General features: G+C 58.8%; 54 protein-coding genes and 1 tRNA gene (1 of these 55 cut by a window edge). 27 read left to right on the top strand and 28 right to left on the bottom strand.

Going from position 1 to position 56,458, the window contains the following annotated elements; genetic code table 11:
* Together rhaI and AGR2A_RS21710 are read right to left on the bottom strand one after the other, a co-directional pair.
* Positions 1-633, bottom strand: the 5' end (the start) of a protein-coding gene (gene rhaI, locus AGR2A_RS21715) for an L-rhamnose catabolism isomerase (protein ID WP_072493163.1). It extends 660 nt beyond the left edge of the window; the window shows 633 of its 1,293 coding nt (coding positions 1-633); it begins with the start codon at positions 631-633; the stop codon falls past the left edge of the window.
* Between the two features lie 102 nt (positions 634-735).
* Complete coding sequence (locus AGR2A_RS21710) at positions 736-2,832, bottom strand: bifunctional rhamnulose-1-phosphate aldolase/short-chain dehydrogenase (RefSeq protein WP_072493432.1); 2,097 nt, start codon at positions 2,830-2,832, stop codon at positions 736-738.
* Positions 2,833-3,029: 197 nt separating this feature from the next.
* On the opposite strand from AGR2A_RS21710, the gene AGR2A_RS21705 reads away from it, so the two are divergent.
* The 7 genes from AGR2A_RS21705 (at position 3,030) to AGR2A_RS21675 (ending at position 10,257) form a co-directional block, all read left to right on the top strand.
* Positions 3,030-3,860, top strand: coding sequence for a DeoR/GlpR family DNA-binding transcription regulator (locus AGR2A_RS21705; RefSeq protein WP_004445548.1), 831 nt, complete (start codon positions 3,030-3,032; stop codon positions 3,858-3,860).
* 50 nt (positions 3,861-3,910) lie between these two features.
* On the top strand, positions 3,911-4,921 hold the full coding sequence (gene rhaS, locus AGR2A_RS21700) for a rhamnose ABC transporter substrate-binding protein (protein ID WP_006698473.1): 1,011 nt from the start codon (positions 3,911-3,913) through the stop codon (positions 4,919-4,921).
* Positions 4,922-4,998: 77 nt separating this feature from the next.
* A complete protein-coding gene (locus tag AGR2A_RS21695) occupies positions 4,999-6,531 on the top strand; it encodes a sugar ABC transporter ATP-binding protein (protein WP_080823336.1) in 1,533 nt (510 codons plus the stop codon).
* An 11-nt stretch (positions 6,532-6,542) separates the two neighbouring features.
* The gene (locus tag AGR2A_RS21690) at positions 6,543-7,544 is read left to right on the top strand and encodes an ABC transporter permease (RefSeq protein WP_072493166.1); all 1,002 of its coding nucleotides are present in this window, start codon (positions 6,543-6,545) and stop codon (positions 7,542-7,544) included.
* A complete protein-coding gene (locus tag AGR2A_RS21685) occupies positions 7,541-8,551 on the top strand; it encodes an ABC transporter permease (protein ID WP_072493167.1) in 1,011 nt (336 codons plus the stop codon). Before AGR2A_RS21690 ends, AGR2A_RS21685 begins: the two co-directional genes overlap by 4 nt.
* A gap of 3 nt (positions 8,552-8,554) precedes the next feature.
* Positions 8,555-8,878: an L-rhamnose mutarotase gene (gene rhaM, locus AGR2A_RS21680; RefSeq protein ID WP_004445557.1), complete on the top strand. Its 324-nt coding sequence runs from the start codon at positions 8,555-8,557 to the stop codon at positions 8,876-8,878.
* Positions 8,875-10,257, top strand: a complete 1,383-nt coding sequence (locus AGR2A_RS21675) for an FGGY-family carbohydrate kinase (protein WP_072493168.1) — start codon at positions 8,875-8,877, stop codon at positions 10,255-10,257. Before rhaM ends, AGR2A_RS21675 begins: the two co-directional genes overlap by 4 nt.
* 55 nt (positions 10,258-10,312) lie before the next feature.
* On the opposite strand, the gene AGR2A_RS21670 is transcribed toward AGR2A_RS21675, so the two are convergent.
* From AGR2A_RS21670 to AGR2A_RS21655, 4 genes are all read right to left on the bottom strand, one after another.
* Entirely contained in the window at positions 10,313-11,149 is an 837-nt protein-coding gene (locus AGR2A_RS21670) for an alpha/beta fold hydrolase (protein WP_080823335.1), read from the bottom strand.
* A 312-nt stretch (positions 11,150-11,461) separates the two neighbouring features.
* On the bottom strand, positions 11,462-12,157 hold the full coding sequence (locus AGR2A_RS21665) for an FkbM family methyltransferase (protein WP_006698480.1): 696 nt from the start codon (positions 12,155-12,157) through the stop codon (positions 11,462-11,464).
* Positions 12,158-12,310: 153 nt separating this feature from the next.
* Positions 12,311-14,233, bottom strand: a complete 1,923-nt coding sequence (locus AGR2A_RS21660; RefSeq protein ID WP_286079591.1) for a putative bifunctional diguanylate cyclase/phosphodiesterase — start codon at positions 14,231-14,233, stop codon at positions 12,311-12,313.
* 21 nt (positions 14,234-14,254) lie between these two features.
* Complete coding sequence (locus tag AGR2A_RS21655; RefSeq protein WP_022562939.1) at positions 14,255-14,761, bottom strand: conserved exported protein of unknown function; 507 nt, start codon at positions 14,759-14,761, stop codon at positions 14,255-14,257.
* 614 nt (positions 14,762-15,375) lie between these two features.
* Between AGR2A_RS21655 and AGR2A_RS21650 the strand changes: the two genes are divergently transcribed.
* Both AGR2A_RS21650 and AGR2A_RS21645 read left to right on the top strand, forming a co-directional pair.
* The gene (locus AGR2A_RS21650) at positions 15,376-16,812 is read left to right on the top strand and encodes an NAD-dependent succinate-semialdehyde dehydrogenase (protein ID WP_006698483.1); all 1,437 of its coding nucleotides are present in this window, start codon (positions 15,376-15,378) and stop codon (positions 16,810-16,812) included.
* Between the two features lie 245 nt (positions 16,813-17,057).
* The gene (locus AGR2A_RS21645; protein WP_072493169.1) at positions 17,058-18,155 is read left to right on the top strand and encodes a DNA alkylation repair protein; all 1,098 of its coding nucleotides are present in this window, start codon (positions 17,058-17,060) and stop codon (positions 18,153-18,155) included.
* A gap of 22 nt (positions 18,156-18,177) precedes the next feature.
* On the opposite strand, the gene AGR2A_RS21640 is transcribed toward AGR2A_RS21645, so the two are convergent.
* From AGR2A_RS21640 to AGR2A_RS21620, 5 genes are all read right to left on the bottom strand, one after another.
* Positions 18,178-19,203, bottom strand: coding sequence for a sulfate/molybdate ABC transporter ATP-binding protein (locus AGR2A_RS21640; RefSeq protein WP_006698485.1), 1,026 nt, complete (start codon positions 19,201-19,203; stop codon positions 18,178-18,180).
* A gap of 5 nt (positions 19,204-19,208) precedes the next feature.
* On the bottom strand, positions 19,209-20,096 hold the full coding sequence (gene cysW / locus AGR2A_RS21635) for a sulfate ABC transporter permease subunit CysW (RefSeq protein WP_072493170.1): 888 nt from the start codon (positions 20,094-20,096) through the stop codon (positions 19,209-19,211).
* 4 nt (positions 20,097-20,100) lie between these two features.
* A complete protein-coding gene (gene cysT, locus AGR2A_RS21630; protein ID WP_072493171.1) occupies positions 20,101-20,922 on the bottom strand; it encodes a sulfate ABC transporter permease subunit CysT in 822 nt (273 codons plus the stop codon).
* A 73-nt stretch (positions 20,923-20,995) separates the two neighbouring features.
* A complete protein-coding gene (cysP, locus tag AGR2A_RS21625; RefSeq protein ID WP_072493172.1) occupies positions 20,996-21,982 on the bottom strand; it encodes a thiosulfate ABC transporter substrate-binding protein CysP in 987 nt (328 codons plus the stop codon).
* A gap of 169 nt (positions 21,983-22,151) precedes the next feature.
* Positions 22,152-23,210, bottom strand: coding sequence for an enoyl-CoA hydratase/isomerase family protein (locus tag AGR2A_RS21620; RefSeq protein ID WP_080823333.1), 1,059 nt, complete (start codon positions 23,208-23,210; stop codon positions 22,152-22,154).
* Between the two features lie 296 nt (positions 23,211-23,506).
* Between AGR2A_RS21620 and AGR2A_RS21615 the strand changes: the two genes are divergently transcribed.
* Complete coding sequence (locus tag AGR2A_RS21615; protein WP_022562948.1) at positions 23,507-23,764, top strand: DUF2934 domain-containing protein; 258 nt, start codon at positions 23,507-23,509, stop codon at positions 23,762-23,764.
* Positions 23,765-23,833: 69 nt separating this feature from the next.
* Here the strand turns inward: AGR2A_RS21615 and AGR2A_RS21610 are convergent, their stop codons facing one another.
* Positions 23,834-24,661, bottom strand: a complete 828-nt coding sequence (locus tag AGR2A_RS21610; protein ID WP_022562949.1) for an SH3 domain-containing protein — start codon at positions 24,659-24,661, stop codon at positions 23,834-23,836.
* A 256-nt stretch (positions 24,662-24,917) separates the two neighbouring features.
* Here AGR2A_RS21610 and ubiG point away from each other — a divergent pair, with 256 nt between their 5' ends.
* Entirely contained in the window at positions 24,918-25,670 is a 753-nt protein-coding gene (gene ubiG, locus AGR2A_RS21605) for a bifunctional 2-polyprenyl-6-hydroxyphenol methylase/3-demethylubiquinol 3-O-methyltransferase UbiG (protein ID WP_003585646.1), read from the top strand.
* Between the two features lie 33 nt (positions 25,671-25,703).
* On the opposite strand, the gene AGR2A_RS21600 is transcribed toward ubiG, so the two are convergent.
* Genes AGR2A_RS21600 through AGR2A_RS21585 form a run of 4 tightly spaced genes read right to left on the bottom strand, consistent with a single transcriptional unit; the run spans position 25,704 to position 28,119 of the window.
* A complete protein-coding gene (locus tag AGR2A_RS21600; RefSeq protein ID WP_072493174.1) occupies positions 25,704-26,132 on the bottom strand; it encodes a DUF1178 family protein in 429 nt (142 codons plus the stop codon).
* Positions 26,129-26,989, bottom strand: a complete 861-nt coding sequence (locus AGR2A_RS21595) for a carbon-nitrogen hydrolase family protein (protein ID WP_034497116.1) — start codon at positions 26,987-26,989, stop codon at positions 26,129-26,131. The genes AGR2A_RS21600 and AGR2A_RS21595 overlap by 4 nt, the downstream gene beginning before the upstream one ends.
* 24 nt (positions 26,990-27,013) lie before the next feature.
* Entirely contained in the window at positions 27,014-27,268 is a 255-nt protein-coding gene (gene grxC, locus AGR2A_RS21590) for a glutaredoxin 3 (protein ID WP_072493175.1), read from the bottom strand.
* Positions 27,269-27,327: 59 nt separating this feature from the next.
* Positions 27,328-28,119: a ComF family protein gene (locus AGR2A_RS21585; RefSeq protein ID WP_072493176.1), complete on the bottom strand. Its 792-nt coding sequence runs from the start codon at positions 28,117-28,119 to the stop codon at positions 27,328-27,330.
* A gap of 140 nt (positions 28,120-28,259) precedes the next feature.
* Here AGR2A_RS21585 and AGR2A_RS21580 point away from each other — a divergent pair, with 140 nt between their 5' ends.
* Positions 28,260-29,141 carry a methyltransferase domain-containing protein gene (locus tag AGR2A_RS21580; protein WP_072493434.1) on the top strand — a complete coding sequence of 294 codons (882 nt, stop codon included), beginning with the start codon at positions 28,260-28,262 and terminating at the stop codon, positions 29,139-29,141.
* Between the two features lie 17 nt (positions 29,142-29,158).
* On the opposite strand, the gene AGR2A_RS30460 is transcribed toward AGR2A_RS21580, so the two are convergent.
* From AGR2A_RS30460 to AGR2A_RS21550, 6 genes are all read right to left on the bottom strand, one after another.
* A complete protein-coding gene (locus AGR2A_RS30460) occupies positions 29,159-29,329 on the bottom strand; it encodes a Flp family type IVb pilin (RefSeq protein ID WP_006698497.1) in 171 nt (56 codons plus the stop codon).
* 98 nt (positions 29,330-29,427) lie between these two features.
* Positions 29,428-29,742 carry a hypothetical protein gene (locus tag AGR2A_RS21570; RefSeq protein ID WP_072493177.1) on the bottom strand — a complete coding sequence of 105 codons (315 nt, stop codon included), beginning with the start codon at positions 29,740-29,742 and terminating at the stop codon, positions 29,428-29,430.
* Positions 29,743-29,913: 171 nt separating this feature from the next.
* Entirely contained in the window at positions 29,914-30,327 is a 414-nt protein-coding gene (gene mutT, locus AGR2A_RS21565; protein ID WP_003585633.1) for an 8-oxo-dGTP diphosphatase MutT, read from the bottom strand.
* A complete protein-coding gene (locus tag AGR2A_RS21560; protein ID WP_072493178.1) occupies positions 30,324-31,100 on the bottom strand; it encodes a GNAT family N-acetyltransferase in 777 nt (258 codons plus the stop codon). The genes mutT and AGR2A_RS21560 overlap by 4 nt, the downstream gene beginning before the upstream one ends.
* 18 nt (positions 31,101-31,118) lie before the next feature.
* The gene (gene argJ / locus AGR2A_RS21555) at positions 31,119-32,360 is read right to left on the bottom strand and encodes a bifunctional glutamate N-acetyltransferase/amino-acid acetyltransferase ArgJ (RefSeq protein ID WP_035211664.1); all 1,242 of its coding nucleotides are present in this window, start codon (positions 32,358-32,360) and stop codon (positions 31,119-31,121) included.
* An 88-nt stretch (positions 32,361-32,448) separates the two neighbouring features.
* Entirely contained in the window at positions 32,449-33,312 is an 864-nt protein-coding gene (locus AGR2A_RS21550; protein ID WP_035211677.1) for a peptidylprolyl isomerase, read from the bottom strand.
* Positions 33,313-33,554: 242 nt separating this feature from the next.
* On the opposite strand from AGR2A_RS21550, the gene secA reads away from it, so the two are divergent.
* The 5 genes from secA (at position 33,555) to AGR2A_RS21525 (ending at position 41,338) form a co-directional block, all read left to right on the top strand.
* Positions 33,555-36,272: a preprotein translocase subunit SecA gene (secA, locus tag AGR2A_RS21545; RefSeq protein ID WP_003585625.1), complete on the top strand. Its 2,718-nt coding sequence runs from the start codon at positions 33,555-33,557 to the stop codon at positions 36,270-36,272.
* 135 nt (positions 36,273-36,407) lie between these two features.
* A complete protein-coding gene (locus tag AGR2A_RS21540) occupies positions 36,408-37,301 on the top strand; it encodes a DMT family transporter (protein WP_003585624.1) in 894 nt (297 codons plus the stop codon).
* A gap of 81 nt (positions 37,302-37,382) precedes the next feature.
* Complete coding sequence (locus AGR2A_RS21535; protein WP_072493179.1) at positions 37,383-38,585, top strand: acyltransferase family protein; 1,203 nt, start codon at positions 37,383-37,385, stop codon at positions 38,583-38,585.
* A 57-nt stretch (positions 38,586-38,642) separates the two neighbouring features.
* The gene (gene uppV, locus AGR2A_RS21530) at positions 38,643-40,058 is read left to right on the top strand and encodes a Wzx-type polysaccharide biosynthesis protein UppV (protein WP_072493180.1); all 1,416 of its coding nucleotides are present in this window, start codon (positions 38,643-38,645) and stop codon (positions 40,056-40,058) included.
* Between the two features lie 8 nt (positions 40,059-40,066).
* Entirely contained in the window at positions 40,067-41,338 is a 1,272-nt protein-coding gene (locus AGR2A_RS21525) for a GNAT family N-acetyltransferase (protein ID WP_003585618.1), read from the top strand.
* A 46-nt stretch (positions 41,339-41,384) separates the two neighbouring features.
* Here the strand turns inward: AGR2A_RS21525 and uppQ are convergent, their stop codons facing one another.
* Both uppQ and AGR2A_RS21515 read right to left on the bottom strand, forming a co-directional pair.
* Positions 41,385-42,044, bottom strand: coding sequence for a polysaccharide biosynthesis GNAT family N-acetyltransferase UppQ (gene uppQ / locus AGR2A_RS21520; protein WP_072493181.1), 660 nt, complete (start codon positions 42,042-42,044; stop codon positions 41,385-41,387).
* Positions 42,045-42,229: 185 nt separating this feature from the next.
* Positions 42,230-42,934, bottom strand: a complete 705-nt coding sequence (locus tag AGR2A_RS21515; protein WP_072493182.1) for a glutathione S-transferase family protein — start codon at positions 42,932-42,934, stop codon at positions 42,230-42,232.
* A 100-nt stretch (positions 42,935-43,034) separates the two neighbouring features.
* On the opposite strand from AGR2A_RS21515, the gene AGR2A_RS21510 reads away from it, so the two are divergent.
* The 3 genes from AGR2A_RS21510 (at position 43,035) to AGR2A_RS21500 (ending at position 44,406) form a co-directional block, all read left to right on the top strand.
* Positions 43,035-43,409 (top strand): winged helix-turn-helix transcriptional regulator, encoded by a 375-nt coding sequence (locus AGR2A_RS21510; protein ID WP_072493183.1) that lies wholly within the window; start codon positions 43,035-43,037, stop codon positions 43,407-43,409.
* 133 nt (positions 43,410-43,542) lie between these two features.
* Positions 43,543-43,627 (top strand) — tRNA-Leu (locus AGR2A_RS21505).
* 263 nt (positions 43,628-43,890) lie between these two features.
* Positions 43,891-44,406, top strand: coding sequence for a disulfide bond formation protein B (locus AGR2A_RS21500; protein WP_003585612.1), 516 nt, complete (start codon positions 43,891-43,893; stop codon positions 44,404-44,406).
* A 29-nt stretch (positions 44,407-44,435) separates the two neighbouring features.
* Here AGR2A_RS21500 and AGR2A_RS21495 read toward each other — a convergent pair whose 3' ends face one another.
* The gene (locus AGR2A_RS21495) at positions 44,436-44,993 is read right to left on the bottom strand and encodes an HNH endonuclease (RefSeq protein WP_003585610.1); all 558 of its coding nucleotides are present in this window, start codon (positions 44,991-44,993) and stop codon (positions 44,436-44,438) included.
* 313 nt (positions 44,994-45,306) lie between these two features.
* Between AGR2A_RS21495 and AGR2A_RS21490 the strand changes: the two genes are divergently transcribed.
* From AGR2A_RS21490 to AGR2A_RS21475, 4 genes are all read left to right on the top strand, one after another.
* Entirely contained in the window at positions 45,307-45,606 is a 300-nt protein-coding gene (locus AGR2A_RS21490) for a hypothetical protein (protein ID WP_072493185.1), read from the top strand.
* Positions 45,607-45,727: 121 nt separating this feature from the next.
* Positions 45,728-46,333, top strand: a complete 606-nt coding sequence (locus AGR2A_RS21485) for a transglutaminase-like cysteine peptidase (RefSeq protein WP_072493186.1) — start codon at positions 45,728-45,730, stop codon at positions 46,331-46,333.
* A gap of 209 nt (positions 46,334-46,542) precedes the next feature.
* Entirely contained in the window at positions 46,543-47,334 is a 792-nt protein-coding gene (locus AGR2A_RS21480) for a metallophosphoesterase family protein (protein ID WP_072493187.1), read from the top strand.
* A gap of 329 nt (positions 47,335-47,663) precedes the next feature.
* On the top strand, positions 47,664-48,626 hold the full coding sequence (locus tag AGR2A_RS21475) for a glycosyltransferase family 2 protein (protein WP_072493188.1): 963 nt from the start codon (positions 47,664-47,666) through the stop codon (positions 48,624-48,626).
* Positions 48,627-48,663: 37 nt separating this feature from the next.
* On the opposite strand, the gene AGR2A_RS21470 is transcribed toward AGR2A_RS21475, so the two are convergent.
* Together AGR2A_RS21470 and AGR2A_RS21465 are read right to left on the bottom strand one after the other, a co-directional pair.
* A complete protein-coding gene (locus tag AGR2A_RS21470; protein ID WP_072493189.1) occupies positions 48,664-50,136 on the bottom strand; it encodes a lipopolysaccharide biosynthesis protein in 1,473 nt (490 codons plus the stop codon).
* Positions 50,137-50,209: 73 nt separating this feature from the next.
* Positions 50,210-51,433: a glycosyltransferase family 4 protein gene (locus tag AGR2A_RS21465; RefSeq protein ID WP_003585598.1), complete on the bottom strand. Its 1,224-nt coding sequence runs from the start codon at positions 51,431-51,433 to the stop codon at positions 50,210-50,212.
* 316 nt (positions 51,434-51,749) lie between these two features.
* Between AGR2A_RS21465 and AGR2A_RS21460 the strand changes: the two genes are divergently transcribed.
* Both AGR2A_RS21460 and AGR2A_RS21455 read left to right on the top strand, forming a co-directional pair.
* Positions 51,750-52,871, top strand: a complete 1,122-nt coding sequence (locus AGR2A_RS21460) for an acyltransferase family protein (protein ID WP_072493190.1) — start codon at positions 51,750-51,752, stop codon at positions 52,869-52,871.
* Positions 52,872-52,917: 46 nt separating this feature from the next.
* A complete protein-coding gene (locus AGR2A_RS21455) occupies positions 52,918-54,246 on the top strand; it encodes a hypothetical protein (RefSeq protein WP_072493191.1) in 1,329 nt (442 codons plus the stop codon).
* 110 nt (positions 54,247-54,356) lie between these two features.
* On the opposite strand, the gene AGR2A_RS21450 is transcribed toward AGR2A_RS21455, so the two are convergent.
* Positions 54,357-55,409, bottom strand: a complete 1,053-nt coding sequence (locus AGR2A_RS21450) for an acyltransferase family protein (RefSeq protein ID WP_072493192.1) — start codon at positions 55,407-55,409, stop codon at positions 54,357-54,359.
* Positions 55,410-55,838: 429 nt separating this feature from the next.
* Between AGR2A_RS21450 and AGR2A_RS21445 the strand changes: the two genes are divergently transcribed.
* Positions 55,839-56,458, top strand: a 620-nt coding sequence (locus AGR2A_RS21445; protein ID WP_080823332.1) for a hypothetical protein, incomplete at its 3' end; no start/stop codon positions are given.

Below are 56,458 nucleotides of genomic sequence, written 5' to 3'. Positions count from 1 at the left end.
CGGCAGCGCCTTGTAGATGTCGGCCATTGCGGCGAGATAACGCTCGAAACTTCTGGTGAAATTGCTCTGTCCGGGGAAGTTGGAGCCATCACCCACCCAGACCGTCAGGGCCTTGGAGCCGATGGCCCTACCGATTTCGATACATTCGAGATTGTGTTCCACCGCCTGCCGGCGTGTGGCGGCTTCGGTGTGGCTGAGCGAGCCGTATTTGTAGGAATGGCTCTGGCCCGGAGCATCCGAAAACGTGTTGGAGTTCATGGCGTCGAAGCCGAGACCCAGCGCATCCGCATGGGCTTTCAGGCGTTTCGGGTCTTCCTTGTCCCACGGAATATGAAGTGAAACATTGGGCGTCGCCCGCGTCAGCTGGTTGATGACGGCGCAGTCATCGAGCTTGTCGAAAATGCCGCGCGGTTCGCCCGCGCCGGGAAAACGGGCAAAACGGGTTCCGCCGGTGCCGACGCCCCAGGAGGGCACGGCAACGAAAAATTCGGCGACCCTGGTTGTGACGGCCTCGATATCGATATTGCGGCGCGCGAGCTGGTTGCCAAGCGCCTGATAATCGTCCTTCAAAGCAGCAGCGCGCTTTTCGTTTTCAGCCGCGATCACATCGGCGGCGATTGTCGTCTCGGTCATCTCTTCCTCCCCGGAATCGGTCCAGTGCATGCTAGTTCATCGCCCCAGCTCCGTTATTCCGGCTCAAGGCCGGAGTGACGGAGGTAAGACGTGCAGAAATTTCTACCGGGTAAAACTTTGCGCATTACCCGCATCGACATTGATGATGTTGCCGGTGGACTTTGCGGAGGCGTCGGACGCCAGGAAGTAGATCGCCTCGGCGATATCTTCCGGAAAGACGTTGAGTTTTAGCATGGAGCGCTTGCGGTAATGTTCCTCCAGATCGGTCACTTCGATCTTGGAAGAGGCCGCGCGCTGCTCGCGCCATTCGCCGCTCCAGATCTTCGAACCGCGCAGCACGGCATCGGGATTGACGGTGTTGACGCGAATGCCGGCCTCCGCCCCCTCAAGCGCAAGGCAACGGGCGAGATGAATTTCTGCCGCCTTCGCGGTGCAATAGGCCGAGGCATTGGGCGAAGAGGCGAGGCCGTTCTTGGAAGCGACAAAAACGACGTTGCCGCCGAGATTCTGGCGCCGCAGCAGCCGGAATGCTTCTCGCGAAACGAGGAAATAGCCTGTCGCGAGAATGTCGATATTCTTGTTCCACATGGCAAGCGTCGTATCTTCCACGGGAGCGGAAGAAGCGATGCCGGCATTGGAAACGAGGATATCCACGCCTCCGAATTCCACACTCGCTTCCGCGAAGGCGGAAATCACTGCATTCTCCTGCGTCACGTCAAGCTTGACGGTACGCACCGCATCCGCGCTGTACCGCTTGACGAAATCGCCCTTCGCAGCCTCCAGTGCCGCTTCATCGATATCGGCCAGCACCACACAGGCACCCTCGCCCGCCAGCCGCTCCGCCGTCGCCCGGCCGATACCGCCGGCGCCGCCCGTAACGAAGGCCACGCGGCCCGCAAGGCTCTTCGGCTTCGGCATGCGCTGCAGCTTCGCTTCTTCCAGCAGCCAATATTCGATATCGAAGGCTTCCTGCTCGGGAAGACCCTGATATTCCGACACGGTGGACGCGCCACGCATGACATTAATAGCGTTGACATAAAATTCGCCGGCGATGCGGGCCGTGGCCTTGTCTTTAGCGAAAGACAGCATGCCGACGCCGGGGATGAGGAATATCACCGGGTTCGGATCACGCATTTTTGGCGAATTATCGTGGCGGCAAGCTTCATAATAGCGCGTGTAATCCGCGCGATAGTCCTCCAGCGCCTTGTCTAGGCTGGCCGTCAGCGCATCCACATCTGGATTTGCGGTATCGAGATCAAGGATCAGCGGACGAATTTTCGTGCGCAGGAAATGGTCCGGGCAGGATGTGCCCAGCGCACCGAGCGGTTTCAAATCCTTCGAATTGACGAATTCCAGAACGGCATCCTGATCGTCAAAATGGCCGAGCTTGCGTTCTTCACGGCCGATGCGGCCACGGATTTCCGGCATCAACCGGGCGGCGATGGCCCGACGTTCGGCAACCGGCAGGCTTTTGGCCACTGCCCCGCCGAAGATCACCTTGCCTTCGGTCTTTTCCGAAAACCATTCGATCGCCTTGTTGATGATGGCGAGCGTCAGTTCGTAACACGCCTTGGCGTCGTTATCCCAGGTGAAGAGGCCGTGGCTTTCCAGCACGACGCCCTTGGCTTTCGGATTGGCCTTGACGAAAGCTTCCAGATCGAGGCCCAGCTGGAAACCGGGGCGACGCCAGGGCAGCCAACCAATGTCGTCGCCGAAAATCTGCTGCGTCAATTCCTTCGAGTTTTTCGAGGCGGCGATAGCGATAATCGCATCGGGATGCATATGGTCGACATGATCATAAGGCACGAAACCGTGCAGCGGCGTATCTATGGAGGCCGCGCGCGGATTGAGGTTGAAGGTGCAATGCGGCAGGAAGCCGACCATGCGGTCCTCATCCTGAACACCCTTGTAAATGCCCTTCAGCGCTTCCAGCTTGTCGAGATAAAGCGTTGCAAAACCATCAAGCTTGATGGTGCCGACATCGCCGCCGGAGCCCTTCACCCACATGACGCGGACCTTCTCGCCCGTCAGGGGATCGGTTTCAAGCACCTTTGCTGATGTGTTCCCGCCTCCGTAATTGGTGATGCGCTTGTCGGCACCGAGCAGGTTGGAGCGGTAAAGAAGCTTTCCCGGCTCATCGAGCGTCCTGGCATAAGCGTCGTCCCAACGGCTTTCGAGAAGGCGGGATGTTCCCGTCATGTCTTCCTCCCACATGGTCTTCATTCGCGAACCGACACCGGTCCGCCTCCTTTAACGGCAGGTATCGCGCATCCAAAAGCCCAATGTCAATCAAAAACGATCATAAATTTTCATGTTGCAGCGCGATATTGATTAATTTGATCGTTGTTGATTGACAACGTAAAGAGATTGCGAATAATCACGATCAGGAGGACCAAATGCACGAACGCGAACGCCATCGCATCATCTTGAGCGCCATACAGGAAAAACCTGTGGTGACGGTGCAGGATATTGCGGAATTGACGGATGCGTCGGAAGCGACCATTCGGCGGGATATTGCGTCCCTGCACGTGCAGGGCAAGTTGCGGCGCGTGCGCGGCGGTGCGGAAGCGGTGCATCCGCCGCAGCTCGGCAATCTGGCCGCGCGGCCATTCCGCGTGTCCGAATCAGTCAACATCGACAAGAAACGCGCAATTGCGCGCAAGGCGGTCGATCTCTGCAATGATGGCGATGCGATCATCCTGAATGGCGGCACCACGACATTCCAGATGGTGCATTACATGGCGGCGCGCCGCCTGCAGGTGATGACCAATTCTTTCGCCATCGCCGAGCATCTGGTCAAGCATTCCAAATGCAATGTCAGCGTGCCGGGTGGCGCGATCTATCGTGACCAGAGCCTGATCCTGTCACCCTTCGAGAATGACGCAATCCGCAACTTCTATGCACGGCGGATTTTTCTCGGGGCGCAGGGCGTGGGTGCGCTCGGCATCATGGAATCCGACGCGCTGGTCATACAGAGCGAGCAGAAGCTGATGCGGCAGGCGGAAGAGCTGATCGTGATGGTCGATTCCTCGAAATTCAGGAAACGGTCCAGCCTCATTCTCTGCCCGCTCGAGAACGTGTCGACCATCATCACCGATGACGGGATTTCTGACGAGGCGGCAAGGATGGTGGAAGATGCCGGGGTAGAGCTGCTGATCGCCGGCGCCGTGGCGGACGCGAAAACGGCCGGTCCGCCGGATGAGGAGAATTCTTCGTCGGTCGCTTGAGGAGCGCCGGCAGGGAAGTTGCAAGGTTCAAAAACGGGAGGAAAAGGGACATGAAACTTACACGCAGAACATTAACGAGCGTACTCGCGCTCGGCGCGGCACTCTCCGTAGCCGGCCTCGGCGGCGTTGCACAGGCCGCCGACGTGAAGATCGCGCTGGTGGTGAAATCGCTTGGCAACGGCTTTTTCGAAGCCGCCAACAAGGGCGCACAGGAGGCCGCAAAGGACCTCGGCGGAGTCGAGATCATCTATACCGGCCCGACCAGCACAACGGCGGAAGGCCAGATCGAAGTCATCAATTCGCTGATCGCGCAGGGCGTCGATGCCATTGCCATTTCCGCCAACGATCCCGACGCCGTGGTTCCGGCGCTGAAGAAGGCGGCGCAGCGCGGCATCAAGGTGATTTCCTGGGATTCCGGCGTTGCGCCCGAAGGACGCATTCTTCAGCTCAACCCCTCGTCCAACGCGCTGATCGGCAAAATGTGCCTGCAGCTCGCAGCATCGCATCTGGAAGGCGGCAAGGGCGATTTCGCCATTCTTTCGGCCACCACCACGTCCACGAACCAGAACATCTGGATCGATGAGATGAAGAAGCAGCTGAAGGACTTCCCTGGCCTCAACCTCGTCACGACGGTCTATGGCGACGACCTCGCCGACAAGAGCTACCGCGAAGCTCAGGGCCTTCTCTCATCGCAGCCGAATGTGAAGGTCATCGTCGCGCCGACGACGGTCGGCGTTCTCGCCGCTTCGCAGGCCGTGAAGGATGCCGGCAAGATCGGTCAGGTCTATGTCACCGGTCTTGGCCTGCCTTCCGAAATGGCCGGCGCCATCAAGTCGGGCGCGACCAAGGAATTCGCCATCTGGAACCCCATCGACCTCGGCTATTCCGCCACCCAGATCGCCTATCGCCTCGTGAAGGGCGAAACCGACGGCAAGCCGGGCTCGGAAATTGAAGCCGGCCGCATGGGCAAGATCAAGGTTGGCGAAAACAGCGAAGCGGCCATGGCTGATCCGTTTATTTATGACGCGAAGAATATCGACCAGTTTTCGAAGATTTTTTGATCTGAGAAGCTGCTGACCGAGGGCAGAGGGGGGTGGCCCCAATCACTTCACTCAAAACCGACCGGTAAGACCTGACGATGCGCGCTGAAACCCAAATCCTAAACGCTGCAGAAGCCCCCAGCCCCACGCCCATTCTGGAAATGCGCGGCATCAGCCAGATATTCCCTGGCGTGAAAGCGCTTGATAGCGTCGATATCGCGCTATACCCCGGCAAGGTTACCGCGCTGATCGGCGAGAACGGCGCGGGCAAATCCACGCTCGTCAAGATCCTCACCGGCATCTATCGCCCGAACGAAGGCGAAATCCTGCTGGATGGCAAGACTGTCCACTTCCACAGCGCACAGGATGCCATCGATGCAGGCGTCACTGCCATTCATCAGGAAACCGTGCTGTTCGATGAGCTTTCGGTCGGCGAAAACATCTTCCTCGGCCATGCGCCAAAAGGCCGTTTTGGCCTGATCGACTGGAAGACCATCAATGCGCGTGCCAGAATTCTGCTGGAACAGCTGGAAAGCACCATCGATCCGACGATCCGGCTGAAAGACCTGTCGATCGCACAGCGCCACCTCGTCGCCATTGCCCGCGCCCTGTCGGTCGAGGCGCGCATCGTCATCATGGACGAACCGACCGCCGCCCTTTCGCGCAAGGAAATCGATGATCTCTTCCGCATCGTCGAAAACCTGAAGCGGCAGGGCAAGGCTATTCTCTTCATCAGCCACAAATTCGACGAGGTCTATGAGATTGCGGAAAACTATGCCGTCTTCCGGGACGGCAGGATGGTGGGCGCCGGCACGCTCACGACCACCCCGCAGGATGAAATCGTTCGGCTGATGGTTGGCCGTGATGTAACGAATGCCTTTCCAAAGCAGGCTGTTACGCTGGGTCCCACGGTTCTTTCAGTCCGCGATTACTCTCATCAGACCGAGTTTCGCGATATCTCTCTCGAGTTACGCAAGGGCGAAATTCTTGGCCTTTACGGGCTGATCGGCGCCGGGCGTTCGGAGCTTTGCCAGTCGCTGTTCGGCATCACCCGCCCGGCATCGGGTGAAGTGATGTTGAACGGCCAACCCATCACAATCCGCTCGCCGGAAGATGCCATCCGCGCCGGTATCGTCTACGTGCCGGAGGAACGCGGCCGCCACGGTCTGGCGCTCGACATGCCGATCTACCAGAACATGTCGCTGCCTTCACTCACACGCACCTCGCGCAAGGGCTTTCTGGCCGCCGCCAACGAATTCGCGCTTGCGCGCAAATATGCCTCGCGGCTCGATCTGCGCGCCGCCGCCCTTTCGGTGCCGGTCGGTACACTTTCAGGCGGCAACCAGCAGAAGGTGGTGATCGGCAAATGGCTCGCCACCCAGCCAAAGGTCATCATCCTCGATGAGCCGACAAAGGGCATCGATATCGGCTCCAAGGCAGCGGTGCACGGCTTCATCAGCGAGCTCGCGGCCGAAGGCCTGTCGATCATCATGATCTCGTCCGAACTTCCCGAAATCCTCGGCATGTCCGACCGCGCCATCGTCATGCGCGAAGGCCTGATGGCGGGCCAGTTCGAACGCGCCGATTTTTCCCCGGAAAAGCTGGTGCGCGCCGCCACCGGCAATGCCTGAGAGGGGCTAACATGCAACGTCTACTCAAAAACCGCGAATGGCTGCTGGCGGGTATCATCATCGTCATGATCGCCGGTTTTGCGATGCGCGCCCCCGGCTTCGGCCGGCCCGGCAATCTCGTCAACATCTTCAACGATACCTCCATTCTCATCATTCTGGCGCTGGGCCAGATGGCGGTCATCCTTACAAAATCCATCGACCTCTCGGTAGCAGCCAATCTTGCCTTTACCGGTATGGCGGTGGCGATGACCAACGCTGCCTTTCCGGGCATTCCGCTGCCGCTTCTTATCGTCATGGCTGTCGGCATCGGCGCGTTTCTCGGCTCGCTCAACGGCGTTCTGGTCTGGTGGCTCGGCATTCCGCCCATCGTCGTCACGCTTGGTACACTCACCATCTATCGCGGCATGGCCTTCGTGCTTTCGGGCGGCGGCTGGGTGAATGCGCACCAGCTATCCCCCACTTTCCTCAACGTGCCGCGCACCATGATTCTCGGCATGCCGGTCCTTTCCTGGGTGGCGATCCTCATCATCGCCGGCGCCTGGCTGGTGCTCGGCCGGACTTCCTTCGGCCGCTCCGCTTATGCCTCGGGCGGTAATCCGAGTGCAGCCGTTTATGCGGGCATCGATGTCGGCCGCACCCGCTTCTTCGCCTTCGTGCTCTCGGGCGCGCTCGCCGGTCTCGCCAGCTATCTCTGGGTGTCGCGTTACGCGGTTGCCTATGTCGACATCGCCGCCGGCTTCGAACTGGACAGCGTGGCGGCAAATGTGATCGGCGGCATTTCGATTGCGGGCGGCATCGGTTCGGTGGCGGGTGCCGTGCTTGGCGCGCTGTTCCTCGGCGTCATCAAGAACGCGCTTCCCGTCATTGGCATCTCGCCCTTCGCGCAGATGGCGATATCAGGCGTCGTCATCGTGCTCGCCGTCGTCTTCAACGCCCGCGCCGAAGCCAGGAAAGGCCGCATCATCCTGCGGGACCGCGCCGCAGGTGATCAGCCCACGGAGGCCGCAGCATGAGCACGCCATCCCATTCAACACAAAGCCCGCGCATCATTCCAGACAAGCTGGGAACACCTCTACGTCGCATCATGGGCAGCTGGGAAGTGCTGCTGCTCGGCGTCGCGATCCTGATCTTCATCGCAAATTCGCTGGCCTCGCCCTATTTCCTCAATGCCTGGAACCTGTCTGATGCGACCTTCAATTTCACGGAAAAGGCCATCATCGCATTTGCCATGGCGCTGCTGATCATCGCCGGTGAGATCGATCTCTCGGTCGCCGCCATCATCGCGCTCGCGTCCACCGCCATGGGCGCTGCGGCGCAGATGGGCGCCGGCACGCCGGGCCTTGTTGCGATCGGCATCGGCACCGGGCTTTTGTGCGGCGCCTTCAACGGTTTCCTGGTCGCTGGGCTGAAACTGCCGTCCATCGTCGTCACCATCGGTACCATGAGCCTGTTTCGCGGCATTTCCTACATGGTGCTGGGTGATCAGGCCTATGGCAAATACCCCGCCGATTTCGCCTATTTCGGCCAGGGTTACGTCTTCTGGGTGATTTCGTTCGAATTCGTCCTGTTTATCGCCATGGCCATTCTCTTCGCCGTTCTGCTGCATGCCACCAATTTTGGCCGGCAGGTCTATGTGATCGGCAACAACCCGTTCGCCGCCCGTTTCTCCGGCATCCCCGTCGAGCGGGTGAAGTTCATCCTCTTCCTGCTCACGGGCCTGATGAGCGGTATTGCCGCCGTCTGCCTTACCTCGCGGCTCGGTTCGACGCGGCCGTCGATTGCTCAGGGCTGGGAGCTGGAGGTCGTCACGATGGTTGTGCTGGGCGGCGTGTCGATCCTCGGTGGCTCCGGCACCATCGCAGGCGTCGTCATCGCAGCCTTCGTCATGGGCCTCGTCACCTTCGGGCTTGGTCTTTTAAATGTGCCCGGCATCGTCATGTCGATCTTCGTCGGCCTGCTGCTGATCATCACCATCGCCATCCCCATCGTTGTCCGCCGCCTTCGGTCCATGAGAAGCTGAGCCATGACGGAACTCGAAAAATACGCCTTCAAGATGAAACTCTTTCCGGGAAAAGAGGCCGAATATAAAAAGCGCCATGACGAGATATGGCCGGAACTGGTGACACTGCTGCACGAGGCAGGGGTGAGTGACTATTCCATTCATCTCGACCCGGAAACCAACATCCTTTTCGGCGTGCTGACGCGCCCGAAGACCCATCGCATGGCGGCTCTGCCAGAGCATCCCGTGATGAAAAAGTGGTGGGCCCACATGGCCGATATCATGGAGAGCAATCCCGATAATTCGCCGGTCGCAAAAGACCTGGTGACGGTGTTCCATCTGCCATGAGCAAGAGCACCAGACCGGACCGCGTCGCGGTCATCGATATCGGCAAGACCAACGCCAAGGTCGTCGTCATCGACACCGGCAGCGGCGAGGAGATTGCCAGCAAAAAACAGGCGAACCCTGTCCTCCGCGATGGAATTTATCCGCATTACGATGTGGAGATGCTCTGGCGCTTCATTCTCTCCACGCTTCAGCGTTTCGGCCAGAAGCCCGGCTTCGATGCGATTTCCATCACGACCCATGGCGCTTCGGCAGCACTTCTCGATGGGAACGGCGACCTCGCCATGCCTGTGCTCGATTATGAACACAGCTATCCCGCAGCCATTGAGGAAGCCTATCACAACATCCGGCCCGATTTTGCCGAGAGCGGTTCACCACAGCTTCCCGCCGGGCTGAACCTTGGCGCGCAAATCCATTTCCAGAAGACGGCCTTTCCGAACGATTTCGCCAGGGTGCGCAGCATTGTTACCTATCCACAATATTGGGCGGGACGCCTGACCGGCATTCGGGCCACGGAAACGACCTCGCTCGGCTGTCATACCGATCTCTGGAACCCGCGCCGGAAGAGCTTCTCCTCGCTCGTCGAGCGTCTCGGTATCGAGACGTTAATGGCGCCGGTCCGCTCCGCTTTCGATGTCCTGGGTACAATCCACCAATCACTGGCAATCGAAACCGGCCTTTCGCCGCATATGCCGGTTTATTGTGGAATCCACGATTCCAACGCCTCGCTCCTGCCGCATCTTCTGCGCCGCGACGGTGATTTTTCGGTCGTCTCCACCGGCACCTGGGTGGTGAATTTCGCCATTGGCGGCTCGGCGGGTGCGCTCGATCCCATCCGCGACACACTCCTGAATGTCGATGCTTTCGGCCGTCCCGTTCCCTCCTCCCGCTTCATGGGCGGCAGGGAATATGAAATGCTGGCACAGCAATTCGGAGAAGCAAAAGACGAAGCAATAGACGCAGCTCTCGGCGGCGTTGTGGCCAGGGGCATGATGCTGCTGCCGAGTGTTGTCAGCGGCTCCGGCCCGTTTCCGGACAAGACGACGCAGTGGCTCGGCGATAAAAACGCCACCGCTGCAGAGCGACACGCGGCGACATCGCTTTACCTGGCGTTGATGACGGAATTCAGCCTTTCGCTCATCGGGCGGAAAGGTCCCATCCTTGTCGAAGGCCCTTTCGCCAGCAACGCCCTTTATCTGAAGGCGCTGGCCGGCTTTGCAGAGACGGACGTAACGGCGGTCGAAGGATCAACCGGCACCAGCGCGGGCGCGGCCCTGCTTACCGGCATCAAACCGCTTGCCGGTCGAGAGCGCCATTTCACGCCGCACGACATTCCCGGTCTCACCTCTTACCGCAATGTCTGGCGAGGCCGCCTCGCCTGATGCGAAACGCAAAATGCGGCCGAATGATCGGCCGCATTGTGATGTCGCAAAAGTATCAGCCCTTGATGAAGGCCAGCAGATCGGCGTTCAGCACATCGGCATTGACGGTGAGCATGCCATGCGAGAAACCGGGATAGGTCTTCAGCGTGCCGTTTTTCAGCAGCTTCACCGACTTGTGAGCGGAGTCGGCGATCGGAACGATCTGGTCGTCTTCACCGTGCAGAACAAGCGTCGGAACGCTGATATTCTTCAGGTCATCGGTCTGGTCGGTTTCCGAGAAGGCCTTGATGCCGTCGTAATGGGCCTTTGCACCACCCATCATTCCCTGACGCCACCAGTTCTGGATCACGCCTTCATGCACGGTCGCGCCATCGCGGTTGAAGCCATAGAACGGGCCGGCCGGCACGTCGCGGAAGAACTGCGCACGGTTTGCGGCAAGCGCTGAGCGGAAGCCGTCAAAAACCTCCATCGGCAGGCCTTCCGGATTGGCTTCGGTCTTGACCATGATCGGCGGTACGGCGGAAACGAGAACCGCCTTGGCGACACGGCCGGCGGGTTCGCCATGCTTGGCGACATAACGCGCAACTTCGCCGCCACCGGTGGAATGGCCGATATGGACGGCATTCTTCAGATCCAGCGCTTCGACGACGGCGAAGGCGTCCGCGGCGTAGTGGTCCATGTCGTGACCATCGGCAACCTGGGCGGAACGGCCGTGACCACGGCGGTCATGGGCGACAACACGAAAACCCTTGGAGACGAAGAACAGCATCTGCGCATCCCAGTCATCGGACGAGAGCGGCCAGCCATGGTGGAAAACGATCGGCTGGGCATCCTTCGGGCCCCAGTCCTTGTAGAAGATTTCGGTTCCGTCTGTCGTCTTAACAAAGCCCATGATCGTTTCTCCTTCGGTTGCGTTGGAATCTCAGGTGCATCCTGTTGTGCGCCGGTTTGATGGAGGGATAATGACGCAGGAAAATGGCTTCAACAATTACAATAATAATTCGGAATGAATTGCATTTTTTGCAATAATAGAGCTGCCCGCTGCCAGATAAATTGCGGCACGGGCACCAAACGGCATGAAGCGCCAAAGGTTGCGCCAGATGGCTCAAGCGGTTGGTAAATGATTGCGCGCAGAACGCTTAGCGCCTGCCCGCAGCTTGAAACAAACTCTCCAACGTCGCCCTTGGCTTGAGATGCCCGGCTTTCAATCCACCTCGGGATCGTATTCCCTCGGGCTGTCATCCCGGGAAAACAGCACGCAAGGACCGCGAGAGCCGCGCGGATCATAGGCATAACCCTTGGCGGTGAGTGCCTGCATGATGTCGCGGACGCCGGCAAGACCGTAGAGGTGGTCGTGCAGCTCGACGAATATCCGCTCCACGCCGCTCAAGTCGGCCCTGCCAAGCAGATCGCGTTCCGCACCCTCGATATCCATGACGAGCGCTGTAATGCCGCGGCTCGCGATGAATTCATCGATGTTGGCGGAGGAGATTTCGATGCGTTTTTCATAGGGACCCTGATTTTCGTCCATGGACGACATCCAGAGATCCCTGCGAACGTAAAAAGAATAGGAGCTCGGCTCGTCGGCGGTAAGAAGCCCCTGCGAAAACACGACGTTGCCCCGGCAATTGGCCTTGATCACCCGCTCGGCCAGCGCCGCAGTCGCGGGGTTGGCCTCGAAAGCCCATACGGAAACATCCTTGATGCCTGCAATGATCGACGTAATGATCCCGATACCGGAACCCAGCTCCAGCACCCGATCACCTGGCTTGATGGCTTTCAGGACGCTGCGGGCCTCCTTCGCCTCGTAGCTGCCGTCGGTCAGCGCCTGCCAGATGACGGGCGACACCTCATCGGAAGAAAGAGGCAGGGCAACTCCATGCACGTCCAGTATTTCCATATCTCAAGCCTTTTCGCAAAATCCGGTCGTCTCGCCGCAACGGTCCCGTATCAACCGAAAATGCTCTACAGCATCGTTGCGGTAACCGGTATGGGTTTTCGCGAGCGACAGTATCATTTGGTAAAAATTCCAATGGCCGCCAGGACAGGCGTCTCAGGCAGAGCTCCAGGCGACGAGCTCCTTGGCCGGCAGCGGCCTGCTGATCAGATATCCCTGAACCTGGTCGCATCCCAGACGCCTGACGCATTCATATTGCTCTTCCGTCTCGATACCTTCCGCAATCGTCGTCATTCGCAAACTGCGGCCAACGCCGACCACGAATTCCACGATCGCCAGCGCATCCCGGTCGCTGGTGATATCGCGCAGAAAGGATCGGTCGATCTTGATCTTGTCGAAGGGGACGCCGCGCAGATTGGCGAGCGATGAATAGCCAGTGCCGAAATCATCCATGGCGATCTTGATGCCGACTGCCTTCAGCCGCGACAGCGTGTTGATCGTCTGGTCGCTCTTGTTGAGCAGGATCGATTGGTTGATCTCAAGTTCGAGCCGGCTTGGTTCCAGTCCGCTTTTCTCAAGCGCGCCCATGACGTTTTGAATAAGGTTGGTACTGTGGAACTGAACGGGCGACAGATTGACGGCCACCTTCATGTCCTCGTCCCAGCCCATCGCCTCGCGGCAGGCGGTTTCCATCACCCACTTTCCGAGCGAATGGATGAGACCGGTTCTTTCCGCGACGGGAATGAACACACTGGGGGGCACATCGCCGCGCACCGGATGTTTCCAGCGAAGCAACGCCTCGAAGCCGCAGAGCTTGCGTGTCTGCGTCGCCACCTGCGGCTGGTAATAAACTTCCATCTCGTCGTTCTGCAGTGCCGTCTGCAGATCGGCTTCGAAGGATTTCTTCTCGGTCAGCTGCTTCTGCATCCGAACCTTGAAAACGCTCGCACGGCCCGGACCGATGGCTTTCGCCTCGTAAAGCGCCAGATCCGCCCGCTTGAACAATTCATCCGCATCCACTGCACCGTGCGATATGGCGATGCCGATGCAGGTGCCGATTTTGACCTCCTGCTCACCCAGCTGATAGGTGCGGCTGATCTGATCGATGAGCTTGGTGGCAAGACGGCGCGCGGCGTCCTCATTCAGATCGTCGGAGACAACCGCGAACTCATCGCCTCCAAGGCGGCAAACCATGTCATAATCGCCGCCGATGGCCGAGAGGCGCTGCGCCACGGCCTGAAGCAGCGCATCGCCTGCATCGTGGCCGAGCGTGTCGTTGACATCCTTGAACCCGTCGAGATCGAGCAACAATATGGCTGTCGTACCGGTGCCACCGAAGGACCGGCGCAGCCGCTCGATCAGTTCCTGCCGGAACAGCGCCCGGTTCGGCAGGCCCGTCAGCGCATCGTGATAGGCATCATGCTCCAGACGGACATTTTTTGCCTGCAACTCCAGCGTCGCGGCGCGCAGATCGTCCGTCAGCCCGCGCATGCTTTTCTGCGCGCGGTTCAGGAGATCGTTCTGGCGAAGCAGCAATATGACAAGCGCGATGCCGCAGAGGATGAGACCGCCAGCCAGCGCCGTATAGACGATGTGGAGCTTGCGGACATCCTCATGGGCGGTATCGATCAGATTCACATCATACGCGACGGAAGACGAGGCGAGCGTCGTCATCGGCGCATCCAGCGCGCTCATCGCGGCAAGAAGATCCGGCACATCGCTCGAATTCAAGCTGTTTATCTGCTGTTCGAGACGCGCCAGAACGGCGTCAAGGCGGGTTACCAGATCCCGCCATTGCTGCTTTTCATTGATGAAAGCGCCGAGGTTGCCCTGCTTCAACAGCTCCAGGCGACTGAGCATGATATCCAGACGCAGCTGCAATTCATCCCGGTCAACCCTGCCGGGATTAAGCGCGAACACGGCGAGTTTATTCTGGAGGCGCAGATATTCGGCTACGGTCTGGCTGACGGCCCATGAGTCATTATAGCGGGCGAACTTCTGCAGAGCGGTCTGCCGCTCGGCAATGACGAAAGCGATATAGCCCGTTGCCAGGACGAAGCAACAGATGATCACCGCCACAAGTTTTCGCAAACGGCACCTTTATTCCACTATCAGTTTGGCAACTTGCCATGCGGACCGCGAATAATAAGTCTGCTTCTGCAGTTCCGGGTCGCTGTCATAGGGATAGATGACAAACAACGGGCCCTTTTCGCGTACTGTCATATAGTTGCCATCCAGTTTGATGGCGAGGATAACATTGAATTTCTTAAAGTCTTCAACCGGTATCGTGCTTACATAGTCGTTGAGAGCCACCGCCGTGACACTGGTGCCCTTTGCGCCGACGACATCCATCAGCTTGGCAAGCGACACACCGTCAAAGCGGACACGCCCGTCGTGCCACGGTGTCGTCGTCTCCACGGTGTCCATGCCGAGCGCTTCCAGCATGTCGCGGTCAAATTCCGCAGCTCCGTCGGTATTGGTGTTGGTGATGTTGCCGGATATGGTTAATATCGGCTTGCCCTGCGGCTTGGCTATGTTTCCCGCCTCGGCACAGGAAAGCCACACGAGCGACATGAACGCACTGAGAAGTACCCGGGCGAAATTCATAATGTTTCTCCATCGATAACGTTCAGGTCGAGGGTTTTCGCCAACCCTGGAAGGTCAAGGGAACCGCCAACAGCATATATATCAGGAACCGATGTTATATCCTCACTGAGATTTTATCCGTATTTTCTCTAGGTATTGAGTAAACCCTTTGGATAATTTTTCCGTCTTATTGTACTTTTTGACGTTGCGCGCCCTGTTATGACGCAACCGGCAACGCCGCGCACCGCCCGCCCCTGATCCGTCCAGCGTGACCACGGCCGAATTGTGGCCAAATTTCCACCGTTTCCTTGCGCAGCAACGTGATTCGCGCCCGCCGTTGCGGCCGGAAAACGGCATCGACTTCCATGACGGCACAAACGGCTAATGATGGTTCCGCGTCACATAAAAATCATGGCATTACCTCGGGCAAGCGGTTGAAACATACCGCCCGGAACTTAATATAAGCACTGTCGTTTCCGTTTCCGGCAGTCCACGACCTCCGCCGGAAAAGCCCAGACACCTGTTCCACGCTGCGAAAGCCGCGACGCCGGATTTCGTCCGGCCAGGAAAATTCTGTTCACCTCTCCGGGCCGGGCGGCATGCGCCGTATCGGCCGCATCATGAAGGTAGCCCCTATGCACACCTATCCCGACATCAAACTTCTCATTGGTGGCGAATGGCGCGATGCCGTTTCCGGTAAGACAATCGCCGTCTCCGATCCGGCGACGGACGAAATCATCGGCGCGATTGCGCATGCCGAGAAGGAAGACCTCGATCTGGCGCTCACCGCCGCCGAGCGGGGTTTCAAGGTGTGGCGCGACACCTCGCCCTTTGAGCGTTCCAAGATCATGCGCAGGGCGGCCGACATACTGCGCGAGCGCAAGGACAAGATCGCCTACATCATGACCCGCGAACAGGGCAAGCCGCTGGCGCAGTCCGCCACTGAAATCATGGGTGCAGCCGACACCATCGACTGGTTCGCAGAAGAGGCGCGCCGCACCTATGGGCAGGTCATCCCGGCGCGGGTAACCGGTGTCTCACAGCTTGCCATCAAGCTGCCGGTCGGACCCGTTGCAGCGTTTACGCCATGGAATTTCCCGATCAACCAGATCGTCCGCAAGCTTTCCGCCGCGCTTGCAACCGGCTGCTCCATCATCGTCAAGGCGCCGGAAGAGACGCCGGCGTCGCCTGCCGAACTCATCCGCGCCTTTGTTGATGCCGGCGTTCCGGCGGGCGTCGTCGGCCTCGTTTATGGCGTACCGTCAGAGATTTCGGAATATCTCATTCCGCATCCGGTCATTCGCAAGATATCGTTCACAGGCTCCACGCCCGTTGGCAAGCATCTGGCTGCACTGGCCGGCAGGCACATGAAGCGCGCAACGATGGAACTGGGCGGCCATGCGCCTGTCATGATCTTCGACGACGCCGATATCGACAAGGCCATCGAAGTCACCTCGCTTGCCAAGTTCCGCAATGCCGGCCAGGTCTGTGTCGCCCCTACCCGCTTCCTTGTGCAGGACGGTGTGGCCGATCGGTTCCTTGAAGGTTTTGTGGAAGCAACCAAGGCGATCAAGGTGGGCAATGGCCTGGAAGATGGTGTCGTGATGGGCCCGCTCGCCAATGAGCGTCGCATCCCGGCGCTGGAAGGCCTCATCAACGACGCCGTTTCGCATGGCGGTGAATTGAAGACCGGCGGCCGCCGCATCGGTAACAAGGGCAATTTCTTCGAGCCGACGGTTCTCGCCAATGTGCCGACATCAGCCAAGATCATGAATGACGAGCCCTTCGGCCCGGTCGCCATTATCAACCGGTTCTCAAGCTTCGATGACGCCATCACCGAGGCGAACCGCCTGCCCTTCGGCCTTGCATCCTATGCCTTCACCGGTTCGGTCAAGACCGCGCACGCGCTTGGCCAACAGGTCGAGGCCGGCATGCTGACCATCAACCACAACGGCCTTGCTCTTCCCGAAGTCCCCTTTGGCGGCATCAAGGACTCCGGTTATGGCACGGAAGGCGGCTCCGAAGCGGTCCAAGCCTATCTGGAGACGAAGTTCGTCAGCCAGATGAGCTGATTTTCCCAGAAAATTCTTCTCCCGCCGCGGAGAAGGTGGCCCGAAGTGCCGGATGAGGGGGCAAGCTCGCGACTTTTCGCTGACCTTGCCCTCTCATCCCGCTACCGCGAACTTCTCCCCGGACGGGGAGAAGACGTTTGTGGCGCGCGCTCGGTCCGTCAGCAGTATTCGAAAGCGACTCAGTCTTCCCTTGCCTCGGATCTCCTCCTGCCTTAAAAGAACAAAAAGTGAACTTTGGGGACATTATGAGCGACACGGCGGCACCGGCACTGAAGGAAATCTTCAACCACGAGAAACTGCAGCATATCGCCAATCAGACCAGGGCCGTCCATCCGCCCTTTGACGTTTCCGCCTTCATGGCGCTCGCCACCGAAAACCTTGAAGCGCTGGGCATCATGCAGCGCATGCGGCAGGTGGCAACAAGCCTGCATGCGACACTTCCCGGCGACTATGCCCGCAACATCGAAATCCTCACAGCCGCAGCGCCCGGCATCGGCAACGGTTTCGCTTCGATTTCGCTTCCGGAGTATGTCGCGCTTTACGGCCTTGATGATTTCGATCTTTCCATGGACGCGCTGCAATATTTCACCCGCTTTGGCTCCTCGGAATTCGCCATCCGGCATTTTCTGCAAAAGGACCTGACCGCCACCCTTGCCGTGATGGAAACCTGGTCACGGCACGAAAATGAGCATGTGCGGCGGCTTGCCAGCGAAGGCTGCCGGCCTCGCCTGCCATGGTCATTCCAGCTCAAGCCCCTGATCGATGATCCCTCGCCGGTTACCGCGATCCTCGACATCATGAAAGCAGACCAGGCGCTTTATGTGCGCAAATCCGTCGCCAACCACCTGAACGACATCACCAAGGATAATCCCGCTTTTGTGCTGGCGCTCATCGATGGATGGCCGAAGGACAACCCGCATACACGCTGGATCATGCGGCAGGCCTTGCGCACGCTGATCAAGAAGGGCGACACCGCAGCGCTTGCCCATCTCGGGGCGCATGAGGAGGCGCAGATTACACTTGCGGCGTTCGAGGTGTTGCCGGCAAAAGTCGCTCTCGGCAATCCGGTGCGGATTTCCGCCTCTTTCACTTCGACGGCGAAGAGCCGGCAAAAGCTGGTGATCGATTACGCCGTGCATTATGTGAAGAAGAGCGGCGATGCCTCCGCGAAGGTCTTCAAGTGGAAGGAAGTCGAGCTTCCGCCCGGCGAGACATGTACATTGTCAATCAGCCGCGCCATACGTGATTTTACGACCCGCAAACACTATCCCGGTGTCCACCGGGTCGACCTTGTGATCAACGGCAGGCTGATAGCCGAAAGCGCATTCGAACTTCTGTTTTAAGCGGGCAAAGGCCCTTGGCGCCTTACGGCGCCGGGAAAATCTTCGCCCGGCGAATGATGACGGAACCGCGATCTCCGGCGGCGACGTCGTTTTCGGGCGGCACGTCGAATTCCAGAATATCGCCGCCGTCGGTACTGGCGATCACCCGGCGCTCACCGGCGCGGTCAAGGACGCGCTCCACGGACGCCGGTATGCCGTCATGCAGGTCTTCCCACTCCAGATCGCCGGGACGCGCGTAAATATCAACCGCGCCATCGCCCTGAGCATAGGAGAAGGGCAGTTCATTCTCACCCACATACACCTTTCCGCCGCGCGCCACACCGGCAACCCGGTTGGCGTCTCCCAGAAAGCGCATGACGAAGGCACTGTTCGGCTGGCGGCAGACCTCCTTCGGCGTGCCCTGCTGCACGATTTCGCCCTGATTGAGAATGACGACCCGGTCGGCCAGATCGAGCGCCTCTTCCTGGTCATGCGTCACGAAAATCGTCGTGATGCCGAGCGAATCGTGGATCTCGCGCAGCCAGCGGCGCAGGTCGCGACGCACATTGGCGTCCAGCGCTCCGAAAGGCTCATCCAGCAATAGCACCTTGGGATCGACCGAAAGCGCCCGCGCCAGCGCCACGCGCTGCCGTTGGCCGCCGGAAATCTGCGCGGGAAAACGGTCGCCCAGGCCATCGAGCTTCACCAGTCGCAGCAATTCTTCGACGCGCGCGGCGATAGCCGCCCTGTCCCGGTTCACCTTCGAAACCTTCATGCCGAAGGCGATGTTTTCGTTGAGCGTCATATGCGGAAACAGCGCATAATGCTGGAACACAAACCCCACACCGCGGTCACGCACCGGAATATTGGTGGCATCCTCCTCCCCGAAGAAAATCTGGCCGCCATCGCTATATTCGAGGCCGGCGACCATGCGCAAAATCGTGGTCTTGCCGGAGCCTGACGGACCGAGCAGCGCCAGAAGCTCGCCGCTTTCGATATCAAGCGAAACATCGCGCACGGCACGGAATGTATCAAAGGTCTTCACCACATTTTCGAGGCGGATTTTCATGGGAATCAGGTCTCCGTGGCGATGGCGGCATCGCCGTTGGTCTTTTTACGCCCGCGCCCTGCGCCGCGCCGTTCCAGCGCCACCTTGGCGATGATGGTGACGACGGCGAGGGTCGCGAGGATCGACGCCGCGGCGAAAGCGCCAGCCGTCTGGTAATCGTGATAAAGCAGCTCGATATGCAGCGGCAGCGTATTGGTCTGACCGCGAATATTGCCTGACACGACCGATACGGCGCCAAATTCCCCCATTACGCGGGCGTTGCACAGCACGACACCATAAAGCAGCGCCCATTTGATATTCGGCAAGGTCACCGAAAAGAAGGTTCGCCAGCCTGATGCGCCAAGCGAGGTCGCCGCCTCCTCGAGATCACGACCCTGCGCCTGCATGAGCGGAATGAGTTCACGCGCCACGAAAGGTGCCGTCACGAACATTGAGGCGATAACGATGCCGGGAAGCGCAAACAATATCTTGATATCATGCGCGTCGAGGAACGGCCCGAACAGGCCCTGCAAACCATATACGAAGAGATATGCGACACCGGCAACGATCGGTGAAATCGAGAAAGGTATCTCGATCAGCACCAGCAGGAAGCGCCGGCCCGGGAAATCGGACTTTGTGATGGACCATGCCGCGGCAACACCGAAGGCCGTATTGACTGGCACGGCGATCAGTGCGGTCAACACCGTCAGCATAATGGCGTGACGAGTATCCGGATGGGTGATGGTGGCCGAATAGGCCTTCCAGCCCTGCGAGAACGCTTCGACACCGATGATGACGAGCGGTGCCACAACGAGAAGCGTGCCGATGATGAGCACGAAGGCGATCAGGCTGCGGCGCACAAGAGGTGCATCGCCGACACGGGGCGGTTTGCGATGTGAGGAAACGCCGCTCATCTTCTCAGCCCCTCGCCGTATATCGAAGCGCGCGCGCCTGCAGATAATTGGTCACCGCCAGCATTACGAAGGCGGTGATAAGCAACACGGAGGCGATGGCCGCTGCCGCCTGATAATCATATTCCTCGAGCCGGATGAAGATCAGCAGGGCGGTGATTTCCGTCGAGAACGGCTGATTGCCGGCGATGAAGATGATTGCCCCGAATTCACCCAGGCTGCGGGCGAAAGAGAGCGAGAGACCGGCGAGCAGAGCCGGAGTCAGGAGCGGCAGGATGATCTTGCGGAAAATTTCAAGATCGGAACCACCGAGCGACTGCGCCGCTTCTTCCAGCGCCGGATCGAGGTCTTCCAGCACCGGCTGCACGGTGCGCACGATGAAGGGCAGGCTGGTAAAAGCCATCGCCACCATGATGCCAAGCGGCGTATAGGCCACCTTGATGCCGAGTTGCGCCAGCACCGAGCCGAACCAGCCATTGCCGGCAAACAGCGTCGTCAGGGCGATGCCGGCGACGGCGGTGGGAAGCGCGAAGGGAAGATCGACGATCGCATCGACAAAACGCCAGCCGGGAAAGCGGTAGCGCGTCAACACCCAGGCGAGCGCAAGTCCGAAGATCACATTGAACAGGGTTGCGGCCACTGCGCAGAGCACGGTGACACGGTAACTGGCGACGGCCCGCGGCGAGGAAATGATGGACCAATACTCGGCGGGCCCGAGGCTTGCCGCCTTGAACACAAGCGCCGAGAGCGGCAAAAGCACAATGATGGCGACGTAGGTGAGGGTAACGCCAAGGGACAATTTCAGCCCCGGCAGAACATTCCGCTTCAAACCCCGCCCCCATCAATCAAAAAGCGACCCGGCAGTTTCCCGCCGGGTCATTCAAATGTTGCTGTCACTGTGATTAGCGGCTGCCGTAGAGCGTATCAAGCGTCGCGCCGGATGCAAAATGCTCTTTCTGGATTTTAGTCCAGCCACCGAAAACGTCATTGACGTTGATGAGGCGGATGGCCGGAAACTTGTCCTTGAACTCACCGACAACCTTTTCATTATGGACACGGTGGCCGAATTCAGCGGCGATGCGCTGCCCCTCTTCGGTATAGAGGAAGTCGAGATAGCTTTTTGCCAGATCGCGAGAGCCACGCTTGTCGACGACCTTGTCCACCACGGCAACCGGGAATTCGGCCAGCAGACTGACGGAGGGCACGACGCCTTCCACCTTCTGGGCGCCATATTGTTTGGCGATGCCGCGGGTCTCCGCTTCAAAGGTAATCAAGACGTCACCGATTTCACGCTCCACGAAAGTGGTGGTTGCAGCGCGGCCTCCGGTGTCGAAAACAGGCGTATTGTCGAAGATTTTCTTGACGAATTCCTGGACCTTCGCGTCGTCGCCCTTGAACTTTTCCTTAGCGTAGGCTGTGGCGGCGAGATAGGTGTAACGCGCGTTACCGGAGGTCTTCGGATTGGGGAAAACGACCTTCACGTCGTCGCGGACAAGATCGTCCCAGTCTTTGATACCCTTGGGGTTGCCAGCGCGAACAAGGAAGGAGGGGAAGGAATAGAAAGGCGATGCGTCATTCGGGAAATCCTTCTGCCAGTCAGCGGAAACGAAACCCTGCTTCACCAGAAAATCGACATCGGTCACCTGGTTGAAAGTGACGACATCGGCTTCAAGACCCTCGACGATGGCACGCGCCTGTTTGGAGGTGCCGGCATGCGACTGATCGACGGTTACGCCCGGATGCTGCTTGATGAAAGCCTCGTTCTCGGCCGCGAAGACCTCGCGGGCGACATCATAGGACGCGTTGAGAATGGTAGTCGGAGACTGCGCCTGCGCCGCAACTGAAAAAAGAGCGGCGATGGCAGTTCCGATAATGAGAAGACGTTTCATGAATACCCCCGGCAATTCGAATGGTGCTCAACATAGCGGGCGGCAGCAACGCCCGCGAGAAACAACTATGCCTTGCCGGGGGATGGATTGGAAATTTCGCCCAAATAATATTCACTTGGAAGGCGAGGATTTCATATAAGCCACGAACCCGGATTTCTTTTGCGCCTGACTAAAGGCGATGATCGGGAAACAGGTTGCCGGAATGCTTGGCGAGATAGGGCGCAAGGTCCTCCTCCCGCACCTGTTCCAGCCGCGCCGGCGACCAGCGGGGATTGCGATCCTTGTCGACGAGGGCGGCGCGCACGCCCTCATAAAAATCACGTTGGCGCAATATCTCCGTGCCGGCAGCAAATTCCCGCTCAAGGCATTCGATGAGGCTCGCGCTTTCCCGACCCAGGCGCAGCAGCTTCAGGGTCAGCTTCAGGCTGGTGGGAGAGCGCTTTTGCAGAACCTCGAGGGTCTCGCGTGAAAATGCATCTTGGCGCGCCGAGAGCGCGGCAGAAATCTCCTCGACCGTGTCAAAACGGAATGTCGCGTCGATGATCTCCCGATTGAGGGATAAGATGCCTTCGCCGGCCTCAATCGCGTGCGCCGTGATGGCCGTCTCAACACTGTCCGTATCCACCGATCGCGATAGATCCTGAACCAGCCTGCCAAGGCGATCCGAAGGAACAAGATAATCGGCAAAGCCCGCATAGATGGCGTCGGCGGCAGTAACGGCATTGCCCGTCAGCCCCAGCCAGGTGCCGCATTCGCCCGGCGCCCGTGGCAAAAGCCAGGACCCGCCAACGTCAGGAAAATAGCCGATGCCCGTCTCCGGCATGGCGAGGTTTGTGCGCTCCGTGACGACACGATGGCTGCCATGAGCTGAAATGCCAACGCCGCCGCCCATGACAATGCCATCCATCAGCGCCACATAGGGCTTGCCGAAGTGGGCGATACGATAATTGAGCGGAAATTCTTCCCGCCAGAAATCAAGGACCTGTGGGTCCCCCGCCTTGCCGAGATCGTGAATGATACGGACATCGCCCCCGGCGCAAAGCCCCCTGTCCCCTTCTCCGGTCAACACCACGCAGGCAACGCCGGGTTCCTCCTCGAAACGCTGAAGCGCATGGAACAGGTCGCGCACCATAGGCAAGGTCAGGCTGTTGATGGCCTTCGGCCGGTTGAGGCGAATGATGCCCGCCCCTCCCTGTTTTTCGACGATGACCTGCGCATCCGTTTCCATTCTCCGCTCCAAGACCGCCTCCTCCGCTGCCCGTTCGTTCGGCCATCTTGGCGGCCTTGGCGCAATCACGCAACGTTGATCTTGCGTTGCAGGAACGTCTTTCGCTCAAACCGCTTTAACCGGCAGAAAATGCCACAAATCGGTTTTCGCAATGCAGCATGTTTGCTTGACGCCCGGAAAATCATGGCATGTAATGGCCTCTGGAAATGCCGGCATTGATTCCTGTCGAGCGTGTGCCGGACCAAAGCGGAATGTCGCCTTCTCATAGGCGCTGTAAACAGCAACGGGAGACGAGCATGCAGGTTTCGGAACACGAATGGATCAGTAAACGCGCATATACACTCTGGGAAAAGGAAGGCCACCCGCACGGGCGCGATGCGCACCATTGGGAACAGGCCAAACATGAATTTTCGCTGCTGAAGACGTCGGAAGCGACGAAGCCCGCAACGCGCAAGAAGGCCGCTCCCAAGGCTGTCGCGGATGTTGCAACACCGGATGCGGAAACGCCGGCAAAACCCAAGAGCCGCTCCCGCAAGGCTCCCGCCGAAAAATAGGACCGCAACGACACATCGAACAAAGCCCCAAATGAAAAAGCCCGACAAAATCTCGCCGGGCTTTGTCTTTTAGCGCGATGCGCAACCTGGACTACCGATGATGCACCCCTGCAGAGGGGCATCCGGAGCAGGTGTAGGCGGGCGCGGCGGCTGGCCATCCAACTGACCGCGTTGACCGTTATACTGGTTCTGCTGGCCTCCACGATCGCGATTAGCGTCGCGATCACGATTACGGTCGCGATTTTCATCTTCCCAACGGCGGCGGTCATCGTCGCGACGCGGCCTGTCCTGATTTCTGTCGCCCTGGTTCCAGTCGCCGTAGCGACGTTCCCAACGACCATCATTCGGACCACCGCCCTGGCGGGGATCACGCCACTCATCGCGGCGGCCATCACGCCAGTCGTCCCGGCGACCATCGCGCCAGTCGTCACGCGGACGTGGGCGATCCCATCCAGCACTCGGGGGCGGGGCGTTCCAGTAGCCGCCTGATGGCGGCGGGCGACGCCACCGGTCACGTTCGCGGTAAAAGTCGCGATCGCGATAATAACGGTCCCAATAACGGCCGGCTTCGAAAGTGATTATGGGAACGCCGAGATCGCGATAATAACGGGGCTCGACGTAGACCCGGTTTTGCCGGAATGTCGTCTGGATGTAGCGGCCGGCTACCCAGCCTCGACCGTTGACGAAAGACACATCACACCAAGGCGTATCGGACAGGCAGCCGTGTACCGTCAATGGTGCGCCGACGGGGATCACGACAACAGCCGGATAGGCTGTGCTGGGACCGGAGCGCATATTCACATTCGCGGTGGCGAATCCCCGCGTCGCAGCTTCGGCAAGGGCCGGCGCGGCGAGCATGGCCACCAGCGCAATTGCGCCAAACAGTTTTTTCTTCACTTCTTTCTCCTCAAGCAAAGGCCCGCTTTGCCCTTGTCGGCATCCATCCTGTTCGATGGACGAGTATGCGTTCCGCATACTGCCACGATCGGAAAATACGCGTTCTTCCATGAACGCAGCATGAAACAAATGCGGGACCGCATCAGTTCCCCTGCGGCAATGAGCGCCCGATAAATCACTGCCGGAGAAAGTCTCCGGTCTTGACTTCGGGGGGCAATCGTCCGACTTCAATGCAACAGCAATATGGAGCAGAGCCATGAGCGAGACCGCACAGACGACCGTCGACCAGAGCGAAGTGGATCGCTTCTCCGCGATGGCCGCAGAGTGGTGGAGCCCGACCGGCAAGTTCCGCCCGCTGCACAAATTTAATCCGGTGCGTCTCGAATATATCCGCAACCGCATCTGCGACAATTTCGGCCGGGACCCGAAGGCGCACCGCCCATTGGAAGGGCTGCGTGTTCTCGACATCGGCTGCGGCGGCGGTCTTCTCTCCGAACCCGTCGCCCGCATGGGCGCCGATGTGGTAGGCGCGGATCCCTCGGAAAAGAACATCGGCATCGCCTCCACCCACGCCCGTGAAAGCGGGGTAAGCGTCGACTATCGCGCGGTGACGGCCGAACAGCTGCAGGAAGCCGGCGAAACCTTCGACGTCATCCTCAACATGGAGGTGGTCGAACACGTGGCCAATGTCGATCTCTTCGTCACCACCTGCGCGAAAATGGTACGCCCCGGCGGCCTGATGTTCGCGGCCACCATCAACCGCACGCTGAAAGCCCGGGCATTGGCGATCTTTGCCGCCGAAAATGTTTTGCGCTGGCTGCCGCGCGGCACACATCAATATGAAAAGCTGGTTCGCCCGGAAGAGCTTGAGCGGCCGCTGGTTGCAAGCGGAATGGATATCATCCACCGGACAGGCGTCTTCTACAACGTGCTGCAGGATCGCTGGAACCTCTCGCCGGATATGGACGTCAACTACATGATGCTGGCAAAGCGCCCGGCGCAGGGGTAACGCCGGGCGCTCCGTAAGCGATGTCTCTGAAATTCAGTTGACGTCGTCGGGCAGCACCGGCAGCGGTGCGATCTCTATGCCCTCTTCCAGCAAGGCCCTGGCGTCCTGCACCGAGGCATTGCCGATGATGCCCCGCTCGTCCGCTTCGCCATAATGGATCTTGCGGGCTTCCTCGGGAAACCTGTCGCCGACATCTTCGGCAGTGGCGCGAATATTGGCGACGGCCTCGCGGATTTTTGCAAGCGCCTCTTTTCTGGCGGCATCCATGGCGAGCGTCTGGCGTTCGTCCTTCTTGCGCGCGGTGGAAACCGACGGCGCCATCAAAAGCTTGGAGACCTGCGCGGAATTGCAAACCGGGCAGGACAGGAAACTGCGCTGCAACTGATCATCGAAATCGTCGCTACCGGCAAACCAGCCTTCGAACTCGTGGCCCTTTTCACAGGCTAGCGCATACCGGATCACGCTGCCTCACCTCCCACAGGTTTGAGGGGAATGACCGTATCCAGCCCGAACTCCCGGGAGTTGCGCAGATTGGGAATCTTTCCACGGGCGGTCGCCACGAGCGATGTATCGATCTCGGCGAAGATGATCTCCTCGCCAGCGCCGCCTGCGACTGCCAGAACCTTACCCCAGGGATCGATGATGATGGAATGGCCGAATGTTTCTCGCCCGTCCTCATGTACGCCCGCCTGAGCGGCGGCGATGACGAACGCGCCGTTTTCAATGGCGCGGGCGCGCAGCAGAATTTCCCAATGGGCTTCCCCGGTCTGTCGCGTGAAGGCAGCGGGAACCGTCAGAATCTCAGCGCCGGCAAGAGCTTCCGCCCGGAAAAGCTGCGGAAAACGGACGTCGTAGCAGATTGCGAAGCCGAATTTACCCAGCGGCAGTTCAACGATGCGCGCCACCTCGCCGGGCTCGTAAGCGGCGCTTTCGCGCCAGCTCTCGCCATTGTCGAGATCGACATCGAACATGTGGATTTTGTCATAGCTGCAGATGCGCGAGCCGTCCGGCGCGAAGAGGAAGCCGCGATTGGCGATCTTGCCGTCCGGGCGGGCAATAGCCGTAGAGCCCACATGGACGTGAATACCGAGTTCGCGGGCAAGGCGTGCGGCGGTCGCGACGATGATATCGCCGTCATCGTCGCGCAGCTGGGCCCGCAGCGCCTGCCTGTCCTTCTGGATTGCGCCCGTCATTTCCGGGGTCTGAACATAAACAGCCCCCTCGGCCGCGGCGGCGCGCACAAGCCGATCCATATCGGCGGCGTTCCTCGCCGTATCGACACCGGAGCGCATCTGAATGGCGGCAGCCTTGAAACTCATGATTTCCTCCGTCGGTCGGGCAGATCAGACCGCCAGCATCGCGTCCAGCTTGCCGGCACGGTCCAGCGCATGAAGATCATCGCAGCCGCCCACGTGCTGGCCATTGATGAAGATTTGCGGGAAGGTCGTTCCGCCCGATTTCTCGATCATCTCCTGCCGGTATTCGGGCGTCGTTGTGGCGTTATATTCGGCATAATCCACGCCCTTGCTATCCAGCAGCGCCTTGGCGCGCGCGCAATAACCACAAAAATCCCGCGTATAGATTGTCACCGGTGCCATGTTTTCAAAGCCTCGCAAACGTGCGGTCAAGCGCACGGTTTCCTCATGTCATTACGGCTTCATATAGGACCGGAAATGGCCATTGCAAAGGTCAAAACTGTCACTTCCGCAGCACCCGCTTTTCGGAGGGCCCGGCTTGCCGCACGCACCGTCGCGCCGGTGGTGTAAACGTCATCCACCAGCACCACGTGCTTGCCTGAAACATCCGCTTCCCGACCAGGCGCGAGAGCGAAAGCGCCCCGCATATTGTCACGCCTGGCGATCGCCGAGAGTCCAACCTGCCGCTCCGTCGATTTCACCCGCAGCAGGGTGCCGGCGAGCAAAGGCTTGTCAGCCGCCCGGGCCAGATGCCGCGCAAGCTCGGCGGACTGGTTGAAACGGCGGCGCAGGAAGCGGTAGCGATGCAGAGGAACGGGCACGATGCAATCGCAGGCGCTGACCGCTCTGTCGTCTGCGCGCAGCATCCACAACGCCATCAACCGCGCAAGCTCTGTCCGGTCCTGATATTTCAGACGGTGCACCAGCTTGCGGGCGACGCCCTGATGGCTGGCGGCGGCACGCAGACGGTCGAAGGGCGGCGGGTCGGCAATGGCCTCGGCGCTGACAATGTTTTCGCCATGGTCGCGGACAAAGGGAATGCCGAGAATTTCGCAGTAAGGACGCTCGATAAAAACAATGTCCCGCCAGCACTCCGGGCACAACGCCCCTTCTGCGCCGATCATGCGGGTGCAGCCGGCACAGGTCGGCGGGTAAATCATGCGGAAGACCGAACGCAACACGTCTCGTGCGACCCGCAGCAGGACTGCGGATTTCGACAGCATCCCCGAAAACAGACCTTCACCAGCGCCCATGAGGTTGACTTTAGCGCCGAACGGGTGCCTTTGCGAGACAGATCATTCCGGCCGGTGCCGGAAAAGCAATGCCTGAAACGGCATGACACAGAATGCGGCCCCGCCGTACCGATGGCGCCAGAGGCCGAGCAGGCAAGACGATGGACATTCTTTTTGACCAGGCCATGATCGAACAAAACCGTCGCCGGGCGTGGAACCGGCGCGACGACAAGGCCCTTTTTCTTCTCGACATGGCGGCTGAAGAACTGGCAGACAGGCTTGCCATTGTCGAACGCCAGTTCGAGTCCGCCATCGAGCTGCATGGCGGCACCGGCGTTGCCGCCCGGCGGCTGGCCCAGACAGGAAAGGTGAATTCCATTCGCCGCATAGAGACGGAAAGCCGTTTCACCACGGATGAAAATATTCCGGAGGCGGCATCCATGGAGCATCTGCCGCTGGAAGAGGCCTCCGCCAATCTCATCGTTTCACCGCTTGCCCTGCATTTGACCAACGACACGCCCGGCGCGCTGATCCAGATCCGGCGGGCATTAAAGCCGGACGGCCTGTTTCTCGGCGCGATTCCCGGCAGCGGGACGCTGCAGGAACTGCGCGACGTGTTGTTGACGGCAGAGGCGGAACTGACCGGCGGGGCAAGCCCGCGCGTCATTCCCTTCGCCGATGTACGCGATGTCGGCGCGCTTCTGCAACGCGCCGGTTTTGCGCTTCCCGTCACCGACGCGGAAACCTACACGGTACGTTACGATTCGATTTTCCCGCTGATGCGCGACCTGCGTGCGATGGGCATGGCCAATCCGCTGGCAGGCCGTAGCAGGCGACCGCTCAACCGTGCCTTTTTCATGCGGGCGGCAGAGCTTTATGCTGAACGTTATGCCGATCCGGATGGGCGCATAAGGGCGACATTCTCCGTCATCTATGTCTCGGGCTGGGCGCCGCATGAGAGCCAGCAGAAACCGCTGAAGCCCGGCTCCGCCAAAGTGCGCCTGGCGGACGCCCTGAAGACCAGGGAAGTCAAGCTATCCTGAACGCAAGAATGACCGTTTCAGAAACTGGCGAAAGTGTCGGCGATGAACTGAAACAGGGCATTGATGTTGCTGCTGATGGCGCTCGCGCCGCCGACAAGGGCGACGGAAATCACGGCCACTATCAGGCCATACTCAACGGCGCTGGCGCCGTCTTCATTCCTGCAGAAATCGATAAATGAACGCAGCACAGAATATGCCCAATCCGCCAGCCGGCAATATGACCTATTGAAGTCGGCTTATTCTAGACGGGCTATGTGAGAGATCGGTTACCGACAATGGTAAACGATCAGCAACCGCTCTCATTGCTGTAGCCCGTCACCACGCAGGGCATTTCCGGCATCGGCTGTGTTATGCTACGGCGGATGGAGTATGTCTTGACCACATCTGCCTTCTTGATGGAGCCGGTGCTGATCATGTCGTAATTGTCGGGGAACTGCGCCACACGCGTGGAAGACTTTCCGGCGAGCATGGGTGTGATGATCAACGACAGGGCGATGACGGCCGTGCCGAAAAGCAATGCGACGTTCAGAACGCCGGTGCGACTGGATTTATCGGAATAAGAGTGACGACCTTCCACCGTCTTCCAGAAATCCTCGTTCATGACCAACCTCGTAACGCGCAGTTTACCGCTTCTTTAGCTTAACAATCTGCCAGAGGGTGCTGAACGATCTCTTAACACAGACCCGTTTTGGCACGGCAAAGCGCTGGCAACGGGGCATTTTCACGAAGCTGTGACGGGATGATAAGCGAGGGACGCCGGCGATTGCCTGTTCTAAAGCAGATCCTGCAGGAAGGGGATCAGCGGCTCATCGGCCGGCGGCATGGGATAATCGCGCAACGCCTGCGGTTTTACCCATTTCAGCGCCTGTCCTTCCCGGCCATGCGCAATGCCCTCGTAACGACGGCACACGTAAAGCGGCATCAGAAGGTGGAATGTTTCATAAGTGTGGCTGGCAAATGTCAAAGGCGCAAGGCAGGCGATCTTGGTTTTGATACCCAGCTCCTCGTCCAGTTCGCGCACGAGGGTTTCCTCGGGCGTCTCGCCCTGCTCCACCTTGCCGCCCGGAAACTCCCACAGGCCCGCGAGCGACTTGCCTTCCGGACGTTGCGCCAGAAGAATGCGGCCATCCTGATCGAGAAGGGCGCAGGCGGCGACCAGCAGGATTTTTTTTCCGGCCTCGCTCATTCTCCTGAACCCTTGCGCCAATAGCGATAGCGATAGGCCTCGGAGAAGCCGAATTTCTCATAAAGTGCGATTGCCGGCGCATTGGCGGCTTCAACTTGCAGCCACGCGCTTTTTGCGCCGCTGATCCTGGCCCAGCGCAGTGCGGATGACAGGATTTGCATACCGAGGCCCTTCTTACGCTGCGACTTTTCGACATCGAGGGAAAGGATGCCGGCAAGATCGTTGTCCTGCACGCAGATGACGGTTGCGAGCGGATTGCCTTCCACTTCCTCATTGATGAAGAGACCGAGCGTCGGCTTGATGGAACTGACGATTTCAGCAATTGCCGGGCGCAGCGCCGGATCGCCATCGCTCACCTTGATGCTCGCCTCTACAAAACGGCCGATATCGTGGCTCGGAAGGCTGACCAGCGTTTCCGGCAGCTCCATGTCGGAAAGATCGGCCGTCATGACCACAACCTCTTCGAACATCGACCAGCCGTCCCTGACCAGAAATTCCACAAGCTGCGGCGGCATCAGCGTCGTTTCGCGCACCACCAGCGGCCGGCCGAAATCATCGAAACGCTTGCGCGCCTTTTCCAGCCGCACCGCGCTGTTTCCGTAATCGGACGGATCGAGCGGCACTACGCAGTTGATACGCTTGGAGGGATGCGAACCCGTGAGACGGATTTGCCAGCTGCCGTCATAAATAACCGACGAGGCTGGCCACGCCCGGAAGCTGACGGCTTCCAGACGGCGAACCAGCGGCAGATTGACGGCCTTGTTGTCCTGCATTCTCTTCGGCTCCAACGGTCAGCTCCGGTAGTCGCCGTTGATCGCAACATATTCTTTCGTCAGGTCACAGGTCCAGACGGTAGCCGTTCCCTGACCGAGGCCGATATCGACCTTTACAGTGATGTCTTCCAGTTTCATGACGGCACTGGTTTCCGCTTCGGAATAGTTCGGGTCGCGTTCGCCGTTGACGGCCACGCGCACGCCGCCGAACCAGATGGCGAGACGGTCGCGGTCCGCCATTTCGCCTGATTTGCCGACGGCCATGACGACACGGCCCCAATTGGCGTCCTCACCGGCAACCGCGGTCTTCACCAGCGGTGAATTGGCGATGGAAAGGGCGATCTTCTTGGCGGCGGCGTCGTTTTCCGCTCCTGTCACGGTAACTTCCACCATCTTGCGCGCGCCTTCGCCATCACGAACGACCTGCAAGGCAAGGTCCTTCAGAAGATCGTTCAGCGCGGCGCGGAAGCCGGAAAGGCGCTCATCATCGGCATTCGTCACTTTCACCTGGCCGTCTTCGGCCGCAGCGCCCGTGGCGAACAGCATCAACGTGTCGGAGGTAGAGGTATCGCTGTCGACCGTTACGGAATTGAAGGTCGGGCCAACGCCGGCCGACAACAGGGCCTGCAACGCGGCCGGCTCAATATCCGCATCCGTCACAACGAAGGAAAGCATCGTCGCCATATCGGGCGCGATCATGCCGGCGCCCTTGGCGATACCGTTGATCGTCACGATCACGCCGCCGATCTCGGCGGTGCGGCTGGCGACCTTCGGATAGGTGTCGGTCGTCATGATCGCCTTGGCGGCTTCCTGCCAGAAATCGGCTTCTGCCCGAACATTCATGTCACCCAGGACACCGGCGAATTTCGAGGCATCCAGCGGTTCCCCAATCACGCCCGTCGATGCCAGAAAGACCTCTCCTTCGGAGCAGCCGACGGCAGCTGCGGCGGATTTCGCCGTCAGCTCGGTCGCGGCCTTGCCCTTGAGGCCGGTAAAGGCATTGGCATTGCCGGAATTGACCACCACGGCGCGCGCCGCGCCGCCGCCGAGATTGGCGCGGCAGAAATCAACCGGGGCGGAAGGGCATTTCGACTTGGTGAAGACGCCCGCAACGCTTGCAGGCTTGTCGAACACCATCAAGAGAACGTCCGTGCGGTTCTTGTACTTGATGCCGGCGGCGGCCGTCGCCATGCGAACGCCGCGGAGCGCAGGCATGTCAGGATAGGATTTCGGAGCGAGCGGAGAAACGGCAACGGACATGGGAAGCGCCTGAAATTCTGGAATGGATGTCTGGAGATGGCCTGAGATGAAACGGGGCGGCCGTTAAGCCGCCCCGTAATCCGAAATTTTACTGCTGCGGCTGTGCCTGCTGTTCCTTCGTGGCTTCGTCATAGCCCTTCTTCAGCGTCTCATCCATGATTTCGATCTTCTGGTCAGCCTTGGCCTTCTCGATGAGGGCAACGTACTTGTCGCGCATGACAAGCTGACGAACCTGCGGCTCGACCTGCTCGAAAGCCGGCGGCGGCGCAATGCGCTTGTCTTCCAGCTTGATGACGTGGAAGCCGAACTGGGTCTTCACAGGCGTTTTGGTGTAGGCGCCCTTTTCGAGGCCGAAGGCGGCTTCTTCGAATTCCGGAACCATGCGGCCCTTGCCGAACCAACCGAGATCGCCACCGTCATCCTTGTTGGAATCGGTGGATTTTTCCTTGGCGAGGGCTGCGAAATCCTTGCCCGAATCAAGCTGCTTGATGATGTCCTTGGCTTCGTCCTCGCTGGCAACGAGGATGTGAGCTGCCTTGATCTCTTCTTCCTGCGGCAGGGCTGCGACTTCCTTGTCGTAGCGGGCCTTTACTTCGTCATTGGTGACGGCGTCGACCACGTGCTTGCGGAAATACGCGTTATGCAGCTCACGGTCCTGGATGAATTCCATGCGCTTCTTGAAATCTTCAGTCTTTTCCAGACCTTCGGCACTGGCGTTCTTGACGAGAAGCTTGACATCGATCGCGCCGGAAAGGGCTGCGACCTTCTTCTGCTCGTCGGGAAGCTGCGCGAGTTGCGGATCGAGGTTGCTCATGGCGAGGTCGAGTTCGGACTGGTGGATTTCCAGATCGCCGACCTTGGCGACGACCTTGTCTTCCTGTGCGAAAGCCGGAAGCTGGAGGCCGAGCGTGGCCACAATCACCGCAGCCGCAATTTTATTATAGCGCAACATTTTGAACCTTTCGGGGACAATGCCGGCTCCAGACATGGTTTCCGGCTCTGAAAAAACTTCCAAACACCGGAATGTGGCCATTCTGTAACGGGCAGAACCGTTGACATCATTTGCCCCCCCTCTTATCTGTCACGCAACCTCGCGTCCAGATACGTTGAAGGGCGAAGTCCGTCATTTGTGCTGAAAACAGCGTGACGGAGCAAAGCGCCCGGCAAAACGGAATTTCAGAAAGGGCCAGTAAGATGGTCAGTCTCGGCGGAATAGCCCGCAAGTTGTTCGGTTCGGCAAATGATCGCCGCGTCCGCTCTTATAAAAGCAAGATCGCAGCCATCAATGCGCTGGAAGAAGCCACCAAGGCGCTCTCCGACGAAGCGCTGGCGGCCAAGACCGCCGAGTTCCGCCAGCAGCTGGCAGACGGCAAGACACTCGACGACCTGCTGATCCCGGCCTTTGCGGTGGCCCGCGAAGCATCGCGCCGCGTTCTCGGCATGCGTCCCTTCGACGTGCAGCTGACAGGCGGCATGATCCTGCACGGCGGCGCCATCGCCGAGATGAAAACGGGTGAAGGCAAGACGCTGGTGGCGACACTTGCGGTGTACCTTAACGCGCTCGCCGGCAAGGGCGTGCACGTCGTCACCGTCAACGACTACCTCGCCCAGCGCGACGCCGCCACGATGAGCCGGCTCTATCGCTTCCTCGGCCTGACCACCGGCGTCATCGTTCATGGCCTTGACGACGACCAGCGACGCGAGGCCTATGCCTGCGACATCACCTACGCGACGAATAACGAGCTTGGCTTCGATTACCTGCGCGACAACATGAAATATGACCGCGCCCAGATGGTTCAGCGCGGCCACAACTACGCGATCGTCGACGAAGTCGACTCGATCCTGGTCGACGAGGCGCGCACGCCGCTCATCATTTCCGGGCCGCTGGACGACCGTTCCGATCTCTACAATACCATCGACGCCTTCATTCCGCTTTTGACGCCGGAAGATTACGAAATCGATGAGAAGCAGCGCTCTGCCAACTTCTCCGAAGAAGGCACCGAGAAGCTCGAAAACCTGCTGCGGCAGGCGGGGCTGCTCAAGGGCGAATCGCTTTACGACGTCGAGAACGTCGCGATCGTCCACCACATCAACAATGCGCTGAAGGCCCACAAGCTCTTCACCCGCGACAAGGACTACATCGTCCGCAACGACGAAATCGTCATCATTGACGAATTTACCGGTCGCATGATGCCGGGCCGTCGTTATTCCGAAGGTCAGCACCAGGCTCTCGAAGCCAAGGAAAAGGTACAGATCCAGCCGGAAAACCAGACGCTGTCCTCCGTCACCTTCCAGAATTATTTCCGCATGTATGAAAAGCTGGCCGGCATGACGGGTACGGCAGCGACGGAAGCGGAAGAATTCGGCAACATCTACGGCCTCGATGTCATCGAGGTGCCGACAAACCTGCCGATCCAGCGTATCGACGAAGACGACGAGGTTTATCGCACCGGCGAAGAGAAATTCCAGGCGATCATTACCGAGATCAAGGCAGCGCATGAGCGCGGCCAGCCGGTTCTGGTGGGCACGACGTCGATTGAAAAATCCGAGCTTCTGGCACATCTCCTGCGCCAGTCCGGTTTCTCCGACTTCCAGGTTCTGAACGCCCGTTACCACGAGCAGGAAGCTTATATCGTCTCGCAGGCCGGTGTGCCGGGCGCCGTGACCATCGCCACCAACATGGCGGGCCGCGGTACCGACATCCAGCTTGGCGGCAATGTCGAGATGCGTCTGGAGCGCGAGCTGGAAGGCATGGAGCCGGGTCCGGAGCGCGATGCGAAGGAACAGGCGATTCGCGCCGAAATCAAGGTGCTCAAGGAAAAGGCGCTGGCCGCCGGCGGCCTCTACGTCATCGCCACCGAACGCCATGAAAGCCGCCGTATCGACAACCAGCTGCGTGGCCGTTCCGGCCGTCAGGGCGACCCGGGCCGCTCGAAATTCTACCTCTCGCTTCAGGACGACCTGATGCGCATCTTCGGTTCCGAGCGTATGGACTCGATGCTGCAGAAGCTGGGTCTCAAGGAAGGCGAGGCCATCGTCCATCCGTGGATCAACAAGGCGCTGGAACGCGCCCAGAAGAAGGTCGAAGCCCGCAACTTCGAGACCCGCAAGAACCTTCTGAAATATGACGACGTGCTGAACGATCAGCGCAAGGTGATCTTCGATCAGCGCCTTGAGTTGATGGAAGCCGATAATATCGGCGAAACCGCAGCCGATATGCGTCACGAAGTCATCGAAATGCTCGTCACCAAGCATATTCCCGAAAATGCCTATGCCGAACAGTGGGATATTGCAGGCCTGAAGGCGGGCATCGCCCAGTTCCTCAACCTCGACCTGCCGGTGGAAGAGTGGGCCAAGGAAGAAGGCATCGCCGAAGACGATATTCTCCAGCGCGTCACGGAGGCGGCCGACAAATACGCCGCCGAGCGTGCGGAACGTTTCGGCCCCGAGATCATGACCTATGTCGAACGCTCGGTCATTCTCCAGACGATCGACCATCTGTGGCGCGAGCATATCGTCAACCTCGATCATCTACGCTCCGTCGTCGGTTTCCGCGGTTATGCCCAGCGCGACCCGCTGCAGGAGTACAAGGCCGAAGCCTTCGAACTCTTCCAGGCGTTGCTCGCCAATCTGCGCGAAGCCGTGACCGCCCAGCTGATGCGTGTGGAACTGGTTCAGCAGGAGCCGCAGCAGCCGGAACTGCCGGAAATGACTGCCCATCACCTTGACCCGAACACGGGCGAGGATGAAATGGCTCAAGGCTTGCAGGCGGCGCCTGCCGCCTTCGTGCCGGCAGAGGAGCGCGATCCGAACAACCCCGCCACCTGGGGCCGTATCGGCCGCAATGAAATGTGCCCCTGCGGATCCGGCAAGAAATACAAGCACTGCCACGGCGTTTACGAACAGGCCTGAACGCCGCGCATATCCGATGAAGACCATCGCCCGTAACCCAGGTTGCGGGCGATTTTCTTTGCGCAATTCATTGTTGTTGACGGGCATGATCGGTTTCCAATATGGGAGCTGGATCATCCTCCGGAAAATGCTGCCATGGCCCCTCGCGATCTTGCCGCCTATGTTTTTCTCGCACTCGCATGGGGCGCGTCCTTCCTCCTGCTTCTACAGGTTGTGGATGCATTCGGCTGGATCGGCGCAGTGACGTTGCGGTCACTGGTGACCGCCACCACTCTTTTCCTGATCGCGAGAACTGCGCGACGCAAACTGGCGTTTTCGGCAAGCTGGCAAGCCTTTGCCATTGTGGGCGCAACCACCGTTGCCGGCCAGTTGATCGGCCTTTCTTATGGCACGCCACTTGTCGGGACCGCCATGGCCGCAATATTGGTCGCGACCATCCCGCTTTTTTCCATGCTCATCTCGCAGGTCTGGGGGCTGGAGCGACTGACGAGGCAAGGTGTCGTGGGGCTGGTTTTGGGCTTCGGCGGGATTGTGCTGCTCGTGGGTTTTCCCGCCGTACCCGTCACGACCGGTTTTGTCATCGGCTGCATCGCCTGTGTCGCCGCCTGCATCTGCGCGGCCTTCGGCAGCAATTATGCCAGCAGGTATCTCAAAGGCGTGGGTTCATGGGAAATTACCATCGGCTCATTCATGACCGGTGGCATCATGACGCTGCCACTGCTGCTGGCAGTTCCGATTCCCCGCATTCCCGCGCCGATCGACTATCTATACCTGCTCATCCAGGCCATCGTCATGAGCGGCCTCACCTACATAACCTATTTCCGCCTCGTCTCCGTGATCGGCGCGACAAAGGCCATCAGTGTGGAGTTTGCAGTCACCGTTGTGGCGGTGCTTATCGGCGCCCTCGTGCTGGATGAGCCGCTGTCGCTGCCTCAGCTCTTCGGCGCGGGCATCATTATCCTCGGCTGCGCGCTGGTGCTCGATCTTCTACCCAAAAAGAAGGCTCCGCCCACACCGGCTGGCGCATGAAGGGTTTGTTAGCGTTTTCCACCAATAGTCGTGTCGGCTACCGCAGATCACGCGTGATCGCATGTGCGACGCGAGGAGAAAATGCAACCGAGCAGCTCAGATTATGAACATTACTGGGACCCGTTGCGAGCGCTTCTGATGCTGCTCGGCATTCCCTATCATGCCTCACTGCTCTATAGCTACGCCCTGCCCTGGGACATCAAGGATTTTGAGACCAGCACGCTCCTGACCGCGCTCGGTGCCGGGCTCGTCACCTTCCGAATGCCGGCGTTTTTTCTGGTCGCCGGGTATTTTTCCACCATGGTCATCGGCAAAAAAGGCAAAATGCCTTGGCTCAGACAACGTTTCCTCCGCCTCGGCGTGCCCTTCGTCGTGACGCTCGTTCTGCTCGGGCCGCTGCAGCTTTTACTGTTGCGACTGGCCGGTATCGCCAAAGGCGAGATTTCAGCCGAAGGACTGATTGAGAGCCTGCCGGGTCTGCTGCGCCCGAGTGAACAATGGATCATGCATCTGTGGTTCCTGCCCGCTCTCATCGCCTATTCCGTGGTGCTTGCCGCTCTCTTGTATCTTCTGGAACGTCCGCCTTTTGCGCGCGCAGTAGACAGGCTCGACAGCCTGCGGCGGCGACATGCCGGGTTGTTTTTCGCCGCACTCTGCATACTGCCCATTTTATGGGAGTTGGCGATATACGGTTCCAGCCTGATTGCGGCAGAAACCGAAAGCAGCCTGCTTTCTCTCTATGAGCGCGCTTCCGACCCCTATGGGCGCTATGTGCCCTTCTTCCTTGTCGGAGCCCTGCTCCACCGCGACCGGACCCTCTTTCACCGCTTTCGCCGGACCGGTATTCTCACGGCAATCGTAGCGACGGCCGCCATTGCGGCGGCAGTGACACTCAGGCTGCAAAGCCCGTTTTCGAATTCAGCCCTGCTCGTGCTGGTGTCGGCAATTGCCGCAGTAACGGTGAGCCGCCTGCTGATCGACCTCGCCTGCCGCTATTTCGACCGGCCAAGCCGGTTTGCCAGACGGATGACGGATGCGTCCTTCACTATCTATCTGTTTCACCACCCGCTGATTTACGCTCTGGGTACGCTTTTTATTCTCGTCTCCCTGCCGCCCCTCGTTGAATTCACCATCATTGTCGCAGCCACGACCATCACGGCTTACTCTCTGCACCAGGCGATACGCCGCAGCCCGTTGGCTCTGTTCCTCTTCAACGGCATCCGCAAGCCGCGGGAAGCGGGTGACATCAGGACAGGCGCAGCCGCCTCCCAAACGCTTCGTTAAGGATGAAGGGCTTACAATCGGCCTGCCCATTCAACTGGAAATAATGGCGTGTGGATCATGGCTATCCTCAGCACGGCGGAAAAAGCCTTACCCGCAGGCCTGCGCGCGAAGATTTCGCCGCTGGGCGATAAAATCGCCCTCATTGTCTCCGCGAGGGACGAGGTTGCCCGGGCACAGCGCATGGCGCTCGTCGCCTTCGCGGTGCGCATCGTCAGCGCCGGCATCGCCTTCATATCGCAGATCATCCTTGCCCGCCTGATGGGCGAGTTCGAATATGGCCTCTTCGCCTTCGTGTGGGTTCTGGTAATCCTGTTCGGCAATCTTTCCTGTCTCGGCTTCCACACCACCGTCATCCGCTTCCTGCCCGGCTACCGTCTGGAAGATGCCCATGACAAGATCATGGGGCTAACCTCGACGGCCCGCGTGTTCGCCATGCTGTCTGCCAGCACGCTGGCGCTCTGCGGTTTCATATTTCTGTATTTCTTTGGCGAGCGCATCGCCGCCTATTATCTCATTCCTGTCTCGCTGGCGCTTTTCACCCTGCCGATGGTGGCTCTGGGCGATGTGTTGAACGGCACGGCGCGGGCCAATGGCTGGGCCATCTCCGCCCTTAGCCCCACCTATATCGTACGTCCCGTACTGATCCTCCTGTTCATGCTGGTGGCCATTGCCCTGGGAGCCGAAAAGACTGCGACGACGGCCATGCTGACGGCACTTTTCGCAACTTATGTCACCACCATTTTTCACTTCGTCTTCCTGAACCGCCGGCTCAACCGGCATTTCCGCAGCGTCACCCGAAGGGTTCATTTTCGTCACTGGATCAGGTTTGCCTTTCCGGTCTTTCTGATCGACGGCATCGGTTTTCTGATGACCAATTCCGATGTGGTGATCGTCGGCCTTTATCTGCCGCCGGATCAGGTCGGCATCTATTTCGCCGCGGCGAAAACCATCGTGTTGATGCAGTTCGTGTTTTTCTCCGTCCAGGCGGCGGCCGCACCACGTCTCGCAGCGCTGATTTCGGCCAATGACAGGCCGGGGCTTGCGAGCTTCGCCAGCCAGGCCGCACGTTGGGCCTTCTGGCCGTCTCTCGCCGTTGGCAGCGTGGTGCTTCTGGCCGGGCCATTCCTGCTGTCGCTGTTCGGTCCTGGCTTCGTAGAGGGTTACGAGCTGATGTTCTTCCTGTTTGCGGGGTTCCTGGCAAAAGCGCTCATCGGCCCCGGAGAGACGCTGCTGAATATGGCCGGCAAACAAAAATTGTGCGTGATACTTTATATTATCATCTTCGGTTGCAACATTGCACTCAACATGGCGCTCATTCCGGTCTATGGTCTGAAAGGCGCCGCGGCAGCGGTGGCGATAGCCATGTCCATAGAGGCTGTGCTATTGCATGTTGCCATACGCCGTACACTCGGGATCGTCCTTTTTGCCTTCAACGACCCCCGGGCGAGTCAAAACACTGGTAAGGCGGTGTAACGATAAGCATGTCCAGCGATCCAAAGAATCCGGATTTTCAGGACCCGCGCATCGCGGCGCTCATGGCGTCTGCGGAGCGTGATCGCCCGGTGGCGGACAGCAGCCGGCGTGTGGGCCGGGAAGGCCGTGAATTCTGCATCTATCCGGGGCAGCTCGGTTACGACATGCAGGAGGAACTCGACTTTCTCTCCAACCGCGTCATGGAGGCAAACGTCTTTTTCACCGGCCGGCTTCTTGCTCCGGCCATGCCGCGTATCGACGACAAGACCGTGCGCTTCGCCCTCATTCGCGATGAGAACGGCGCCCGAAGCCGCATGCGGTTTCTGATGCCTTTTACCGTTGAAAAGCCGGGTTTTTCCATCGGTCCTTCCATCATTCGCGTCTGGGCCAATCCTTTCGGGCCGCTCGGGACGCCGCTGGTGGATACCGAAGGGGCGGCCGAGACCCTTGATAACCTTTTCGACGCCCTTTCCGACCGGGACATGCGGCTGCCGAATGTTCTGGTTCTGCCGGATGTGCGGCTGGAGGGGCCTTTTGCCCGCATGTTCAGAGCCATCGCGCTCAGCCGCAACCTGCCGGTGACGACGACGGGTCATTATCACCGGCCGATGCTGGAAAGCCTGCTTGATGGCCAGGCTTATCTGCAAAAAGCCCTTGCCCCGCATCATTTGCGGGAAATGCGCCGGCAGTGGCGACAGCTCGAGAGGTTGGGCGCGTTATCCTACACTGTCGCGCGCCAGCCGAAGGATATACGCTACCGCATGGAGGAGTTTCTGGCGCTGGAGGCAAGCGGCTGGAAAGGCCGCAAACGCACCGCGCTGGTCAACGACCGGTATCGTGCGGCCTTCGCCCGCGAGGCGATCACCAACCTGGCCGAAGCGGATGCCGTGCGTATCCACACCATCGATCTCAACGGAAGCGCCATTGCCTCCATGATCGTCTTCATCACCGCCGGCGAGGCCTATACGTGGAAGACCGCCTTCGACGAGAATTACGCGCAATTCTCGCCCGGCAAGCTGCTGGTACAGAAACTGACCGACTGGCATCTGGACGACGCCAATATTCTCCGCAGTGACAGCTGCGCCGTGCCCGATCATCCTGTCATGAGCCGCTTCTGGCAGGAACGGCAGGAAATGGGCACGCTTGTCGTGGGGCTCACCCAGAACAGTGACAGGGACGTTCGACAGGTTTCCACGCAGGTGGACATGTATCGCAACACCCGTAACCTCGCCCGCAGCCTGCGGCAGAAAATCCTGTCCTTCGGTCGCAAGGGCAACTGAGGCCGGAGGACGCCAACGGCATCCTCCGGATTGTTCGGGTCCAGCTTCAGCGCGAGGCCGTCCGGATCATCTTGCACAATTGCGTCAAAGCTGCATCGTATCCGCCACCCAGAATATCGATGCAACGCCGGGCGAGCCTGATCTGCTCGGTGCGCGACATGTCGTTATAAGCCTGAATGGCGTTACGCATGGCGCCAGGCGTTACCGGCCCCGATTTGCCGGGATTGTTCGGATTTCCCGGACTGCCCGGGTTTCCAGGATTGCCCGGATTACCGGGATTGCCCGTGGAACCTGAACCGCCAATGCCGAGACCGACATCAACGCCCAGGCCGCTGGATCCGCCGACATTTGCGCCGACATTGGCATTGACGCCGCTGGAGCCGCCAACGGAGGCGTTCACGCCCGCATTGACCCCGCTGGAACCGCCGACGGATGCGTTGACATCCGCATTGACCCCATTGCTGCCACCAACCGAAGCGTTGACATCCGCGCCCAATCCGCCGCCGCTTCTGCCGCCGACATCGGCACTGGCGTTGACGCCGCCGCTGCCACCGACGGAAGCATCGACCCCGAGCCCACCGCTGCCATTACCACCCACGCTCGCATTAACCCCATTCTCTCCACCGATCCCTATGTCCAGCGCGTGGGCGTTGACCGGTAGGATCAGGCAGGCAGACAATAATAAATTGCGAGAAAAAGCCCTCATAATTTCCTCCCTATGAGTTGGCTACTCCCGCCCCGCGTGGAAACTCCACCCGGCCATTATAAATTCAATTAGCAATTGCGTACATACTAATTTATTAGAACTATCTAAAATTATCATGAAAACGCAACCGAGGATGTATCATTTCGAGACAGCGTGGGCGGCAAAATCCGTCCACGCTGCCCTCGTCAGTTTCCGAACCGTTCGACAAGCGTTGCGAGATCAACATGGCCCCGGCAGCTTCCATTGCCTTTAGCCGGCTCTCCACGTTCCAGACCACTCGCATAGACAACAGCGGGATCAGCCTCGACACGCCTGCGCAACGCGGCTAGCTTTGGCCACCGGCCCGGGTCAGCCACATCGTGAATCTCCAGCCAGCGGGCGACACCGACCAGGATTCCATCCGCGAGGCTCGGCCTGTCGCCGATTGCAAAGGGGGTGACGCCAATCATCTCCTCCAGCAGGTCGTGCCGTCTGATCACGGCGTCCGTTCCATACTGCCGAAGAGCCGATTGCAGGGCCGGGTTCGGCGGCTCCATCTCAAGCGCAACCCACAGCGGGGTGAAAGCGCCGGTGAATCCGGTGTTGATGAACGCCGTAAACTGATGCATCAGCTCGGCCTCCCGTGAATGGAGATCGAAACTGATACGCCGCTCGGTGTCGCGTGTTTCCAGCCATGTAGCGATCGCCATCGTCTCGGTCAGTATCTCGCCCCTGTCCGTGATAAGGACGGGTGTTTCGACGCGTCGATTGATACGCTTATAGGCTGCCTGCCGCATTTCACCGAGCATATCCACCCGGCAAAGCCTGTACGGCTTGCCAAGCCACTCAAGCGCTGCGACAAGCCCCATCGAACTTCCCGCCGGGAAGCCATAAAGTAAAATCGGTTCCATTTTTCATACTCTCAGTTTCGAGGGCGCTGCGCAGCGGGTTGAACTTAGCGCCGGGCAGCGCCAAGTAAATTACGAACCTTTTTGTAACCACGAGGCACTGATGAAGGACCTTGTATCCCGTTGCCCCATCGAGGAGGTCATGCAGGTCCTGAGCGGGCGCTGGCGGACGCTCCTGATCTACTACCTGAAGGATGGCACAAAACGCTTCAGCGATCTGCGCAGGGACAACCCGACGATCTCGCATAAGATGCTCGCACTGGAATTGCGCAAACTAGAAGACGCCGGCATCGTTCAACGGACAGAGTTTCAGGGTTATCCGTTGCGCGTCGAATACGACCTGACCCCCGCGGGCACCACGCTTGTACCGCTGATCGACTCTCTCGGCCAATGGTGGGAAACGACGAGCGCCATACCGGAAGCCAGCGGCCCGTCCGTCCTCGCCCTACCTGGTGCTCAGGCACAGCGAAACGCTTAAAATTCCAAGGAATGGCAGCGATGAGCTGTCATTTGAAAGGCGCGAGGTTACACGCTCAAACGCGCAAATTTCCAGCTTTTGGGGTTGCACGCAGGGTCTCGCCCGTGATAGACGCCGTGACATTACCACCGTTGCCCCAATGGCGGAATTGGTAGACGCGCCGCACTCAAAATGCGGTTCCGAAAGGAGTGCTGGTTCGATCCCGGCTTGGGGTACCATTACCTACACATCTCAATTTTCCCTGCTCCAGATGCTTTTTTCATAGCGGCTTCGATGGGTGGCGTAGAGGCTGGTGTCCTCACGAAAGCTTGCTCATCCGCCTTCGTTTCTTACCAGGCTTTCATTTGCCAGTTGCAGAGGACTGGATTAGACGAATCCCGTAACATTCATCGAGATCGGCGACTTAATTTCGCCATCACGCCCGCCTTTTTGAAAGCCCGTTCGGGATATCTGCTTCTTCGCGAAGTTTGGGGAAATTTACATGGCCAATGCGACATCCGCCGATAACAGCCGCACACTCGCCGCTCTCGGCGTCACGGCGGGAATGATCTTTACCGTCGGCTCAGCCCTCGGTTTCCAGCATATTGGCGGTTACACGCCCTGCGCGCTATGCCTGCTGCAGCGCGATCCCTATTATTACGCCATTCCGCTTGGCATCTTGGCCATTGCATCCAGCATTTTCAAATTGCCGGTTCAAATAACACGGCTGCTTCTTGCCCTTATCGGCGTGGCCATGCTGATTGGGGCCGGCCTCGGCGTCTATCATGCGGGTGTGGAATGGGGTTTCTGGGCGGGGCCGATTACCTGCGCCACCGGGGCGCCTTCCATCACGACCAATGCCGGCGACCTGTTGGGTAACCTCAACGCCATCAAGGCGCCTTCCTGCAATGATGCGGCACTTCGTGTCCTCGGCCTGTCGTTCGCCGGATGGAACGTCATCGCAAGTCTGGCACTTGCGGCAGTCGCCTTTTTCGGCGCAAGCCGTAAAAGCCGCTAAGCGGAAAACCGCGTCGCAGTCCTGAAAGCTCAGGGCTGCAGCTCGGTATCCCAGTAAAGATAGTCCATCCAGCTTTCATGCAGATAATTGGGCGGAAACAGACGCCCATTATTGTGCAGGTCCTGAACCGTCGGCTGGAAAGGCTTCTGCGCCGGGAACATGCCCGCCTGTTTGGGAAGCTTGCTGCCTTTTTTAAGGTTGCAGGGAGAGCACGCCGCCACGACATTGTGCCAGGTGGTTTCACCGCCATGCGCGCGGGGAATCACATGGTCGAAGGTCAATTCGTCGCGTGTCCCGCAATACTGGCATTCAAACTTGTCCCGTAGGAAGACGTTGAAGCGTGTGAAAGCGGGGTTGCGGGTGGGCTGCACATAGGTCTTGAGGCTGACGACGCTCGGCAGCCGCATGGAAAAGCTGGGTGACGACACCGCATGATCATATTCTGCAATGATGTTCACACGGTCTAGAAAGACGGCCTTGATCGCGTCCTGCCAGGACCATAACGACAAGGGATAATAACTCAGCGGCCTATAGTCTGCGTTCAGAACGAGCGCCGGCAGGGCCTGTGGTGAAACTGCAATCGTCAAGGGCTTCTCCTGAGCGATTCGGCATCTGCACTTGTATATTAGGTCCGTTGTTACAGGATTGTGAAGCCTATAAATGCAGCGGAGAAGAGCTTAATTTTTCAGCGGGAAAAAGGCCCTTTTATGTTCCGGTGAGGCAGGCAGAGGCCGATTGAGCAGCCGGTCGCACGACGAGACAGCGGCGGGTGATTCCATGCGCGGGAACCGTCAAATCCTTCTCACGACAGCTGCTGCATCAATGATATGATCAGCGATACGGCGAGATGAAAACGGCGCTGCCGGCGACGACCATTCGCGCCCCCCCGGAGGAAACGGAATGACCGCGCATCGGCATCTAACAGCAGCATTTCGGGCGGCCCTTGCGAGCGGCGCTTGGATCTTTGCCGCTTGCCTGGCGGGCTCGGCACCTGCCCAGCAATATCAGAATTTCGAGATCGCGCCGGATGGCCGCGGTGGTGCGCAGGGAACGATAGGCGTGCGAAATTTCGAAGTGCCCCGCAGTTACGACAGGCCGCCCGCGGGCCGCGTCTCCCCGGACACGCGGCGCGACCGGAGAACCAGCGTGCCGCAGCAGACATGTATCGTCGACGCCGAAGGCCGAACACGCTGCAACTGATGGCATTCCCGCGAGAAAAATGGGATTTCACTAAAAAGCAATCTATCGACTTAAATGGCCTGCAAGAAAGCATCGCTATGTTCCCGGGGCATAAGGAAAACAACTGTGCAGGGGCAGGAACATGGCGAAGAAAACAACCCGTGTGGCGGCAAGTCTGGCCATTGCCATCGGCGTGGCGGCAGGCGTGGCGACGACGGCACCGGCCGTTCAGCTCGGCGGCCTCGCGAAAAACCCGTCGGCCTCGCGGCCCGGCCAATTCATGACGACAAGCCGTCCCACGATCGCGCCGATCGCCTTTGCCAAATTCTGCGACAATGCCGCCGACCAATGCGTGCGCATTGGTGATCGTGACACGATCGAACTGACCAAACAGAAACGCGTGGAGCTTCAGCGCATCAACTCCGAGATCAACACCGCAATAACCTATGTTGGCGAACTGGAGGGCGAAGACGAATGGAAGCTGAACCCGACAAGCGGTGATTGCGATGACTATGCGGTGAGCAAGCGGCAGCGCCTGCTGCGTGCCGGCTGGCCTTCCGGCGCCCTGCGCATCGCCACCGCGCGCACCTCCAGCGGTGTCGGCCACGCGGTTCTGGTGGTCAGCACCACCCAAGGGGATTTGGTGCTGGACAATCGCACCAATGTCGTCAAACCGTGGAAGTCCGTGGATCTGAAATGGATCAAGATCCAGTCGCACGAAGACCCGCGTGTCTGGCTGAAACTCTAGGTCTGAAGCAGACATAGTCTTTGCAGGCGAAAAAGAGTATCCTGCCGCTCGCCGATGGAGGCCCCGCCGCGCAAAAACCGCTTCTGGCGAAGCCTTCCGGCAGGGGCCGGGAGCGAGATCCTGACCGGGCACGACCTGTCTCGGGCGGGTGACGTGGCATCAGCTTCCAACGCTCTTGACCTCGTGTAAGGGAGACAGTATCGGCAGCTATGCCCAAGGTGCTCAACTGGATTCGCGGTCGTAAACAACCAGCCCCCCGCGAGGCGCGGAGACGGCGCAGAGTTGAGCTTGGCGACAGGCTGACATCCTTTCCGATCTATGCCATCGGCGATGTGCACGGCAGTCTCGACCTGCTTTTGCAGGCAGAACAAAAAATCCTTGCGGATCTGGCCGGCGACCCCTCTCCCGCCCTTGTCGTGCTGCTCGGCGATTATGTCGATCGCGGACGCGATTCCTGTGGGGTTCTCGAGCATCTGTTGCGGCCGCCGCCTGTGCCACTGCGCCGCATCGCGCTGTGTGGCAATCACGAACAGCTGTTCAGCGACTTTCTCGAAAACCCGCGCGAAAACATGCATTGGCTGGATTTCGGCGGTCGCCAGACGCTTCTGTCCTATGGTGTGGATATTGATTATTTCATTGAAAAGGGCCGCCTGAGGGTTCAACCCTTCAAGGATGCCCTGCTGGGCGCCATTCCCCAGACTCACCGCCAGCTTTTGGCCAATCTGCCGATCTACGCCCGCATCGGGCCCTATATTTTTGTGCATGCCGGCCTGCGTCCGGGTCTGCCGCTCGAAGCGCAGACCGATGAGGACATGCTGTGGATCAGGGAACCTTTTCTGTCCCAGGGCGCGGGACTGGACCTCCTTGTCATCCACGGCCACACGCCGGTGACGGAACCGGAAACCGGGCCGCAACGGGTAGGCATCGATACCGGTGCCTTCACCACCGGCAGACTGACCGTCCTGAAGATCGTGGAATCGGGTCTTTCGATTATCGTGTAACCCCGTCGCTTCTGTCACCGCCATACAACATGTCGTTTGAATATCCGTTTATTGTTTTGACGAGAGAAATTTCACTTTATTCCTGAAGAAAATTGCCTTTAAAAAAGATGGATACTTAAAATGACTGCAGCATATTTCCGGGAAAAACCGGCCATTATTTTAAACATTCAGGACACCCCGCCAGCGCCGATACAAACAGGAACACTTTCCCTGATCCCCGATGAAGCTCCGCGGGCGTTTCCCACAAGCCTCGCACGCGAAACCGCAGCAGCAGGTAACCCGCTCGGTCGTCGCTTCAGGTCCAGGGCCAGCCAACTGCAAGAGGCTTCATGCGTTATTCCATTCTCGTTCCGGCCTTCAACTCCGAAAAAACCCTGGCGCGCGCACTAGACAGCCTTAGCCAACAGAGCTTCGGTGACTGGGAAGCCCTGATCATCGACGACGCTTCCACCGACGGTACGGCGGAGATGGCAGAAGTCCATGCTGCGCGCGACCCGCGCTTCCGGGTTTTGCGCCAGCCGAAAAACGCCGGCCCGGCCGCATCCCGCAACGCCGGCATCGAGCATGCAAGGGGAGAATGGATCGCGCTTCTTGATGCCGATGACGCCTACCTTCCCGATCGATTGAAAAGGCTGGCGGAAATATCCGACCGTGTCGGCCTCGATATGATCGCTGACAATCTCCTGCTTTACGACCTCGGGGCCGATACCATCGTCGGTCCGGCCTTTGCGATGGAGAACGCGCTTTCGAAATGGACGATCCGGACCCTCTGCGAAAACGATGGCCCCGGCCGACACAGCCACGCGGGATGGCTGAAGCCTGTTTTTCGCAAGCAATTGCTTACGGAGAATAATCTTCGCTACCACGACACATTTCGCGTCGGCGAGGATTTTCTTCTTAATGCCGAATTGATTCTCACCGGCTGCAGGGCAGCCATTCTTGATGAGGCGCTCTATCTATACACCACGCCCACCGGCGCAGTATCGGGTCAGCGGTCGACATCGCAGACAGTCGTCAATAATGCGCACTTACTCGCCTCGAGTGACATGCTCATCGAGCGGCTGCAGCAGGGGGACGGCGGGCGCAACGCCCTTCTTGAGCGAAGGGCGCGTCTTAATCTGTCGCAACGCCGGGAACCGGTGAAAGCCGAGATGGTAAAGCTCTATAAAAACAGGCAATTGCTGGCTCTTGCCCTAAAAACCATCCGTCACCCGGCCGCATTCCGGGATATTCTGCGCCCGCCACCTGTCTCCCCCGGTCCTGAAAAATTGCGGGCGCTGCCCTTTTCCTGATGGGAGACGACGGCGAAATAGTCTGCAATGCCCCGCTTCAGCGGCGCGACAGAATTTTGCGCAACTCTACGACCGAGGTTTTCGCGACCGCGGGCATGGCCGCGAAAATCAGCGCCGCGTAGATGCAGGCGCCCACCACGACCAGACATGCGAGAGAGATGATCGGAGGCAATCTACCCTCGATGACCTGCTCCAATCCAAATACGGACGCTCCCATGACGATCGATGCACCGAGCGGGATGGCAATGACCCTCATGATTTTCTGGAATTCCACGCCGCCGTAACGCTGGGTATAAAAAACACCCACTGGCCAGACGCCGTACACTTTCGCGACATGCGCCCAGGCGACAGGATAAAGACCGAAAGGAGCGGCAAGGAAACTCAGTCCGATACCGGCGAGCAATTGCAGGACCGAAATTTTGAGATTGAGCCCTGGCCTTTTGATCGCCGCCAGAACACCCCAGGTGAAGGATTCCACCACGAAGGGTATGGCAATGAGGCAGAGAATTTGCAGCACCGGCACCGCGGGTTTCCAGTTCTCGCCAAACAATACTGGAATGAATATAGGCGCGACCGCTGCCATGCCGGCAAAACAGGGAAATGCGAGAAGGCCCGAAAAGCGGATGAAACCGAGACAGGCCTCTTCCACCGAGCCTTTCTGTGCATGGGCCTGCGAGTAGGTCGCCATGGCCACCGAACCGAAAGGAATAACGGCGAACTGGCTGACAAGATCGATACAGCGCCAGGAAAGCCTGATGTAACCCACGGCAGCCGGCGTCAGGAACATGGCCGCGATCAGTTCCTGAAGTCTGAGGTTCATGGCGAGCAGGAAGCTGGCCGAGAAAATTCTGGACCCGAAACTCCATTGGTCAGCCGCGTAATGCCTGACGAAACGGCGGCGCGGCACCCAGCCTGACGCGAGCCAGTTCATGATCGTCGTTGCGATACTGGCCAGCAGGCGCTGGGCCACCATGGCCCATATGCCCCATCCCTGGAGGGCAAGAACTATGGCAATAGCCCCGGCGAGCATGTTGGAAAAAATCGCCCGCATTGCCAGCTTTCGAAACGCGAACGCCCGCTGCAGCCGGGCCTCATGGATACTGCCGGCACCCATGATCAGGAGCACCGCGGAAAGCGCCATCAACACGGGGCCGAGTTCCGCGAGCCCGAACAGGCCGGCGAGGAACGGTGCCGCCACGGACAGCGCAACGCATAAGGCAGCGCCCCAGCCAAGGGAGAACCAGAAGGCTGTATCCGCATAGTCTTCTTCAAGTTGAGGCCGCTGCACCACCGCCTCCGGCAATCCGCCGCGCGCGATGACGAGAATGATATCGACAAAAACCGTGGCGATGGCGACGAGGCCAAACTCATCCGGCGTCAGCAGACGCGCGAGGATAAGAAAAACTGCAAATGAGAGGAAGACATTGCCGTAACCGCCGACGGCGCTCCACATGGCGCTCGTGACCGACCGCCTCTCAAGGCCGGGGGTATCGTCCTTCGTTTTCAACATGGCCGGCTCCAGTGCGGCCTGTTCAACCCTTCACCCACGGCATCGGGAGCAGGCTCGCGCCGTCGGCGGCCCGTCATGCCGCCGCGGCCCTGCTTTTTGCCAGGACGTCCTCATAGAGTTTCACATAATTCTCGCCTACCCGACGTGAAGTGGATTCCTCGACAATATTTCCGAAGTCGGCTTCCGTCGGCAATTGCTCGCGTGACAGTGTCAGCACCCGGCGGATACGGGCAGCCAGATCGGCAGCATTGCCGGGTTCGAACAGCCAGTCATGATTGGTCTCGCCGATCAGTTCCGGAATGCCGCCGGAGGCGGCGCCGATGACCGGCACGCCCATCGCATAGGCCTCATAGATCGTGCGTGGTGAGGGTTCTGCCCAGAACGAGGGAACGATGAGAACATCGATCTGTTCGAAAAACTCCTTCGGTTTCGCCCAGCCGATGAACTCGATCGGCAGATCGCCGGCCTGCGCCTTGAAGCGCTCAATGGAATCGTCCATCGCGTGGCCCGCCACCAGACAGCGCCAGTTGCCATGACCGATTTCCCTGAAAGCATCGACCATGTTGCCGACGCCTTTCTCCGTATTGATGCGGCCTATGTAACCGAAGGTCATGGGCTGGCCGCTGCGGTCGATCTGTCGTCGCGCCACGGGGTCGCCTTCCGGGACCGTGCAGGAATAAAATATGACGCGCCGCAGGCTTTCCGGAATATGGTGGAAAAGCCCGTGATTGACATGCGTCCTGAGGATTTCCGTACCGACGCTAGCGACCGCGCCGATATAACGCTGTGTGAATTTCTTTGTGAAATTCACAACCTGACAGCCCAGATGAATATGGTCGCACGGTTTGCCACCTTTGAACATGGCGGCGTTGCCGCATAGCAGGTCATATTCGCAAATCGTATGCACGATCGGAATGCGGCGCTTATGCGCCGCCCGCCACACCAGCGTGGTAACATCGAGCAACGAATGCGTGTTGAGGACATCGGGCCTGAAATCGTCAAGAACCGCCTCGAATTGCTTCTCGACGTTGAAATTCCATTGTTGCCTGATCTTCTGCATCCGCCTTTGCTGCGGCGTATATTGCGGCCAGTCTTCCAGCCAGAAATCATTGTTGTGGAACATGCGGTAGACGCTGACGCCATTGCGCACCGACTTCGCCTCGGCCTGGCGCTCTATGCAGGCGGCACCCACCGTATGCCCCATGGCAACCAGTTCCTCTGCCAGATGCTCGACCGAGCGTTCGCATCCACCGACGATATGCGGCGGGTAAAGACTGCTGAGATGGAGGATTCGCATGGGGCTACGCTCAATATCCTTTAAAATTTATATTTCCGCACCGGTACCGCTGAACCGACCAAAAGAAACGGTCGTGAAAGGGCGGCGACCAGGCCGAAGGAAGTAACAATTTAAAAATCAACATCAGAATATCGGGCTTAAAGAGCACCGAAAACACCGCCGTTTCAAGTGATTTTTTGCGGCGCCGCGGAATTCATGCCGTATTGCAAAAAAGAATCTCCGTTGCTAATTATATTCGAATATAAAACCTAACAATATGCAGCCCCGCTGCTGCACCATTGATCTTATTATTTTATTTTAAAAAATTTGGATTCCCATGTCTTCTCAAAGTAGCGGAGAGCTTCCGAGAAACTACAATCTCGACATGTTGCGCGGTCTTGCCGCAGTTTGCGTTGCTTATTCTCATCTGGCGCTGAAGATGCACAATCGTGGCGATACTGATGGAGTGACCCGGGCCCTTTTCGATGTCACCAAGGTTTTTCTCGATGTCGGCAAATTCGGCGTGATCGTGCTGTTCGCGCTCGGCGGTTACTTCATTCTCTCATCGCTGCAAAATGCCGCCATGCGGTATCGGAAACCGCTTACCGCCTTTGTACTGCATCGGTTTTTCCATCTTTATCCCGCCTACTGGCTGTCACTTTTTTTCGGCGTGCTGCTGCCCTGGGATGACCCGGGCAAGATATTCCCGGCCCATGTCGTCGCCATCAACGCCACGATGCTGCAGGGCTTTTTCATGACGGAAAATGTCATGGGACTCTACTGGACCCTGCAGATCAACCTGACTTTTTACGCGCTGTGCGTGCTGCTGTTCCTGATGGGACGAGCAGCCGATTTGCGGGTGGTGACGGCTGCAACAGTTGCGCTTTTTGGTTTTGCGGCAATTCTCTCCCTCGTAAGATACAAGCTCGGCATCAAGATGCCGGTTGCCCTGCCGCTGATGGTGGGTGTGTGCTTTCTGGCATCGCTGTGGAAGGCGTCAGATGCCGGGCGCAACCGTGACAGTCGATATTGTGCCTGGATTGCGGTCGGCACTTTCTACGCAACGCTTCTCCCCATCTGCCTCCTGGCCTATTCGCATGACTACGGCTTCGAGGAGACCTGGTATCGCTACGCCATCAGCTACGGCACAGGCATGACGGTTTTCCTTGTGGTTTCGGCGATGAAGAGGCCTTTCCTCAATCGGCTGGCGCCCCTCGGCGGTGCAAGCTACGCCATTTTTCTGTGTCATCCGTCCGTCTATGCGGTTCTCGACAGGATCGGGTTTACGCCAGCCAATACATCGCTGTCCCCATCCATCGTTATGGTTATTTCTGTCCTCTTGGCCATCACATGCGGCCTGGCTGCCAATCGTTTTATTTTAGCACCCGTGCTCGCCTGGGGAGAGAATGTCGTCAATTCGGCATCCCGCAGACATTTAAGTGCAACCTTGGCCCGTTAAATTGAGATAGGAACATAGTCAGCACGAATAACGGCAGGAGATGTTGATGAAAGAAAACAGGCCTGTCGGTGCTCGCTCCATGACGCGACGCACATTGCTGTCTGCAGCCTCTTTCGCCTTCGCCGCAGCCGGTGGTCTGCGTGCCGCACCGGCGCAGGCCAAAGCCGATTTTTCTGCCAATACCGAGGCATTTCTGGACAGCGTCGGAGTGTGCGGCCATTTCACCCGCACACGTGGTGTCTATCCGGAACAATTCGACCACATCCTTCCGGAACTCAAGGCTCTCGGAGTGCGCCATTTACGCGACGAAGGCATCATCTTTCCTGAAGACCGCCGGGAAAGCGCCTCCTTTAAGCGGCTGCGCCAGATCGTTGCGTCAGGCCTGCGCCTCACCGTCATCTGTTTTGACGATCTCAACCCCTATCTGAGCACGCCATTGGACAGGCTCGTGGATTTCTACGACTGGTGCGATGGCGGCATCGAGGTTTTCGAAGGCAGCAACGAACCCGTGCTTACGTCCGATCCGCAAAATGCGCCGCGCCTTTCGGCGCAACATCAGACGGCATTGCACGACGCGATCCGCGCAAACCCCGCGCTCAGGGATATTCCCCTTGCCGCGCCAAGCTATGTCCTCAGCAACCGGGCGCTGGCGTTTGATCTCGCCAAGGTTTGCCAATATGGCAATATTCATCCCTATGCGGGGATGGAACACCCCGAAACGACCGGGCCGGGCGCCCTCTCGAAGTCTCTTGCCGCTTCCGCGCACATAGCAGCAGGCAGGCCGACGCTCGCCACCGAAATCGGCTACCATAGCGCCCTGAAGACCCAGGGCTTTCATTTTCCTGTCACCGAAGGAATAAGGGCGCGCTACATGCCGCGCACGCTCCTGTGGTGCTTCATCAATGGTATCCGCCGGACATATATCTATGAAATGGTGTCAAGCTTCGCCCGGGATGACACCAATCCCGAGTCCTCCTTCGGCCTGCTGCGCCACGATCTGAGCCGCACCGCCGCCTATGAGGCGGTCCGCGCCCTGCTCTCGCTCCTGACGGCAAGACGCCAGACCGCGCCCACGCAATGCCAGCTCGAATTCGTCGAAAGCGCCTCCGAAAGTGTTTCCCTGAGACTGTCGCGACCGGATGGCGCGCTGCTTGTGCCGGTGTGGCTTGCAATATCGGGCTGGCAATGGCCGGCGCAGATCGAAAACCCGCCAGCCGAACGTGCAGCAAGCTTTATCGTTACCGGTCCACACAGCCAGGTGATTGCCCACCGGTTTCAGGACGACGGCTCCGTTATCCAGCGCGTTATTCCGCAGGAAGGCGGGCAATATCGGCTTGCCGTCAGCGACCAGTTGACGGTGCTGGAAGTTTTTTGAACACTCACCAACGATTTCCAGCCGCAGCTTGAAACCTCCGCCCACACCGGGCGGGAGACTGGCGCGGCCGACATCTTTCGCGTGATCGACCGGGCAGTTGCTCTCACCGCTCAATGTTGAAGGGAGAGCCGCCTGACGCCGTCTCTTTTGCGATAGGCTCGATTAATCGGCGCCTCTATGAATCGATAAGACGCCAAGCCGCACACGATCGTCAGCAGCAAAGCCAGAACACCTGTGATGAGCACCGACACGATACCCGACAACCCCGTTACCCCGACAGCCTTCATCGCAATTTGAATCACCAGATTGTGGACGAGATAGATGGAATAGCTGGCATTTCCCAGATGGACCAGCAGCCAATGCCTTGCAACATAACCGTTCTGTTCAAGGAAGACGCAGCCGGAAACCAACAGCAGTCCCGAAACGCCCCAGGTCAGAGGCCGCACAATGTTGTTGTTATAGAGCTCGAATCCCGAGCTTGTCGCGAGGATGACTGACGCTCCGGCAACGATGAGAAACCAGGCCCCTCTCGGCCCCAGGAAGGGCGGCTTGCCTTTCCTCGCGCAGAAAAATGCTCCGAAGGCGGCACCCAGGGCGAAATCCAGCAGCACCGGGCTGCTGTAATACCGCAGGTAACCATCAAACGAAAACAGTAATCCGGATAACACAAGTGAACAGAGAAAGAATATAATAAGCAATATTCTCGTATAAAAACTCCCCACAACCATCAAAATCGAAAAAACAACATAAAAGAACATTTCGTAGTTCAGGGTCCACCCGACAGACAAGACCGGCTCCCAAAATCCTCCGCGTTCAAATGGTATGAAAAACAGGGACTTCCAGACGTAGCTCGGCTGCAACTCCATAACGCCGAGAGGGCGCGCGCCGAGGAGAAAAATAAAGACGATTATGAATGTCATTATCCAGTAAATCGGAACGACCCTGACAATTCTGTTCACCAGGAATTTCAAGGGATCGCCATCTTTGTTGTGAGTTGTGACGACCATTATTAATCCGCTCAGAACGAAGAATATGTCGACGCCGGAAGCACCGGCTTCGTATCGTCTGACACCCGGGAAAACCCGGTCTATAACGGGCACGAAATGATGGAAAAAGACCATGAACGCAGCAACCGCGCGTAAAACCTGAAGATTGATGATCATCAAATCAATATCCGTATGAATTTGGGATTAATCAAAAAATTATATTGATATAACAGGTGCTTAACTCGGAAAACCGGAGAAATTATAATTTTGCCACGCAGTGCGAAAAGTAAATGAGCAAGACGGGAAGACAAAATATCTCCCTTTATTCAAACATCAGCTAAAATCAAACAATTCCATATGCCTGTCAATTCCTCAGGACCGAGGAGAAGAACTTCGTGACTTTCATCGCTCGCCGACCAACGCCGTATCAAGCCTTGGGCAGCTATCGCCGGTTAAGGATACTTAAGAAGTTGCGGTTGCGTCGTTGTTTTAGCACTTGATCCGCCGCCTAGCCTATGCGATCTAAGAAGAACATTTTAAGTGCTGAATAACCATATCGGCATTGCGCGTAATTAAAGTCGTATTTTAAAAATTTGGAGAGTTGTGATGTCTCGCCTTCTTAATGGCTCGGCGCTCACCGGTGCGATATTGATTATCGGCACGGTTATAGTTTCCGCCTCAGCCCACGCACAGAATGTCGAACCTGCGCCAGGCGCGCCGCAGCAGCAGGCCGCGCCCGCCCAGAGCGTGGCGACAGGCGCACCGGTCAAATCCCGCGATGAAAGCACCGCCGCCTTTCTGGGGCGGGTGAACACGACCAGTCCGGACATGGTTCCCCTTGCCGCCGCTGAAGCGTTCAAGCAGTCTCCGACGTCGCCAACGGTCAGGGACCTGATCGCCGTCGCTTCCAGCACCGATGCCGCCACGGCCGAGCTGGCGGCGAAGGTGACGGGCGGATTTCCGATCATCGCCGTCTCCACCAGTGCCGCGCAGTTTTCCGAGCAGATTTCCGCACTTGTACTGAGCGACTCCAGCCAGTTGCCCGCCGTCGTCGCATTGGCACAGAAGGTCGGCAACAAGGATTTCTCGGAAGTGGTGGGCGAAGGTCTGGCGCTTGCCTATTCCGCGGCGATGCAGAACAACAACACGATCCTTGCGGCCGCCATTCAGCTGCAGACGAAGGGCGCCGGCGTGCCCTCCGATCTGCTGATCGCCTTCAGCGAAAA

This window comes from Agrobacterium genomosp. 2 str. CFBP 5494 (assembly GCF_900013495.1).
GTDB classification, from domain to species: Bacteria; Pseudomonadota; Alphaproteobacteria; order Rhizobiales; family Rhizobiaceae; genus Agrobacterium; species Agrobacterium pusense.
Note: the sequence above shows the minus strand (reverse complement) of the source record. Positions and strands in the feature narration are given on the sequence as shown.

What these genes read in the sequence shown, in the direction of transcription:
- AGR2A_RS21710 (WP_072493432.1), bottom strand. Translation starts at nt 2,832, where the DNA reads ATGACGGGAACATCCCGCCTTCTCGAAAGCCGTTGGGACGACGCTTAT.
- AGR2A_RS21705 (WP_004445548.1), top strand. Translation starts at nt 3,030, where the DNA reads ATGCACGAACGCGAACGCCATCGCATCATCTTGAGCGCCATACAGGAA.
- rhaS (WP_006698473.1), top strand. Translation starts at nt 3,911, where the DNA reads ATGAAACTTACACGCAGAACATTAACGAGCGTACTCGCGCTCGGCGCG.
- AGR2A_RS21695 (WP_080823336.1), top strand. Translation starts at nt 4,999, where the DNA reads ATGCGCGCTGAAACCCAAATCCTAAACGCTGCAGAAGCCCCCAGCCCC.
- AGR2A_RS21690 (WP_072493166.1), top strand. Translation starts at nt 6,543, where the DNA reads ATGCAACGTCTACTCAAAAACCGCGAATGGCTGCTGGCGGGTATCATC.
- AGR2A_RS21685 (WP_072493167.1), top strand. Translation starts at nt 7,541, where the DNA reads ATGAGCACGCCATCCCATTCAACACAAAGCCCGCGCATCATTCCAGAC.
- rhaM (WP_004445557.1), top strand. Translation starts at nt 8,555, where the DNA reads ATGACGGAACTCGAAAAATACGCCTTCAAGATGAAACTCTTTCCGGGA.
- AGR2A_RS21675 (WP_072493168.1), top strand. Translation starts at nt 8,875, where the DNA reads ATGAGCAAGAGCACCAGACCGGACCGCGTCGCGGTCATCGATATCGGC.
- AGR2A_RS21670 (WP_080823335.1), bottom strand. Translation starts at nt 11,149, where the DNA reads ATGGGCTTTGTTAAGACGACAGACGGAACCGAAATCTTCTACAAGGAC.
- AGR2A_RS21665 (WP_006698480.1), bottom strand. Translation starts at nt 12,157, where the DNA reads ATGGAAATACTGGACGTGCATGGAGTTGCCCTGCCTCTTTCTTCCGAT.
- AGR2A_RS21655 (WP_022562939.1), bottom strand. Translation starts at nt 14,761, where the DNA reads ATGAATTTCGCCCGGGTACTTCTCAGTGCGTTCATGTCGCTCGTGTGG.
- AGR2A_RS21650 (WP_006698483.1), top strand. Translation starts at nt 15,376, where the DNA reads ATGCACACCTATCCCGACATCAAACTTCTCATTGGTGGCGAATGGCGC.
- AGR2A_RS21645 (WP_072493169.1), top strand. Translation starts at nt 17,058, where the DNA reads ATGAGCGACACGGCGGCACCGGCACTGAAGGAAATCTTCAACCACGAG.
- AGR2A_RS21640 (WP_006698485.1), bottom strand. Translation starts at nt 19,203, where the DNA reads ATGAAAATCCGCCTCGAAAATGTGGTGAAGACCTTTGATACATTCCGT.
- cysW (WP_072493170.1), bottom strand. Translation starts at nt 20,096, where the DNA reads ATGAGCGGCGTTTCCTCACATCGCAAACCGCCCCGTGTCGGCGATGCA.
- cysP (WP_072493172.1), bottom strand. Translation starts at nt 21,982, where the DNA reads ATGAAACGTCTTCTCATTATCGGAACTGCCATCGCCGCTCTTTTTTCA.
- AGR2A_RS21620 (WP_080823333.1), bottom strand. Translation starts at nt 23,210, where the DNA reads ATGGAAACGGATGCGCAGGTCATCGTCGAAAAACAGGGAGGGGCGGGC.
- AGR2A_RS21615 (WP_022562948.1), top strand. Translation starts at nt 23,507, where the DNA reads ATGCAGGTTTCGGAACACGAATGGATCAGTAAACGCGCATATACACTC.
- ubiG (WP_003585646.1), top strand. Translation starts at nt 24,918, where the DNA reads ATGAGCGAGACCGCACAGACGACCGTCGACCAGAGCGAAGTGGATCGC.
- AGR2A_RS21595 (WP_034497116.1), bottom strand. Translation starts at nt 26,989, where the DNA reads ATGAGTTTCAAGGCTGCCGCCATTCAGATGCGCTCCGGTGTCGATACG.
- grxC (WP_072493175.1), bottom strand. Translation starts at nt 27,268, where the DNA reads ATGGCACCGGTGACAATCTATACGCGGGATTTTTGTGGTTATTGCGCG.
- AGR2A_RS21585 (WP_072493176.1), bottom strand. Translation starts at nt 28,119, where the DNA reads ATGGGCGCTGGTGAAGGTCTGTTTTCGGGGATGCTGTCGAAATCCGCA.
- AGR2A_RS21580 (WP_072493434.1), top strand. Translation starts at nt 28,260, where the DNA reads ATGGACATTCTTTTTGACCAGGCCATGATCGAACAAAACCGTCGCCGG.
- AGR2A_RS21570 (WP_072493177.1), bottom strand. Translation starts at nt 29,742, where the DNA reads ATGAACGAGGATTTCTGGAAGACGGTGGAAGGTCGTCACTCTTATTCC.
- mutT (WP_003585633.1), bottom strand. Translation starts at nt 30,327, where the DNA reads ATGAGCGAGGCCGGAAAAAAAATCCTGCTGGTCGCCGCCTGCGCCCTT.
- AGR2A_RS21560 (WP_072493178.1), bottom strand. Translation starts at nt 31,100, where the DNA reads ATGCAGGACAACAAGGCCGTCAATCTGCCGCTGGTTCGCCGTCTGGAA.
- argJ (WP_035211664.1), bottom strand. Translation starts at nt 32,360, where the DNA reads ATGTCCGTTGCCGTTTCTCCGCTCGCTCCGAAATCCTATCCTGACATG.
- AGR2A_RS21550 (WP_035211677.1), bottom strand. Translation starts at nt 33,312, where the DNA reads ATGTTGCGCTATAATAAAATTGCGGCTGCGGTGATTGTGGCCACGCTC.
- secA (WP_003585625.1), top strand. Translation starts at nt 33,555, where the DNA reads ATGGTCAGTCTCGGCGGAATAGCCCGCAAGTTGTTCGGTTCGGCAAAT.
- AGR2A_RS21540 (WP_003585624.1), top strand. Translation starts at nt 36,408, where the DNA reads ATGGCCCCTCGCGATCTTGCCGCCTATGTTTTTCTCGCACTCGCATGG.
- AGR2A_RS21535 (WP_072493179.1), top strand. Translation starts at nt 37,383, where the DNA reads ATGCAACCGAGCAGCTCAGATTATGAACATTACTGGGACCCGTTGCGA.
- uppV (WP_072493180.1), top strand. Translation starts at nt 38,643, where the DNA reads ATGGCTATCCTCAGCACGGCGGAAAAAGCCTTACCCGCAGGCCTGCGC.
- AGR2A_RS21525 (WP_003585618.1), top strand. Translation starts at nt 40,067, where the DNA reads ATGTCCAGCGATCCAAAGAATCCGGATTTTCAGGACCCGCGCATCGCG.
- uppQ (WP_072493181.1), bottom strand. Translation starts at nt 42,044, where the DNA reads ATGAGGGCTTTTTCTCGCAATTTATTATTGTCTGCCTGCCTGATCCTA.
- AGR2A_RS21515 (WP_072493182.1), bottom strand. Translation starts at nt 42,934, where the DNA reads ATGGAACCGATTTTACTTTATGGCTTCCCGGCGGGAAGTTCGATGGGG.
- AGR2A_RS21510 (WP_072493183.1), top strand. Translation starts at nt 43,035, where the DNA reads ATGAAGGACCTTGTATCCCGTTGCCCCATCGAGGAGGTCATGCAGGTC.
- AGR2A_RS21500 (WP_003585612.1), top strand. Translation starts at nt 43,891, where the DNA reads ATGGCCAATGCGACATCCGCCGATAACAGCCGCACACTCGCCGCTCTC.
- AGR2A_RS21490 (WP_072493185.1), top strand. Translation starts at nt 45,307, where the DNA reads ATGACCGCGCATCGGCATCTAACAGCAGCATTTCGGGCGGCCCTTGCG.
- AGR2A_RS21485 (WP_072493186.1), top strand. Translation starts at nt 45,728, where the DNA reads ATGGCGAAGAAAACAACCCGTGTGGCGGCAAGTCTGGCCATTGCCATC.
- AGR2A_RS21480 (WP_072493187.1), top strand. Translation starts at nt 46,543, where the DNA reads ATGCCCAAGGTGCTCAACTGGATTCGCGGTCGTAAACAACCAGCCCCC.
- AGR2A_RS21475 (WP_072493188.1), top strand. Translation starts at nt 47,664, where the DNA reads ATGCGTTATTCCATTCTCGTTCCGGCCTTCAACTCCGAAAAAACCCTG.
- AGR2A_RS21470 (WP_072493189.1), bottom strand. Translation starts at nt 50,136, where the DNA reads ATGTTGAAAACGAAGGACGATACCCCCGGCCTTGAGAGGCGGTCGGTC.
- AGR2A_RS21465 (WP_003585598.1), bottom strand. Translation starts at nt 51,433, where the DNA reads ATGCGAATCCTCCATCTCAGCAGTCTTTACCCGCCGCATATCGTCGGT.
- AGR2A_RS21460 (WP_072493190.1), top strand. Translation starts at nt 51,750, where the DNA reads ATGTCTTCTCAAAGTAGCGGAGAGCTTCCGAGAAACTACAATCTCGAC.
- AGR2A_RS21455 (WP_072493191.1), top strand. Translation starts at nt 52,918, where the DNA reads ATGAAAGAAAACAGGCCTGTCGGTGCTCGCTCCATGACGCGACGCACA.
- AGR2A_RS21450 (WP_072493192.1), bottom strand. Translation starts at nt 55,409, where the DNA reads ATGATCATCAATCTTCAGGTTTTACGCGCGGTTGCTGCGTTCATGGTC.